Source organism: Rhizobium sp. P2_G2 (assembly GCF_056403555.1).
Window position 1 is genome coordinate 1 of the sequence record NZ_JBFUFF010000030.1, and the last position, 57671, is coordinate 57671.

General features: G+C 60.3%; 46 protein-coding genes and 1 riboswitch. Of the genes, 23 read left to right on the plus strand and 23 right to left on the minus strand.

The features are described 5' to 3' along the window. Positions 1-226: 226 nt before the first annotated feature. On the minus strand, positions 227-1054 hold the full coding sequence (locus AC1D06_RS20790) for an alpha/beta hydrolase (RefSeq protein WP_477987737.1): 828 nt from the start codon (positions 1052-1054) through the stop codon (positions 227-229). 207 nt (positions 1055-1261) lie between these two features. On the opposite strand from AC1D06_RS20790, the gene AC1D06_RS20795 reads away from it, so the two are divergent. Beyond that, positions 1262-2461, plus strand: coding sequence for an MFS transporter (locus tag AC1D06_RS20795; RefSeq protein ID WP_477879615.1), 1200 nt, complete (start codon positions 1262-1264; stop codon positions 2459-2461). Here the strand turns inward: AC1D06_RS20795 and dgcA are convergent. After that, the gene (dgcA, locus tag AC1D06_RS20800) at positions 2431-3411 is read right to left on the minus strand and encodes an N-acetyl-D-Glu racemase DgcA (protein WP_477987738.1); all 981 of its coding nucleotides are present in this window, start codon (positions 3409-3411) and stop codon (positions 2431-2433) included. The genes AC1D06_RS20795 and dgcA overlap by 31 nt on opposite strands. A 155-nt stretch (positions 3412-3566) precedes the next feature. Between dgcA and AC1D06_RS20805 the strand changes: the two genes are divergently transcribed. From AC1D06_RS20805 to AC1D06_RS20820, 4 genes are read left to right on the plus strand one after another with little or no spacing between them, the layout of a single operon-like run. Then, on the plus strand, positions 3567-4709 hold the full coding sequence (locus AC1D06_RS20805) for an ABC transporter permease (protein ID WP_477879611.1): 1143 nt from the start codon (positions 3567-3569) through the stop codon (positions 4707-4709). Positions 4710-4716: 7 nt separating this feature from the next. After that, a complete protein-coding gene (locus AC1D06_RS20810; RefSeq protein ID WP_477987739.1) occupies positions 4717-5571 on the plus strand; it encodes an ABC transporter ATP-binding protein in 855 nt (284 codons plus the stop codon). Beyond that, entirely contained in the window at positions 5571-7349 is a 1779-nt protein-coding gene (locus AC1D06_RS20815; RefSeq protein ID WP_477987740.1) for an MlaD family protein, read from the plus strand. Before AC1D06_RS20810 ends, AC1D06_RS20815 begins: the two co-directional genes overlap by 1 nt. 21 nt (positions 7350-7370) lie before the next feature. Then, the gene (locus AC1D06_RS20820) at positions 7371-7973 is read left to right on the plus strand and encodes an ABC-type transport auxiliary lipoprotein family protein (protein WP_477987741.1); all 603 of its coding nucleotides are present in this window, start codon (positions 7371-7373) and stop codon (positions 7971-7973) included. 94 nt (positions 7974-8067) lie between these two features. On the opposite strand, the gene AC1D06_RS20825 is transcribed toward AC1D06_RS20820, so the two are convergent. After that, a complete protein-coding gene (locus tag AC1D06_RS20825) occupies positions 8068-11427 on the minus strand; it encodes a M10 family metallopeptidase C-terminal domain-containing protein (RefSeq protein WP_477879605.1) in 3360 nt (1119 codons plus the stop codon). A 441-nt stretch (positions 11428-11868) separates the two neighbouring features. Between AC1D06_RS20825 and AC1D06_RS20830 the strand changes: the two genes are divergently transcribed. Continuing rightward, a complete protein-coding gene (locus AC1D06_RS20830; RefSeq protein ID WP_477987742.1) occupies positions 11869-12573 on the plus strand; it encodes a Type 1 glutamine amidotransferase-like domain-containing protein in 705 nt (234 codons plus the stop codon). Between the two features lie 108 nt (positions 12574-12681). Here AC1D06_RS20830 and AC1D06_RS20835 read toward each other — a convergent pair whose 3' ends face one another. Next, a complete protein-coding gene (locus AC1D06_RS20835; protein WP_477987743.1) occupies positions 12682-20661 on the minus strand; it encodes an apolipoprotein A-IV repeat region-like domain-containing protein in 7980 nt (2659 codons plus the stop codon). A gap of 440 nt (positions 20662-21101) precedes the next feature. Here AC1D06_RS20835 and AC1D06_RS20840 point away from each other — a divergent pair, with 440 nt between their 5' ends. Next, positions 21102-21470 carry an Hpt domain-containing protein gene (locus AC1D06_RS20840; protein ID WP_477987744.1) on the plus strand — a complete coding sequence of 123 codons (369 nt, stop codon included), beginning with the start codon at positions 21102-21104 and terminating at the stop codon, positions 21468-21470. 105 nt (positions 21471-21575) lie between these two features. Next, positions 21576-21896: a 2Fe-2S iron-sulfur cluster-binding protein gene (locus AC1D06_RS20845; protein ID WP_477879600.1), complete on the plus strand. Its 321-nt coding sequence runs from the start codon at positions 21576-21578 to the stop codon at positions 21894-21896. Positions 21897-22259: 363 nt separating this feature from the next. Here AC1D06_RS20845 and AC1D06_RS20850 read toward each other — a convergent pair whose 3' ends face one another. After that, positions 22260-22880 (minus strand): DUF922 domain-containing Zn-dependent protease, encoded by a 621-nt coding sequence (locus AC1D06_RS20850; protein WP_477987745.1) that lies wholly within the window; start codon positions 22878-22880, stop codon positions 22260-22262. Positions 22881-22983: 103 nt separating this feature from the next. On the opposite strand from AC1D06_RS20850, the gene folP reads away from it, so the two are divergent. Genes folP through folK form a run of 3 tightly spaced genes read left to right on the plus strand, consistent with a single transcriptional unit; the run spans position 22984 to position 24731 of the window. Continuing rightward, a complete protein-coding gene (folP, locus tag AC1D06_RS20855; protein WP_477987746.1) occupies positions 22984-23859 on the plus strand; it encodes a dihydropteroate synthase in 876 nt (291 codons plus the stop codon). Continuing rightward, the gene (gene folB, locus AC1D06_RS20860; RefSeq protein ID WP_477987747.1) at positions 23852-24226 is read left to right on the plus strand and encodes a dihydroneopterin aldolase; all 375 of its coding nucleotides are present in this window, start codon (positions 23852-23854) and stop codon (positions 24224-24226) included. Before folP ends, folB begins: the two co-directional genes overlap by 8 nt. Continuing rightward, positions 24213-24731 carry a 2-amino-4-hydroxy-6-hydroxymethyldihydropteridine diphosphokinase gene (gene folK, locus AC1D06_RS20865; RefSeq protein WP_477987748.1) on the plus strand — a complete coding sequence of 173 codons (519 nt, stop codon included), beginning with the start codon at positions 24213-24215 and terminating at the stop codon, positions 24729-24731. The genes folB and folK overlap by 14 nt, the downstream gene beginning before the upstream one ends. Positions 24732-24768: 37 nt before the next feature. Here folK and AC1D06_RS20870 read toward each other — a convergent pair whose 3' ends face one another. The 5 genes from AC1D06_RS20870 to AC1D06_RS20890 form a co-directional block, all read right to left on the minus strand. Beyond that, on the minus strand, positions 24769-24969 hold the full coding sequence (locus AC1D06_RS20870; RefSeq protein ID WP_477879590.1) for a hypothetical protein: 201 nt from the start codon (positions 24967-24969) through the stop codon (positions 24769-24771). Positions 24970-25201: 232 nt separating this feature from the next. Further along, entirely contained in the window at positions 25202-25744 is a 543-nt protein-coding gene (locus tag AC1D06_RS20875; RefSeq protein ID WP_477987750.1) for a hypothetical protein, read from the minus strand. A gap of 193 nt (positions 25745-25937) precedes the next feature. After that, entirely contained in the window at positions 25938-26987 is a 1050-nt protein-coding gene (locus AC1D06_RS20880; protein WP_477987752.1) for a YcjF family protein, read from the minus strand. After that, complete coding sequence (locus tag AC1D06_RS20885; RefSeq protein ID WP_477987753.1) at positions 26984-28444, minus strand: YcjX family GTP-binding protein; 1461 nt, start codon at positions 28442-28444, stop codon at positions 26984-26986. Before AC1D06_RS20885 ends, AC1D06_RS20880 begins: the two co-directional genes overlap by 4 nt. A 48-nt stretch (positions 28445-28492) precedes the next feature. Then, on the minus strand, positions 28493-29002 hold the full coding sequence (locus AC1D06_RS20890) for a SixA phosphatase family protein (protein WP_477987754.1): 510 nt from the start codon (positions 29000-29002) through the stop codon (positions 28493-28495). A 339-nt stretch (positions 29003-29341) separates the two neighbouring features. Between AC1D06_RS20890 and dksA the strand changes: the two genes are divergently transcribed. From dksA to AC1D06_RS20905, 3 genes are all read left to right on the plus strand, one after another. Next, positions 29342-29761 (plus strand): RNA polymerase-binding protein DksA, encoded by a 420-nt coding sequence (gene dksA, locus AC1D06_RS20895; protein ID WP_477879580.1) that lies wholly within the window; start codon positions 29342-29344, stop codon positions 29759-29761. A gap of 262 nt (positions 29762-30023) precedes the next feature. Continuing rightward, positions 30024-31307, plus strand: a complete 1284-nt coding sequence (locus tag AC1D06_RS20900) for an O-acetylhomoserine aminocarboxypropyltransferase (protein WP_477987755.1) — start codon at positions 30024-30026, stop codon at positions 31305-31307. Positions 31308-31541: 234 nt separating this feature from the next. After that, complete coding sequence (locus tag AC1D06_RS20905; RefSeq protein WP_477987756.1) at positions 31542-32012, plus strand: nucleoside deaminase; 471 nt, start codon at positions 31542-31544, stop codon at positions 32010-32012. A 41-nt stretch (positions 32013-32053) separates the two neighbouring features. Here AC1D06_RS20905 and AC1D06_RS20910 read toward each other — a convergent pair whose 3' ends face one another. Then, positions 32054-34195 carry a bifunctional diguanylate cyclase/phosphodiesterase gene (locus tag AC1D06_RS20910; RefSeq protein WP_477987757.1) on the minus strand — a complete coding sequence of 714 codons (2142 nt, stop codon included), beginning with the start codon at positions 34193-34195 and terminating at the stop codon, positions 32054-32056. A 513-nt stretch (positions 34196-34708) separates the two neighbouring features. After that, on the minus strand, positions 34709-34855 hold the full coding sequence (locus AC1D06_RS20915; protein WP_477879573.1) for a DUF1127 domain-containing protein: 147 nt from the start codon (positions 34853-34855) through the stop codon (positions 34709-34711). Between the two features lie 279 nt (positions 34856-35134). Here AC1D06_RS20915 and AC1D06_RS20920 point away from each other — a divergent pair, with 279 nt between their 5' ends. Next, on the plus strand, positions 35135-35482 hold the full coding sequence (locus tag AC1D06_RS20920) for a cupin domain-containing protein (RefSeq protein WP_477879572.1): 348 nt from the start codon (positions 35135-35137) through the stop codon (positions 35480-35482). A gap of 107 nt (positions 35483-35589) precedes the next feature. On the opposite strand, the gene AC1D06_RS20925 is transcribed toward AC1D06_RS20920, so the two are convergent. From AC1D06_RS20925 to AC1D06_RS20935, 3 genes are all read right to left on the minus strand, one after another. Beyond that, on the minus strand, positions 35590-36078 hold the full coding sequence (locus AC1D06_RS20925) for a GNAT family N-acetyltransferase (protein WP_477879570.1): 489 nt from the start codon (positions 36076-36078) through the stop codon (positions 35590-35592). After that, positions 36075-36356, minus strand: coding sequence for a type II toxin-antitoxin system TacA family antitoxin (locus AC1D06_RS20930; RefSeq protein ID WP_477879569.1), 282 nt, complete (start codon positions 36354-36356; stop codon positions 36075-36077). The genes AC1D06_RS20925 and AC1D06_RS20930 overlap by 4 nt, the downstream gene beginning before the upstream one ends. A 127-nt stretch (positions 36357-36483) precedes the next feature. Continuing rightward, entirely contained in the window at positions 36484-36942 is a 459-nt protein-coding gene (locus AC1D06_RS20935; protein WP_477879567.1) for a MarR family winged helix-turn-helix transcriptional regulator, read from the minus strand. 140 nt (positions 36943-37082) lie between these two features. Here AC1D06_RS20935 and AC1D06_RS20940 point away from each other — a divergent pair, with 140 nt between their 5' ends. Beyond that, positions 37083-37895 (plus strand): SDR family NAD(P)-dependent oxidoreductase, encoded by an 813-nt coding sequence (locus tag AC1D06_RS20940; RefSeq protein ID WP_477987759.1) that lies wholly within the window; start codon positions 37083-37085, stop codon positions 37893-37895. Positions 37896-37898: 3 nt separating this feature from the next. Here the strand turns inward: AC1D06_RS20940 and AC1D06_RS20945 are convergent, their stop codons facing one another. After that, positions 37899-39143 carry a cytochrome P450 gene (locus AC1D06_RS20945; protein WP_477879565.1) on the minus strand — a complete coding sequence of 415 codons (1245 nt, stop codon included), beginning with the start codon at positions 39141-39143 and terminating at the stop codon, positions 37899-37901. 388 nt (positions 39144-39531) lie between these two features. On the opposite strand from AC1D06_RS20945, the gene AC1D06_RS20950 reads away from it, so the two are divergent. The 4 genes from AC1D06_RS20950 to hupB all read left to right on the plus strand — a co-directional run bounded on the left by AC1D06_RS20950 (position 39532) and on the right by hupB (position 44991). After that, entirely contained in the window at positions 39532-40161 is a 630-nt protein-coding gene (locus AC1D06_RS20950) for an ATP-dependent Clp protease proteolytic subunit (protein WP_477879563.1), read from the plus strand. Positions 40162-40456: 295 nt separating this feature from the next. Continuing rightward, complete coding sequence (clpX, locus tag AC1D06_RS20955) at positions 40457-41734, plus strand: ATP-dependent Clp protease ATP-binding subunit ClpX (protein ID WP_477879562.1); 1278 nt, start codon at positions 40457-40459, stop codon at positions 41732-41734. A 365-nt stretch (positions 41735-42099) separates the two neighbouring features. After that, a complete protein-coding gene (lon, locus tag AC1D06_RS20960; protein WP_477987760.1) occupies positions 42100-44520 on the plus strand; it encodes an endopeptidase La in 2421 nt (806 codons plus the stop codon). A gap of 195 nt (positions 44521-44715) precedes the next feature. Continuing rightward, entirely contained in the window at positions 44716-44991 is a 276-nt protein-coding gene (hupB, locus tag AC1D06_RS20965; RefSeq protein ID WP_477879558.1) for a DNA-binding protein HupB, read from the plus strand. Positions 44992-45265: 274 nt separating this feature from the next. Here hupB and AC1D06_RS20970 read toward each other — a convergent pair whose 3' ends face one another. Both AC1D06_RS20970 and AC1D06_RS20975 read right to left on the minus strand, forming a co-directional pair. Beyond that, complete coding sequence (locus tag AC1D06_RS20970) at positions 45266-45787, minus strand: 6,7-dimethyl-8-ribityllumazine synthase (protein WP_477987761.1); 522 nt, start codon at positions 45785-45787, stop codon at positions 45266-45268. Positions 45788-45871: 84 nt separating this feature from the next. Continuing rightward, positions 45872-46017: riboswitch (FMN riboswitch) on the minus strand. An 84-nt stretch (positions 46018-46101) separates the two neighbouring features. Then, positions 46102-46599, minus strand: a complete 498-nt coding sequence (locus AC1D06_RS20975; RefSeq protein ID WP_477987762.1) for a hypothetical protein — start codon at positions 46597-46599, stop codon at positions 46102-46104. Between the two features lie 192 nt (positions 46600-46791). Between AC1D06_RS20975 and AC1D06_RS20980 the strand changes: the two genes are divergently transcribed. Continuing rightward, positions 46792-48453, plus strand: coding sequence for a nucleotide-binding protein (locus AC1D06_RS20980; RefSeq protein WP_477879553.1), 1662 nt, complete (start codon positions 46792-46794; stop codon positions 48451-48453). A gap of 10 nt (positions 48454-48463) precedes the next feature. Here the strand turns inward: AC1D06_RS20980 and AC1D06_RS20985 are convergent, their stop codons facing one another. The 5 genes from AC1D06_RS20985 to AC1D06_RS21005 all read right to left on the minus strand — a co-directional run bounded on the left by AC1D06_RS20985 (position 48464) and on the right by AC1D06_RS21005 (position 54826). Then, the gene (locus tag AC1D06_RS20985; RefSeq protein WP_477987764.1) at positions 48464-49624 is read right to left on the minus strand and encodes a glycosyltransferase; all 1161 of its coding nucleotides are present in this window, start codon (positions 49622-49624) and stop codon (positions 48464-48466) included. Then, positions 49621-50862, minus strand: a complete 1242-nt coding sequence (locus AC1D06_RS20990) for a polysaccharide pyruvyl transferase family protein (RefSeq protein ID WP_477987765.1) — start codon at positions 50860-50862, stop codon at positions 49621-49623. The genes AC1D06_RS20985 and AC1D06_RS20990 overlap by 4 nt, the downstream gene beginning before the upstream one ends. Before the next feature lie 78 nt (positions 50863-50940). Beyond that, a complete protein-coding gene (locus tag AC1D06_RS20995) occupies positions 50941-52281 on the minus strand; it encodes a hypothetical protein (protein ID WP_477987766.1) in 1341 nt (446 codons plus the stop codon). Beyond that, positions 52268-53551 carry an MATE family efflux transporter gene (locus tag AC1D06_RS21000; RefSeq protein ID WP_477879547.1) on the minus strand — a complete coding sequence of 428 codons (1284 nt, stop codon included), beginning with the start codon at positions 53549-53551 and terminating at the stop codon, positions 52268-52270. The genes AC1D06_RS20995 and AC1D06_RS21000 overlap by 14 nt, the downstream gene beginning before the upstream one ends. A gap of 3 nt (positions 53552-53554) precedes the next feature. Further along, the gene (locus AC1D06_RS21005) at positions 53555-54826 is read right to left on the minus strand and encodes a WcaI family glycosyltransferase (protein WP_477879546.1); all 1272 of its coding nucleotides are present in this window, start codon (positions 54824-54826) and stop codon (positions 53555-53557) included. A gap of 866 nt (positions 54827-55692) precedes the next feature. On the opposite strand from AC1D06_RS21005, the gene AC1D06_RS21010 reads away from it, so the two are divergent. Both AC1D06_RS21010 and AC1D06_RS21015 read left to right on the plus strand, forming a co-directional pair. Beyond that, positions 55693-55878, plus strand: a complete 186-nt coding sequence (locus tag AC1D06_RS21010) for a hypothetical protein (RefSeq protein WP_477879544.1) — start codon at positions 55693-55695, stop codon at positions 55876-55878. Between the two features lie 166 nt (positions 55879-56044). Continuing rightward, on the plus strand, positions 56045-57655 hold the full coding sequence (locus tag AC1D06_RS21015; protein ID WP_477987767.1) for a PQQ-dependent sugar dehydrogenase: 1611 nt from the start codon (positions 56045-56047) through the stop codon (positions 57653-57655). The last annotated feature ends 16 nt before the right edge of the window (positions 57656-57671 follow it).

Genomic DNA, 57671 nt, shown 5'->3' on the forward strand with positions numbered 1-57671 from the left:
GTTGTATTGTGATTGGGGTTGTATTGTGATTGGGTGAGATGGTTTTCGGTGGGATTTTGTTGCGTCGATGATGCGCATAGAAACGGCAGATTTTGGTAATTTTCAATGAGAAAATCGAAAAAATAGGTGATTTCTGTTCAAATTTCTGCGGAAATCGGACCGCTTTCAGCGAAAACGTGATTAAATCGATATAATCCCGATTTCCGGATGTCCTTGTTTTTTGCAATTAATGCGTGTCCATGCCGAAAAAAGCGTCGATCTTGTCGATCATATCGACCTCGAAAAGTCCCTGTGCATGACCGGCGCCGTGGATGACCTCGAATTGCAAGTCATGTTTGGCAAGCGCTGCCAATTCGCGACCGGACGCAATCGGCACGAGTTCATCCCGGTCGCCATGCAGCACCAGTATCGGCGCCGTGACGTCTACGATATCGAGATCGCTTCTGAAAGGCGACCGGAGCAGCAATGGAACGGGAAGGTAAGGGAATTTGCTCCAGGCGAGCGACAGCATCGATTTGAACGGCGACACCAGGACGACACCAGCAACCTGGCGATGTGCAGCAAGGTGGAGGGCCGGAGCCGTGCCGAGCGATTGACCGAAAACATAGATCGGATGGTTGGGGAAGGCCTTTGCCGTCCAGTCGTAGATTTCGAGCGCGTCGGCCAGCATCTTTTCGCCGTTCGTCGTTCCCTCTGATCGCGGATAGCCACGCAATGCCGGGGCCACTATGCCATAGCCTGCGGCAATCCAGCCGGCATAGAGAAAGCGGTAGGACTCGGGATAGCTGGCATTGCCGTGAAAGACGATGATGATCGGCTTGCCATCGGCAGGCCGGCCTTGAAGTGCAAACAGCCTGGTGCCGTCGACCGTCGGAATCATGACGTCCTCCAGCCCGAAGCGTGCGGCAGCGCCCTTCAACTCGACTGGAAGCGGGATGAATGCGCCGGGAAACAGAAAGCGATCCTGGCTGAAATAAAGGATGAGACAGGCGGCAAGATAGAGGCCGATCACGATGGCGGCAGAGAGGCGGAAGACCGGGTAAGGTATCGTCATGACCCGACGTTAACAGGCTTCCAGTGCGCGGCAAACCTCGGCAATTTAGCATTGTTGCCGGATTGTCATCCTGCCGAATTATTTCGGCAGTTGTGCGAAACCACATTGGTGCGCACGAACGCCAATGCTAACGGTTCACCATGCCGAAAAATCGTTGTGCGCCGGATGATTCCGGAAACGTCATGGCGTGCGATTCTGGAATATCTCATGCTCGCTCCTCCATCCTCCATCCATCGTGACGACGCGCCGCGCTTCTTCGCCCTGCGCGCCGTTCTGCTGTTCTGTGCCCCTATGATGGTCAACGGCATTGCGGTGCTCTATTTTCCGGTCCTCCTGCAGGACCTGAGGATGACGCCGGCAGAGATCGGCATCATCACCTCCATTCCCGCGCTGATGCGCATTCTCGGCATGCCGGTCGGCGCGATGGCCGCCGACCGCGCCAAGGACCGCACGACCGTGCTCATGTGGTCCGGCATCGTCTCGTTGGCGACAACGCTGGTGATGTTCCACACCGTCACGTTTTGGCCGATCCTGCTGATCTATGCAGTCCAGAGCCTGTTTTATGCACCCTATGTGCCGATTGCCGACGCGGTGCTGGTGACCGGCGTGCGGCGCTGGGGCTTCGATTATGGGTCACTGAGGCTCTGGGGCTCGGTCGCCTTCGCGCTCACCACCTTCATCGGCTTCGGGCTCGACCGTTTCGGCGGTGCCATGGTGCTGCCCGGCCTCACCCTGTTCTTTTCGCTGACCATCATCATGGCGCTGACTGCGCCGCGGCTTGGTCGTGACCTGCCGTCGGCGCCAAGCGATCCGGCTGTCGCGATCGTCAAGGCGCGGTTCTGGTCGCCCGATTTCCTGCTCGTCATCATTGGCGCATCCGTCGTGATGAGCAGCCAGTCCATGCTTTATGCCTTTGCGACCAATTACTGGAAGGCACAGGGCATTTCCGGTGTCGGAATCAGTTTTCTCTGGCTTGCCGGCGTGCTCGCCGAAATCTGCCTGTTCTTCGTCTCCGGCCGCTGGCTGCGGCGTTCCAGCGTTTGGCACCTCTTCATCCTGGGATCGGTGTTCACCTTCATACGCTGGACATTGTTTCCGCTGGCGAGCGGCTTCTGGCCGTTCTTCCTGCTTCAATGCACCCATGCCTTCACTTATGCGATGATGCATCTCGGCGTACAGCGCTTTATGATCACCCGGGTCGGTGACCGGCAGGGTGCCTATGCCCAAGGCTTCTATCAGGCGGCGACATCGATCTTCGCGGTGATTTCCGGCTGGGCGTCCGGCTATATTTATGAGGCGTTCGGCGTCAACGGCTTCTATTCGATGAGCATTCTGGTCGTCATMGGCCTCGCCATCCTGTTTGCCGCCATGCTGTTTCAGCCCCAGAGCGCGCGCTCGGGCGGATAGACGAGCGACGCCTCGTAACGCAGCGACGGTTTGCAATCTTCGGCGAGCAGCAATGGCCCGTCGAGATCGACGAAGGCCACGCCCTGTGCCAGCAGCACCGCCGGCGCCATGGCAAGCGACGAGCCGACCATGCAGCCGGCCATGATCTGAAACCCCAGCCGCTCGGCCTCCGCCTTCATCTCCAGCCCCTCCGTCAGCCCGCCGGCTTTGTCGAGCTTGATGTTGATGGCGTCGTATTTGCCGACAAGCGAAGCGAGATCAGCCGTTACATGGGCGCTCTCGTCGGCACAGATCACCAGTGGACGGTCGATATCGGCGAGCAGATCGTCATGCCCGGCGGGCAGGGGCTGCTCGATGAGCGCCACGCCACATTCTGCGGACACGGCGAGATGGTGTGCGAGGTTGTCTTTGGTCCAGCCCTCGTTGGCGTCGAGGATCAGCACCGATTGCGGCGCGCCGGCGTGGATAGCGCGGATGCGGCTTTCGTCATCAGTCGTGCCCACCTTGACCTTGAGCAGCGCCCGGTGCGCCCATTTTGCTGCCTGCGCGCCCATCTTTTCCGGTTCGTCGAGTGAGATTGTATAGGCTGTGGTGAGCGGCTCAGGCGAAAGATCGAGGCGCCTGGACACCGGCACGCCGCTCATTTTCGCCTCCAGGTCCCACAGCGCGCAGTCTATGGCATTGCGTGCTGCACCCGCATCGAGCCGGTGCTTGAGCTCGGCGCGGCCCAGGCCGGCCGCGATATCGCCGGCGAGTGAGCGGATCTGCGCCTCGACGCTGTCGAGCGTCTCGCCGTAGCGCTTGTAGGGCACGCATTCACCGCGGCCTGCGAAATCAGCCTCGCGGATCGTACAGACGATCACTTCGGCGGTGGTCTTGGCGCCGCGTGAAATCCGGAATTCGCCCGCGATCGGAAACTTGGCGATTGTGGTTTCAAGGTGACGCGTCACGTGCAATTCCTTTTGTTTTCCAATCGCCTGCCGATATGGCTTGAATGCGCCGTTAATCTATTGTCAAACGGCATTTCGCGCGTCGACTCGTTTTGTTTTACCACAAAAGACCCGATGACCGGGTCTCTGTGCAAGGCGCCAGTGAGGACTGCCAGATGGCGGATACGGCCGAACAAGCCGGTGTGACGATTGACCATCCGGATGGCGGACTTCTCGTCCGCCTGACCGGCGCTTGGCTCAACAGCACGATCGCGCAGGTCGATCGGGCGCTCAGGGAAGCCAGCCGCAACAGCGTTTCCGGCACCGTGCGCCTCGACCTCAGTGGCATTACCAATCTCGATACCGGTGGCGCTTGGGTGATCCGTCGGTTCATGACGGCGCTTGAGAGGAATTCCGGCAAAGTCGATCTCAGCGATGCGCGCGCCGGCTTCAACGAATTGATTACCGCCCTGCCGGAGGAGCTGAAGCAACCCGGCGACGACAGCCGGCAGGATCGCTGGTATGTGCGCTTTCTGGCGCCTATCGGCGAATCGATCGTGAACCTCTATACGGACACGATCGCGTCGATGGGCATCATCGGTTCGGCGGTGCGCGGCGCCCAGCTCAAGCTCGGCCGCAGCAGCGGGCTGTCGCCCGCTTCGGTCTTCACCCAACTCGAGCAGATGGGCGTCAACGCGACGCCGATCATCGCGCTCATGTCCTTCCTGATCGGTGCGATCATCGCCCAGCAGGGCGCCTTCCAACTGCGCTATTTCGGCGCCGAAGTTTTCGTCGTCGACCTGGTCGGCATCCTGCAACTGCGCGAGATCGGAGTGCTGCTCACCGCAATCATGATCGCCGGCCGCTCCGGCTCGGCCATCACTGCCGAGATCGGCTCGATGAAGATGCGCGAGGAGATCGACGCGCTGCAGGTCATGGGCCTCAATCCGGTCGGCGTTCTGATCTTCCCGCGGCTRCTGGCGTTGATGATCGCACTGCCGCTGCTCACCGTGATTGCCAATTTCGCAGCGCTTGCCGGTGCGGCGGTCGTGGCCAACATCTATTCCGGCATCACCTATCAAGTCTTCCTGTCGCGCCTGCAACAGGCCGTCGATATTTCGACGGTGATCTCAGGCATGCTGAAGGCCCCGTTCATGGCCGTCATCATCGGCGTGGTAGCTTCGGTGGAAGGCCTGCAGGTCGAAGGCTCGGCCGAGTCGCTCGGCCGGCATGTGACCGCCGCTGTGGTCAAGGCGATCTTCGTCGTCATCATGGTGGATGGGCTGTTCGCCATGTTCTACGCCGCCATCGATTTCTGAGGCGCGCATGGCGGAAACCAACGAGCAGGGACAGAAAAACGGACGCGAAGTGATCCTTTCGGCTCGCGGCATTACCGTCGCCTTCGGCAGCCATGTCGTGCTCGACAAGCTCGACCTCGACATTTTCAAGGGCGAGATCCTCGGCTTCGTCGGTGCATCCGGTGCTGGCAAATCGGTGCTGATGCGCACCATCCTGCGCCTCGTCCCTAAACAGGCTGGTGAAATCCAGATCCTTGGGCAGGATTATGGCCGGGTGAACGAAGATGAACGCTTCAACCTCGACATGAAGCTCGGCGTGCTCTTCCAGCACGGCGCATTGTTTTCAGCATTGACCGTCAAGGAAAACATCCAGTTTCCGATGCGCGAATATCTCGACCTGCCTAAATCGCTGATGGATGAACTGGCATTGCTGAAGATCGAACTGGTCGGGCTGGCGCCGGAGGCGGCCGACAAATATCCCTCCGAACTTTCGGGCGGCATGATCAAGCGCGCGGCACTGGCACGCGCTCTGGCGCTCGACCCGGCGCTTGTTTTCCTCGACGAGCCGACATCGGGTCTCGACCCGATCGGAGCGGCCGAATTCGATGAGTTGATCACCAAGCTTCGCGATACGCTGGGGCTTACTGTCTACATGGTCACCCACGATCTCGACAGCCTGTTTTCGGTGTGTGACCGAATTGCAGTGCTTGGAAAAAAGCGTGTGCTCGTTCAAGGGACAGTCCAGGATATGCTTGATTGTCCTGATGAATGGGTACAGTCCTACTTTCGGGGCAAGCGCGCGCGTTCCATCCCTGGCGTCGTCGACGGTGCCGGGCGGGCGGTGCATACGGCATCCACGACAGCAACCAATACGGGCCATTGATGGAAACAAGGGCAAACTACGCGATTGTCGGCTTCTTCACCATCGTCGTCGTGCTGATGGCTTTTGGCTTCGTCTACTGGATGTCCGTCTATGGCCGCGAAGGCAAGATGGAGCGACTGATCGTACGCATTCCCGGTTCCGCCAACGGCTTGAGCGTCGGCTCGCCGGTGCGTTTCAACGGCATCCCGATCGGTACGATCCGGGCGCTCGACTTCGATCGCAAGGCCCCCGCCTATTCGCTTGCCGTCACGGAAATCCGCGCCGACGCCCCGGTTTTCCCGGGGACGCGGGCGGTGCTGGAAATCCAGGGTTTTACCGGTGCCGCCTATCTCGAATTCTCCGGCGGTGACCCCAAGCAGGAGCCGATTCTCGTGACCGCTCAGAAGGAAGGCAAGATCGCCACCATCGACGCCATGCAATCCGGCGTCACCAATATCGTCGCCACCGCCAGCAAGATCGCCGACAAAACCGATCAGCTGCTCGTCACGTTGCAGAGCTTCGTCAACGACAATCGCCAGCCATTGACCGATACGGTGGGCAACATCGATACCTTCACCAAGGCGTTGAAGGACAACGCGCCGGGGATCGACAAATTCCTGCAAAGCGTGACCGAGCTTTCCGGCACGATCAAGAACGTGTCCGGTCGGTTGGATACGACGCTTGCCGCTGCCGATAAGCTCATCCAAGCGGTCGATCCGAAGAAGATCGACGACATCCTGGTCAACACTCGCAAGGTCAGCGCCGATCTCGCGGATGCCTCCGGCAAGGTTGGCGGCGTGGTCGATGAAGTCCATGGCGTCGTGGCCGACGCCAAGACGACGATCAACAAGGTCAATAACGCGGTCGACACCTACAAGACCTTCGGCGACCGGGCGACGGCGTCGCTCGACAAGGTCGACAAGCTGGTCGCTGCCATCGATCCGCAGAAGATTCAGGCGACCGTCGATGATGTTCACGCCGCCGTGGCCAGTGCAGGCAAGACGGGCAAGGATCTGGATGAGGCGATCGCCACCTATAAGACCTTCGGCGAAAAGGCCAATGTGTCGCTGGACAAGGTCGACAAGCTGATTGCTGCGATCGATCCCGACAAGGTCAAGGGCTCAGTGAGCGACATCCACGCCGCAATCGCCGATGCGCGCACGACCATCGCCAATATCAAGGGGCTCTCGGACGACATCGGCAAGCGGCGCGTCGATATCGACAAAACGATCAACGATGTCACCCAGTTGATGGCCAATCTCAACAAATCCTCCGGCAAGGTGGATGGCGTCATCGACAAGGCCAGCAGCGTGATCGCCGCGATCAATCCGAACGAGATCAGTGCCGCCGTTTCCGACGCACGCGCAGCGATCGGCAATTTCAAGGGCATTTCGCAGGACGTCGACAAGCACCGCGCCGATATCGACAAGACGATCACCAATATTTCCGAGATGTCGGCCAATCTCAACAAGGCTTCGACCCGCGTCGACGGCGTGCTGGCCAAGGTCGACAGCTTCCTCGGATCAGGTGATTCCAAGTCGCTGTTCGCCGACGCACGGGCGACGCTGAAATCTTACAAGGATCTGGCCGACAATATTAATGGCCGCATCGCACCGATCGCCGAAAATATCGCCCGTTTCTCGGGCTCCGGCCTGCAGAATGTCAATGCTCTGGTCGAGGATGCACGCCGGGCTGTGCAAACGCTCAATCAGGCGATCAGCCGGCTTGACAACAACCCCCAACGGCTGTTGTTCGGTGGTCAGGAAGTCAAGGAATATAACGGCCGCACGAGGCATTGAACTGTTGTGTGTGGGGAAGGAATGACAGCAGGACGTCTACTGAGCATTGCCCGTGCATGTTTGCCGGTCCTGCTCCTTATTGGATTGTCGGGTTGCGGCGCGAGCCAGGCGAAGAATGACACTTTCGCGCTCTCCGCCATGCCCGAAATTTCCGGCCCGAAGGCTAGCAAGAAGCAGATCTTGATCCCGGAGCCGAGTGCCCTCAAGGCGCTCGATTCCGAGCAGGTGGTGATCTATGTGACGCCATCGGAGATCCAGTATCTCGCCGGCGCCCGCTGGGGCGATACGCTGCCGAAAATGGTGCAGGCCAAGCTGGTCGAGGCTTACGAGAATTCCGGCAAGCTCGGCGGCGTCGGCGTGCCGGGGCAAGGGCTGGCGATCGACTTCCAGGTCGTCACCGACATCCGCGCCTTCCAGATCGAGACGGCCGGCGGCAACCGCGCCCATATCGAGATTTCGGCAAAGATCCTCAACGATCGCAACGGCGCGGTCAAGGCACAGCAGGTCTTCTCCGCCACGGCTCCTTTGACTGGCTCCGGCAACCCGGCCTACGTCAAGGCGCTGGACATCGCCTTCAGTAAGGTGATCTCGGATATGGTCGCCTGGACGCTGAAGTCGATTTGATACGAGGTCTCGATCCCGATTGATCGGCGACAGGCGCAAGCCCGGTTCAGCAGGAGAGACTTCTCGTCTTGTTGCACCATGGGTTTGACCAGCGCTACACGATCTCAAAATCCAATTGATCGAGAGACGTCCCGTTTGTGATCGAGGCAAACAGCACGCGGTCATATGTGTCGCCCGATCCGTCGCGATCGAAATAAATGTCGCCGTCGGCCTTGTCGTAGAGAATGCGATCGGAATTGTCGACGCCAGTCGTCGAGGAGCCGCTGGCGATCAGTTTGAATGCGGCGCTGGCGAGCGCGCCCACGCTCAATCCGGCAAATACGCTGCTGTCGAGGTCGAGCCTGTCGCCTGCCTCGAAATCCTTGATTGTGTCGGCATTGCCCGGCGTCAGCGTCGCGTCGAAGACGAAATGGTCGGCGCCCGTTCCTCCATAGAGCAGGTCGTTGCCGACCCCGCCGATCAGGGTGTCGGCATTGTCATGGCCCTTCAACGTGTCATCGCCGCCCCGACCCCATATCCGGTCGCTGCCGCTTTCCCCAAAATGGTAGACATTGCCCTCGATGATATTGTCGTTGTTGTCACCGTAGAGCAGGTCGTTGAACGTGCTTCCGTCGAGGTTTTCGATCGATATATAGATGTCGCCGGCGCCGGTGCCGGTATTTTTAGATGAATCCATCAGGTCGGCCGTCACCCCGGTGTAATCCGCATCGTAGCCGACCGTGTCGGAACCGTTGCCCCCATCCAGGATATCGCCGCTGCCCTTGCCGATCATCAGGTCCTTGCCGTCGCCGCCGCTGAACTTGTTGACGCCATCCGTGCCGTAGAGGATGTCGTCGTAGTTCGAGCCGATCAGGTTCTGAATATTGATGTAACTGTCGCCCAGGGCTTCGCCTGAATTGGCGTTCGCATCCTCCAGCCCGGCGAACAGACCTGCCGTAGCGAATGCATAGCTTGCGGTGTTTTCGCCTGTCCCGCCGTCCAGCACATCAGCCCCGCCGCCGCCGATCAGGGTATCATTGCCCTCATAGCCGTAGAGCGTGTTCTCCGCGTCGTTGCCCCTCAAGACATTGTCGAAGTCGTTGCCCTGCAGATAGAAGGACAGTGATCCTCCGATCGTGCCGTTCTCGACATACTCGGTGAGCGCGTAGCCATCGGCAAACGACTGGGGGTCGTCGATGGCGATGACGACGACCGTGTCGATGCCGCCGTCCGCCTCTTCCACGACAGCGTCGTAATGATTGAGCTCCTCTGGAGTGCTGCCGCCGATCAGGTCGTAGAGGAAATATTTGTCATTGCCGCTGCCGCCGATCAGTTGATCGTCACCCAGCCCGCCGGTGAGCGTGTCATTGCCGTCGAGGCCGCTGAGCATATTGGCGGCGTCGTTGCCGAAAAGCCGATTGTCCAGCTCGTTGCCGTAGAGACCAAAGTCGATCGCGCCTCTGATCTCGCCGTTCTCGACATTGTCGGTCAGCGTATAGGTGTCTGTATAGTGCTCGTCCTCCTCGTGGAAGGCTGTGACCAGGACCGTGTCCCGCCCCTCGTTGGCGGCCTCGTCGACATAGTCGTAATTGCCGCGTCGATAATCGAGTTCGTAGACATCATTGCCCACGCCACCCATCAGCACGTCGCCGCCATAGAACCCGCCGCCGTTGAGGGTGTCATCGCCTCCGCCGCCGATCAGGATATTGTCGCCGACGTCGTCGAAAAGGTGATTGTCCGATTTATTGCCGATGAGCGTGAACTGGTCGGCTTCCGCGCCGACGATCGCGCCGATTTCCACATTGTCGGCAAGGGTGTAGGAGCGAACCGAGCCGTCTACGTCCCTGACCTGGATCTGGTCCACCCCGCCGCCGGCCGCCTCGACGACCCTGTCGTAATGACCGTTTTTGACATCGAACAGGAAGTAGACATCGTTTCCGGATCCGCCGTTCAGCGTGTCGGTGCCGCTTCCGCCGTCAAACTGGTCCTTGCCGCCGGCGCCGTTGAGAACATCGTCTCCTTCGAGGCCTGAAATCTTGTCGTTTCCGTCGCCGCCGCTGATCGTATTGGCAAGCGCGTTTCCGGTTGCGGTGAAATTGCCGGTCCCGGTAAAGGCCAGGTTTTCCACCTCGCCCTGCAGATAGTTCGACTGCTGCAGCGAATAGGTCCTGAGCGAGGTAAACACCTTGTCGCCCAGGTCCACGCCGCCGACATTTTCGAGCACCATGTCGGTCGTATCCGTCACCAGGTATTTGTCGTTGCCGGCACCTCCCTGCATGACGTCCCGGACACCGTCGGACTTGCCGTTGAAACCGCCATCCAGCGTGTCGCGACCGTCACCGCCATAGAGATCGTCTATTCCCGCGCCGCCGATGAGATAGTCATCGCCGCGCTCGCCGCGCAGCGCGTCGCTGTCGGCGCCGCCATTCAGCTCATCCTTGTCATCGCCACCGTACAAACTGTCCTTGCCGGCAAAGCCATTGAGGAAATCGTCGCCATTTCTGCCTTCGAGCCGGTTGGCGATGAGATTGCCGTTGATCGTATCCGTGCCACTTCCGCCAATGGCGTTTTCGACATAATTGGCGATCGAATTGGGGTCGAAATTCGCTTCCCAGGAATTGAGGCCGGCGGTGTCGACGGCTGCGGCGATGGCGATGTTCTTCTTCAGCCCGCCGACATCGGAAAAGCTTTCCAGATCCAGATTGATCAGCTGTTTGTTCGCGTAGCCCGAGAAATCGAGCGTGTCGTTTCCCTTCGCATCCCAAACGGTGAAAACGGCCTTCTCGTTGGCACTGCTGATGAGAAAGGCGGCGCCGGCATTCGAGTTAAATCCATAGGTGGTATCGTCGGTGCGCGTCGCCATGTTGGCACCATAGAGCCGCTGTGCGGCGGCAATGTCGTCGAGAGACGGCGTACGGCTGAAGCTGCCCTTGAAATTGGCCCCTGTCGATGTCTCCGACAGGTAGCTCATCTGCGTGTACTGCAGTGAATCTTCAGGATAGGCCGCAACGATGGGAACATTGCTTCCGGCATTGTATTTGCCGGGATGCGACAGCCCGATCGCATGTCCCACTTCGTGAATCAGGGTCTGCCGGTCAGCTCCGCCCTGGCTGAGCGCTGTCCCGGGCGTGTTGACCAGGTTGAGCCCCACTCGCACCGTCGTGTCGGGATTGAGGGCCAGAAAATGTTCACCATTTCTGCTCTCGTACGGACCGGTCGTGCCGCCGGTGCTGTTGTCGTTTTTTCTATAATTCTTGAAGCCGATTTCCGGGTCGTCGTTGTCGACGAAGAAGCTGATATGGGCGACGTCGCTCCACATCCGCATGGCATCCTTGACCGCGGCCTGTTCAGCCGGCGTGAACGCGCCGGTCCCGCCGAAAAAGCTGTAGCTTGCGACCGCCGGAATGCCAAATCCCTCACCCTGGGGATCATTGCCCCGGGAGATGATCGCCGCTGCTTGCGTTGTGGTCACCATGGTGTCTGCTCCGGTTCATCTCGTCGGAGGTCATTCGTTCAGCATTCACGCGTCATGTGCAGGCAAAGCCCGATTAATCGCCCTTGCTCATTTGGATGAGCCCGAGCGTTGTGGTAACACTAGCCGTTTGTTTCGGATGGAAGGACAGGCGAGGTCAGACCGCGCTGTGTCTCTTCAGCTCAAATGGCGAACGATCTACACCGTCCTCACGGCAGTGTTCGATCAAGAAGCCACCAGGCTTCGCATAGATGGAAATGCCATCTGGTCCTTTGCCCTCCCAAGCAAATTTTAGCAGTTCTTAATAAGATATTTTGTAAACCAAGTCCATCAAAGAAGTTTTGTAAAAATACAGGAAGTTTGCTCGGTTTTCGCTGGCGATATTGGACGGGTTGCGGCTCCAGTGCATCGTTAGGGGTACGGTAGCCAAATGGGAGCGAAGCTTTGATCAATCTGGTGCTCTACAGCGACCAAATCATTCCTGAGAATGCCGCGATTGATACGCAGCTTTTGATGATGATGGAGGCGAGGGGTTCCGGAAGGCGCATCGGATATATTGCTTCCGGGCCGGAGCCGGATCGCCGGTTTTTCAACGGGCGGAAAATCTATTACGCGCAATCCGGCCTTCACCTCGCACAGTTCCATGATCTTGATGCGAGCCATAGCGATCAAGAAATCGAGAAGCTTTTGGCATGCGACGCCATTCATCTTGCCGGTGGCCAGACCGGCCCCTTTCTGAATCGGCTGAGGCGCAGCAGGATGTTGGGCCTCTTGCGTGACTGGGCGCTGTCAGGAGGAATCCTCGTCGGAGCAAGCGCCGGCGCTATCCTCACGACGCCGACGATCGCAACGGACGCATTGTTCTCGGATCGACAGTCGGAGGAAACAGAGGATGGCGCTGCACTCAATCTTGTCCCCTTTGAATTTTTCCCTCATTTGGGTGGCAAGCCCAGCTATCTCCTCGATCTCCTGCGCTACAGCAGAAACACGCCAAGACCGATCGTTGCTTGCCGGGACGGGGACGGCATCGTCGTCACGCGAGGGATGATTGAATGTGTGGGTCAACCTGTTTGGATAGCTGCTGGGGCGGTCAGGAAAGCAAGTGAGATAACGCCTGCTGGCTTCTCAATCCGACCGGCTGCTGAATAAGAAAGCTGGAGGTGACCAGTCCAGTGGGATTCAGCGAAGGTGTTTGCTTCGAGCCTCCCGCGAGATAAGGCGCGAGAGGCCTGAAACTTTGAAAACCTACTCGTTCCGTTACGAGAACCGCCCCGCCGCATGCGCCAGCATCGTGTAGACCTTGCCGGTGTCCGATGTCAGATAGCTCTGGGTCAGCGCCTTGTCGCGGTCGTTGCGGGCAACGTCGGCCAGAAGCTTTTCGAAGTCTGTGATGTAGCGGTCGACAGCGGAGCGAAATTCCGGCTCGCGCTCGTATTTTCGCTTGATGTCGTCGAAGGTCTGCTGGCCCTTGAGCGTGTAGAGGCGGCGGGTGAAGACGTCGCGCTCGCCGCGCTGGTAGCGGCGCCAAAGCTCGACCGAGGCGTCATGGTCGATCGCCCGGGCGATATCGACCGACAGCGAGTTGAGCGACTCGACCACATGCCGCGGATTGCGGTTGTCTGGGCGGGTTGCCTGCTGCTGGGTCGGCGCTACCGGACGTGCAGGGACCTCCTCATCGCGCGAGGCACTGCGCAGCAGATCGCTGATCCAGCCCTGTCCCTGCGGTGCCGGAATATCATCCTCGCGGGCAGGTTCCTGGCGGCGTGCGGCCGGCTCGGTGGCCGCGGGGCGAGCGATTTCGCGCGCCGGCGCTTGGCCGCGCTCGATGCCGAGCGAGCCACGCAGACCAAGCGGTTCCTGCCGCGGCTTTTCTTCCGTCTTGCGAGCCTCTTCCACTCGGCGGGTCTCATCCGTCCGGCGCGTTTCGTCGGCCCGCGGCTGAGGCAGGATTTGCCCGGTCACGCGGGGACGATCGGCCGTCACGGCCGAAGCGGTGGGCAGGTTTTCCTCCCGGACGGCCGGCCGCTGTTCCGGCTGGCGGACCGCAACTTCCGGCTCGCGGCGCGGCTGCACTGGCTCCTGGCGGGTGGGCTGCTGCTGGACCGGCTCCTGGCGGACTGGTTCGGAGCGCACAGGTTCGGACCGGACCGGCTCAGAGCGCATAATTTCGGTGCGCACTGCCTCCGGCCGAACGGCATTTTCCTGCCGCACCCGCGGCGCTTCGAGATGCGAGGCGGAGACGCCGATAATGCCGGTCAGTTCCTGCAGCGCGCGGACCTGTTCCGCCACGGCGCGGCGCATCTGGGCGGCATTTTCCTTGGCTTCTTCCGGCAGGTCGAAGGCGCCACGCTTGAGTTCGGCACGGGTGTCGGTGAGTTCCTTGCGGATCTCGCCGGCAGTGCGGCGGATTTCGTCTGTGGCGCCGGAGAAGCGGCCAACCGCTTCGTCGATCGCTTCCTTGAGCGTGTCGCGCAGTTGCACGGCCGTGGCCGACGAGCGCTTGCCAGTCTCGCCGAGCAGCCGGTCGACATCGCCGAGCGAGGTCGTCACGCTGGTGCGCAGCCGCGCCGCAACATCCTCGGCATTCTCATTGGCCTTGGAGAGCGTGATTTCGACGGCGGCGGAAGCGTCGCTGGCCGCTGCCGAGATTGATTGGCGCATTGCATCCGCCATGTCATTGGCGCGTTTTTCGGTATCTCCGAGGATACGGCCGATCTCAGCAAACGAGCTCTGCACGCCGTTGCGCAGGTTGTTGGACATCTGGCCCGAGCGGTTTTCGGCGCGGTCGAAGGCGGCTTCGACCAGTCCGGCGAGCGAGCGCATGGTATTCTCGATCTCCTCGGACTTGCGCAGCAGGTTGACGGCGAGCGTCTGTAATGCCTCCTCGCGTTCTTCGAGCGTCGAAACGAGATTGGACTGCGCCGCCGAGAGCAGGTTGGAGGCCTGGCCGAGCACCTTGGAGTGGTCATCGAACCGTCCGACGATATTGCCGATCTGCGACAGCGTCTCGCTCGACACGCTGCTCAGCCGGTCAGCCGTGCCGTCCAGCAGGCGCGTGGAAGCGCCGAACGAGTCGGAAGCGCGGGTCGCCGTCTCGGCGAAGCGGTCGGCGCTGGCAGTGAGTGCGTCGTCGATGGCGCCGAGATTGGTGCCTGTATCGGACACCAGCTGGCGGATGCTGGAACTGCTCTGGTCGAGTGCCTGGACGAGATCCAGCACCGTCGTCTTGAGCGTCTGCTCGGCGCTTGCGACAGCGCGGGCGCTTTCCTCGGTGCGCGAGGCGATCGCATTGAGCAATGTCGAATTCTCGCTGCGCAGCGTGTTGACGCCGTCCTGCACAGCCTGGCCGAAGTGGTCGACGGCCTCCCGGCCAAGGCCGGAAAGATTGTCGACGGCCGGCCGCGCCTTCTCGTCAATGATGCGGGCGAGTTCGGCGGAGCGTGATGCCAGCATCGAGTTGAGCTCGCGGGTGCGGTCGTCGAGCGTTGTGCGGATCGCGTCGCCGCGGGCGAGCAATGCCTTCTCGGCGGCGTCGAGGCTCGCCTGGATGTTCGCACCGTCTTCGGCCGCCTTGGCGCTCGCCGTGCCGACACGGGTGGCAAAATCGCCGGCATTGCGGGCCAGCGCCTGCGTCAGCCGTTCGGTCTGCTCGGCAAGGCTGCCGGAATAGGCCTGGGCTTCCGAGGACAGCCGGCCGGAATAGTCGCCGGCGCGGCTCTCAAGCCGCGTCGCGAAACCATCCGCCTCGCTGGCCATGCGCATGGTGAACGCATCCGCATCGCCGGTGAGCTTGCCGCTGAGCGCCTCGGTCTCGCGCGCCATGCGGGCGGCATAGGCGTCGGCATCGGCGGTGACGCGGCTATGGAAGGTCTCCGCATCGCCACCGACCCGGCTGCTGAAGGTATCGGCAGTGGACGACATCTGATTGTTGAACGCATCGGCAGTCGAGGACATCTGACCGCTGAAGGTGTCCGCGGTCGACGACATCTGACTATTGAGGGTGCTGGCGCTGGACGACAGCCGGTCAGCGAAGGCATCGGCGTCGCCGGAGAGCCGATTGCTGAACGCATCCGCCTCGCCGGCAAGACGGCTCGAGAAGCCGGCGCTGCGGGCGGCCATCTCATCGGCATATTCGAGGCCCTTGGAGGCGATCGATTCGAGTGCACGCTGTGCATCGGCGTCCATGGACTGCGATGCTTCCATAACAGCGCCACGAAGCGTGTTGGCAAGACCGGCGGCCTTTCCGTCGATCATCTTGGAAACATTGTCGAGGCCGATGCCAAGTGCACGGTCCATGGTCGAGAGGCGCTCGTCGACCTTGGCGGTGCGCGTGTCGAAGGTCTCGGCGATCTGCGCCGCATGCGTGTCGAGCGCTTCGGTCATCCTGCCGGTATTCGAACCGAGCGCGGCCTCCAGACGGCTCGCATTCGAGCCAAGCGCTGTTTCCAGACGGTTGGCGTTCGAGCCGAGCGTTTCGGTCAACCGGTTGACATTGGTCTCGAACGTCCCGGTGAGCTGGTCGGCGCCGGTGCCGAGCATGTCGGCTACCTGGTTGGCGCCGGCATCCAGTGCGCCTTCGACCCGCGTGGTGCCCGCGCCGAGAGCTGCAGTCAGCCGTTCGGAGCCGGAGCCCAGGGTTTCCTCGAGCCGTGTCGTGTTGGAGCCGATGGTCGAAGCGACCCGGTTCACGCTGGCATCGAGCGTCTCGGAGAGACGCGCCGCATTGCTGTCGAAGGTTTCGGCGATGCGGCCGGTATTGGCGTCAAAGGTCTGCGCGATCCGTGTCGAGCCGCTTTCGGTGACATTGCCAAAATTCTGGATCTGGGTTTCGACCAGGTCCCTCAGCCTGCTGCCGGCCTGCTCGATGGTTTMGGCGAAGCGGCCGGCATCGGTGTGGATGCCGGTTTCCAGCTTGTCGAAGCCGGAAATGATCCTGCCGCCGGTTTCATCGAAGCGCTGGGTGACGTCGGTGAGCGTCGCCTCGATGCGTCCGGAGAACGTGTCGGCGGCGCGAACGATCTCGCCGGCCTTGTCGCCGAAACGCTCAGCCAACACGCTCGCGCTCGTCGCGATGACCTTGTCGAGTTCCGAGGCACTGGCGCCCACCGCAGCCTTGAGTGCCGCCTCGCGCTCTTCGAGCTTCATGTCCAGCATCATGATGTTGGACAGCATGTTGGCGGCGCCGCTTTCGATCCGCTCGTCGAGCGAGGCGCTGCTTGCCTCGATCGTCTCGCGCAAAGCGTCGCGATGCGCGCCGATCTGGGCAATCAGCTTTTCGGCCATCTCGTTGAGAGACTGGGTATTGTCGGTAAGCGACCGATGCAGGCCTTCGTAATTGCCCTCCATGCCGGCGCCGATGGCGGCGGCGGTGCCGATCAGCCGCTCGTCCAACGCTTCTGCCGCGGCGGTTATGGCGTTGACAAGGCTTGCCTCGCGTTCGGCAAGCGTCTCTTCGATCTTCTTGGAGCCGTTGGAGAAAGCAAGCGCGCTCGCCTGCATGCGGCCGTCGAGCGAATCCGCGGTGGCATCAAGCACCTGACGCAGGTTCTTTTCGCGGCTTTCGATCCGCTCGGCAAAGCGGCTGGCGCTGGCGTCGAGCTCGGTGGCGCTGCGCGCCATGGCATCGCTGAGCGTCGAGGTCTGGCCGGAGATCGAGTTGGTCAGGCCGGCCGAGGCGGTGTCGACGGTGTCGGTGATCGCCTTGGTGCTCTTCTCGATCGTATCGCGAAGCCGGCCCTCGCCGTCTTCGAAGGACATTTCGAGCATGCTGGCGCCCATGGCGATGCTGGTGCCGATGGCCGTCGCCTGATCCTGCAAGGTCTCATCGATCTGTTTGCGGCCTTGATCGAGCGCGACAGTGATGGCGTTGGTGCGGTCCTCGAGCGTGGCGCGAATGAGCTCATGCGTCGAGGCGAGCTGGATGGAGAGATCGGCGCTACCATTGTCGAGCGCGTCGGAAATGTCCTTGACCGATGTGGTGAGCGTCGTCTGGATCTCGCGGCTCGCCGTGCTGGCCGACTGTTCGATGCGGCTCGCGCCGCGCTCGACGATATCGGACATCTCGGTGCTGCGCTGTTCGAGAATGCTGGCGAGCCCTGTCGTGCCGCGCTCCAGGTTTCCGGCCAGGCTGGCGCTGCGCTCGGYCAGGATGCCCGAAATGCCCTTGGTGCCGTCACCAACGATCGTCGACAGGTTCGAGGCACTCTCCTGCAATGTGCCGGCAAGCGTGGCGCTACGCTGTTGCAGAATGTCGGTGATGCCTGCCGAACCGTCGGAGAGAATCCCGGACAGGTTTGTGACGTTCTGCTGCAGGGTCTGGTCGAGGTGGCTGCTATGCTGCTCGATCGTCTGCGACAGCTCCGCGTGGCGCTCCTGCATCGTATGCGACAGTCCGATGGTGCTATCGCGCACCATGTCGGAGAAGCCGGCGGTGCCATCCGTCAGAATGCCGGAAAGCGTCGTCGTGTTCTGCTGCAGCGTGTGCGAGAGTTCCGAGTGGCGCTGTTGCATGACCTGCGAAAGTCCGGCCGTGCTGTCGCGGACGATGTCGGAGAAACCGGCGGTGCCATCCGTCAGAATGCCGGAAAGCGTCGTCGTGTTCTGCTGCAGCGTGTGCGAAAGTTCCGAGTGGCGCTGTTGCATGGTCTGCGAAAGCGCGGCGGTATTGTCGCGGACGGTGTCTGAAAAGCCCCTCGTGCCGTGCGCAAGAATACCGGACAGGTTGGCCGTGTTCTCAGAGAGCGTCGTGGAAAGTGCGGCGCTATGCTGCTCGATCGCCAGCGTCAGACCCGTGCTGCCGTTGAAGACGATGTCGGAGAACTCCGTCGTGCCGTCGGTAAGGATCGTCGAGACACGCGAAGCGCCGTCGTTGAGAGTCGATGCAAGTGCTGCGCTACGCTCGTCGAGTGCGCCTGCGATCGCTGCGGTGCGGCTCGCCATGGCCTGGTCGACCCGCATATGGTTCTCGCCAAAGGTCGTGGCGATGGCGATGGCGCCGTCGCCGAGCGTTTTCGCCAGCCGCGAGCGTGCATCCTCGACATTGCCGGTGATCAGTTCCGTGCCGGCAGCAATGGCGCTCTGCAGCCGATCGTGATTGCCGGCAAACGACGCCTCAATGGCTGCGGAGCGCTCATCGAGAAGGGCCGACATCCGCTCATGGCCGCCGGAAACGGCAGTTTCGAGCCGCTGATGGTTGTTGGCGAACATGGTCTCGATGGCTTCGGAGTGCGCCCCGAGCAGTGTTGCCATTTTCTCATGCCCGTCGCCGACGCTTCTTTCGAGGCGCGTGCGGTTTTCAGTGAACGAGCTGTCGAAGGCATTGGCGCGGTCGCTGAGCAGCGATGCAATATGCTCGTGGCCGGCCGTAATTGTATCGTCGAGTTTGCGATGCGTCTCCTCGAAGGCGGCGGCGATGCCGGCGGAGTTATTGTCCATGAGCGCCGCCATCCGGTCGATGCCGGTATTGATGGCTTCGGTGCGGTTGGAAATCGTCGCGGTCAGTGCGTCGGCCTTGGCGGCGAAGCCGGAATTCAGCTCCTCGTTGGCGCGGCCGATCACCTGGGTGATTTCGCCGACCTTATTGTCGAGCGCCATCTCGATGACTTCCTGGCCCGTGCCGAGCGCCGTTTCGATCGCCAGCGCCTGGCCGGTGAACGACGAATCCATCCGCTCGAGCGAGCGGTCGAGTAGGCCGGATATGGTTTCGTGTCCGCCATTGAGCGAGGCATTGATGCGCGCCAGGCTGTCGGACAGCTTTGCGTCGAGCGAGCCGGAGCGTTTGTCGAAGGCATCGGCGAATTCGGTGATCCGGCCATCGAAAGCCGAGGAAACCACATCGACCGTCGAGCGCAGCTTCTCGTCGAAGAAGCCGGACCTCAGGTCGAGATCCATGATTGCCTCATCGGCGGTGGTCTTCAGCGACTGGCGGAAGGTGGTGCTCTTTTCGTCGAGGCTGGAATTGAGCGACGTCAGCACATTGTCGAGACTCGACGTGATGGTGTCGCCGCCGGTGGTCAGCGCTTCGTTGATCTGGCGCGTACGGGCGATCAGCGTCTCGTTGAGCTGCCGTGTGCGCTCCTGTAGCGCGGCATTGAGCTTCTCTGTATTGGCGTCCAGCACCGAGGCGCGGGTTTCGAACTCGGCGAGCAGTGATTTGCCGCGTTCGCTCAGCGCCACGCCGAGCGTATCGATGCGCGTGTCGAACTCGTTGACCAGCGATAGGCCGGAACTTTGCAGTGCGGTGACGAAGTCTTCCGTCTTGGTCGACAGCACGTTGCCGATCGAATTGGCGGCATTGCCGGTCCGCTGCATGATGATCGCCGCCTGGGTGTCGATCATCTGTGCCACGGCTTCGCCTGACGTGGCGATGTTCTTGGCGATGCTGGAGCTTGCCGCGGTCAGTTCCTCGCGCAACTGCTCATGGGCGCTCGAAATCGACGAGCGCACGCGTTCGGCATGGCTGACGATCGCTTCGCGCTCTGAGCCGAGTTCCTGCACCAGGCTTCGGACGCGCATCTCGTTGTCGGTATAGCTGCGCTCCAGCGCGTTGACTTCCGAATGAACGAGCGTTTCGAGCTCTGAGGCGCGCGCAATCGTCCGCTCGATGCCTTCGTTCATCGCGGTGACTTCGCGCCGCACGGCCTGGCCGACCGACATGATGCGTTCGGCGGCGGCATTTTCCGGTTCCGCCAGGCGCAGGGCGACCTCTGCCATCGACCGGGCGGCGTGGCGCAATTCCTGCGCACGGGCGATCATGGTGGCGAAGGCGAAGAATACGAAGATCGGGAAGATGGCGGCGACGAGAATGGCGAGCGCGCCCGGGACGGTTTCAAGGTCGTGTAGCGACCGGATTTCCCAGATCTGCGGTGCGAACATCAGATGCGCAAGCCCGGCGCAGGCTGCAACCCATACAACTGAAACGACCGCAGCAATACGCAGYGCCGATGAGGAACGATGCGACTCGAGGCTGCGTCCGACATTGGCGTTGGCTGCCGGTCTCTGATCGTTGGCAGGCTTGTGCGACGGCGATTTCGGGCCGGGTTCCGGGGCAAGGGCGCGGGCGATCTCTTCAGATTTGCCGGCATTCTTGGCGGACTGGTTGGCTACATCAGACACATTGCCCTCCCGAGGATCAAGATTGCCCTGGGGGCGCTTCTCATGGAAATTGAATTCGAGGGCGTCTTCAAGCGCTTTGTATGCGCTTTCCTCGACCTCGTCTTTTTCCTTCTTGATCGTCATTCCGTTTCGCCTCGTATTTCACACACCCTGGGGCGGAAGTCGACCATTATCGAGTCCAGCCATCATGGCTCTGCATTTGCCGGCTCATAGTCGCATATCACGATGTCGCGATCGACCGTGAGGCGTCCAGTCGCCCGGATTTCGTGGCCTTTTGGTAAAAGGAGCCGCAATTTTCCACGTAACGTAGTGGCACAGAAGCCGTTTTGACACAATGAGTTGGGCCGGCAAAGCGAAAATCGTTAACTGTTTATTAACGGGATTCTCAGAGCACCTGTGCAGAAAAGCGAATGAATCGCGGTGTTTATCCGTTGTTAACCATAGTTGCAGTTTCCCAAACGCGAAATTGCCGTAATTAAGCTTTCATGCGTGCCTCGATGTGAAGATAGGGCCTAGAGCCAAAAAGGCCTGTCTCACTATCAGACAATAACAGGGAAATACCAATGGCAGCCGTGAGTATCCCTTTCGAAGCCCCCGACAATTATCGAGGCTTCGTTCCGTCGAAAAACCGTCCGATCGATCTCGTTCATCTCGCCCGGCAGACATCCGGCAGCAAGGATCTCGAACTCGAAGTCTTGCACATGTTCGCCAAGCAGGCGCGCGCCTGCATGACCGAAATGGCTGCTGGCGAACGGGATTTGATCCGTCAGACCGCCCACAAGCTCAAGGGTGCGGCACTCGCCGTCGGCGCCTTCACGGTGTCGGAAGCGGCCGAGCGTGTTGAAAACCAGACCGATGAAGCAAGCAGCATCGCCAAGCTTGGCCAAGCTGTCCTCGAAGCCGAGAATTTCATTCTCAAGCTGTCGCGCTGAGGCGCAAAGGCGTCGGCAGTTGCTGTTGACGCAATCTGGATTTTGTTGGAAAAGGCGCCATATGAGGGGCGTCCGCCGGCCCTTTCCAACATCATCAGGAATTCCATGCCCAAACTCACCATCATTGCTCATGACGGCGCGCGCCACGATCTTGATGTCGCCAGCGGCTCCACCGTCATGGAAAACGCCATCCGTAACTCCGTCCCCGGCATCGTTGCCGAATGCGGCGGCGCCTGTGCCTGCGCGACCTGTCATGTCTATGTCGACGAAGCCTATGCCGAGAAGGTCGGCAAACCCGACCCGATGGAGGAGGATATGCTGGATTTCGCTTACGATCTCCGTCCGACCTCGCGGCTTTCCTGTCAGATCCGCATCACCGACGCGCTGGATGGCTTGGTGGTTCACGTGCCGGAGCGTCAGGGCTGACCTGGCGTCAGTTCCGTAAGGCGGGAGTGACGTAACGGAAGGCGCGCCCCAAAAAAGTGCCTCGCTCTCTGGTTAGGATAGCGAGGCGAGAGAGACGCACCGTCAACAGGCGAGGGAGGAGACACCTGCAGCCACTCGAATGCGCCTAGGGAAACCACACGACTACGCTTGGGGATAAACCGTAAGGCCGTCAGAAGATTCATCCACAAGTGATAATCAGAACCTAGTTTAGAAAAGCTGCAAGTGCAATTCGTAGATATAGCGGGTTAATTAACAGGATTCGCGTAAGCTTCGCGCAAGCAGCGATGCTATCGTCCAACCCCCCGCCGAAAATGCTGCCGGAAACGTTTTGGGGCGGCCAGATTACGGCTTCTTCGCTGCCATCCGGTACTTGAGCAGCCGAATCATCCGGCTTTCGAAATTGGCCGCCTCGATCCGGTCGAAGCGCCTCTGGTCCTTGTCATGCTCTTCCAGGGCCTGCGCGGAGACCTTCGCGACCTTGGCTTTCAGACTGGCGCAGTCGGATGTGGAGGGCAGTGCCAGGATCTGCTTTTCAAGGTCATGGGCATGATAGCGGGCGATTTCAGCATGTCGCTCCTCATGCCGTCTTATGTCAGCCGAAAGCGTATCCCAGATCAGCGCCATTGCCGGGCCTGCCTTGCGGCGGTTCGACCAGCGCGGCAGGAGGATCTTGGTGGTCAGCGTCACCTTGGCGCCGCCGATATTGCAACGCCCGCCCTTGGCGACAAAGGTCGCGGTTCCCGAAAACTTGATTCGCGTGATGCCGGGATGACGATGGCCAGTGACGTTTGAAACGGGACCGTGCTGCCGCATTTCGCGATCGAGATCGGCTGCAGTGGTGCCGCCGATGCTGAAATAGCTGATTTCCTTGTGGATGATCGTGTCTGCTTTTGCCGCCGACAACGGCGCCAAGCAAGCCAAAGCCGTCCACAGCAATCCGATTTGGGTGCCGAACCGGCTCATGACATCCTCCGCGAAACGCGACACGACCCATCCATGGGACATTGTCTGCCGCTTCGCAATATGCAATCAGCACAAACGCAAAGCCGCTTTCCGGAGTTCCGCCATGCCGTCACCCTTCGAACCGAGAGATTGGACGCTGGCACATGGGCGCTCTCTTGGCCTCGGTCCGGAAGGCGTGATCATGGCGATCATCAACGTCACCCCGGATTCGTTCTCCGACGGCGGCTTGAACCTGAGGCCGGATATTGCGATCAGCAATGCGATCCGCGCCGCCAAGGCCGGTGCTGTCATCGTCGATATCGGCGGCGAGTCGACACGCCCGAACGCAGCCGAAGTCAGCGCCGCGGAGGAACAGGCTCGCGTCCTGCCTGTCATCGAAGTGCTTGCCGCCAATTGTGTCGAGGGCGTGATTTCGATCGATACCTATCGCGCTGAGACGGCACGCAAGGCCATCGCCGCCGGAGCCCACATCATCAACGATGTGCATGGCCTGCAACGCGAACCGGACATCGCCCGTGTGGCAGCCGAGACCGGTGCCGGCCTCGTCATCATGCATACGGGTCGCGGTCGCGATAAGAAGGCCGATCCGATCGAAGACCAGTTCGCCTTCTTCGAGGACTCGCTGAAGATCGCCGCGGATGCCGGCGTTTCAAGGCAGCAGATCGTGCTCGATCCCGGCTTCGGTTTCAACAAAGAGACGGCGAAAGACAATCTTGACATCATGGCGCGGTTTTCCGAACTGCATGCGCTCGGCTACCCGATCGTCGCTGGTACTTCGCGAAAACGCTTCCTCGGCAATGTCACGGGGCGCGATCCCGCTGACCGTGGCGTGGCGACGGCAGCGACGACCGCGCTGCTGCGCGTCGCAGGAGCGGCGATTTTTCGGGTCCACGATGTCGCTTTCAATGTCGATGCGCTAAAGGTAGCCGATGCTATGCTGAATGCAGCAAGCACCGGCAAGGAGGGCAGAAATGCGTGAGACCTATACGATAACTCTTGCCAATTGCGCGTTTTTCGCCCGACACGGGGTGATGGACGAGGAGGAAGTGCTGGGACAGCGCTTCTTCGTCGACGCCGAGCTCGAAGTGAGGCCGCATGGCCCGCTGGAGGAGGACGCGCTCGACTCGACCGTCGACTATGGCRTCGCCTTCAAGGTGATCGAAAAGATCGTCACCGGCCGCCGCTATTTCCTCATCGAGGCGCTGGCGATGGATATTGCCCGCTCGCTGGAAAGCCAGTTCCCGCAGATCCGCCGCGCCAAGATCACGCTCAGGAAGCCGAATGCGCCGGTCGCCGGCGTGCTCGACTACGTCCAGGTCAGTGTCGAACACTATGCCGCCGACTGACACGCATGTGGAGGCCTATCTCGGGTTGGGCGGCAATGTCGGCGATCCCGTCGCGTCCATGGCGGAGGCCTTGCGCCGGATCGATGCGGATCCGCATTGCATGGTGGCGGCCGTTTCGCGCCTCTACCGCACGCCGCCCTGGGGTAAGACCGACCAGGACTGGTTCGTCAACGCCGCCGCCGCAATCCGCACCGCTTTGTCGCCGGAGGCGCTGCTCGATCTCTGCCTGGATATCGAGCGCGCCATGAAGCGCGTTCGCAGCGAGCGTTGGGGGCCGAGAACGCTCGACATCGATATCCTCGCCTATGACGCCGTGGAAATGTCAGGGCCGCGGCTGGAACTGCCGCATCCAAGGATGATCGAACGTGCCTTCGTGCTGATGCCGCTCGTCGATGTGGCGCCCGAATTGGCGGTTGGCGGAGCGCACGTGGCGGCGTGGCTTGCCGGCGTCGATCAGACGGGCATCGAAATCGTCGGCGAGGGTCGCGACTGGTGGCGTGGGTAGCGTCGCAACACCTGCAGGGTGGTTGGCAGGGGCGAAATTACTTGGATTTCATCAATTCCGCCAAAAGGGTCATGATGATACCGACGGCGGAAAGGAGCAGGATCAGCGGCCAGGTAATGGCAAGGATAGCCAGCCAGAAGACGTCGACATTGTCCATGTTGTCCGGCGGTGTGGCCGTCACCGCCAGTGCGAACAGGATCATCGCCACGATGATCCAGATGAACAAGACATCTTGCAATATCCGTCCGTTGCCTCCTGCGATACTGCTTGTCGGTCGCTGATCTGAACGCGCGCAGTCATCCGTTGTTCCAGGGCCGGGCTGAAGCCCATCCCTCAATCCCTTTGTACTGGCGTTGAAGTAAAAAACGCAACAAACATTCCGTCAGCGAGCTCTCGCCGTGTCTGCGGTTATTCCTCGGTGAAAATAGGTATCGCCCGACGAACTGATGCCAATGCGGCGGCGCCGTCGATTACTTTATCGAACCGACGGCAAGTTCTTCCGAGTCACGGTTGAGCGACATGCCGATCACCGGAATCATCTGGTCTTCGACCTTGACGGAAATCGTCACCGTCATCGTGTTCTTGCCCTGCAGGCGGGCGATCATGGCGCCGTTCAGCTTGGCGCGCGTGAGCGCCACAACCATTTTCTGGCCGGTGACATTGCCGGAGATGATGTCGAGGCCGGTGCCGGCGGCACCATCCAGGAACTGGCCGCGGTAAGTGCGGCCGGCGGCGTGGATGACTGCCTTCATCGGCTGCTTGAACACGCCGACGCGGCAATAGCCATCGAGCGTGATGCCCGTGGCCTTTTCCTCGGTCGTGCCTGACAGAGAGCAGTTGAACTTCGTGCCCTTGTACTTGCCGGCGACGATCTCGCCCGGGCCGCTCCATTGGCCGGAGACATTTTCGAAGAAAGCCTTGTCGCGGCTGGCTGCGTGGGCTGGAAGGGCGCCAAATGTCACCATGGCGACGGTCGCCAAGCCAACGGCAAACGATGTCACACGGGCAAACATGGAGCTTCCTTTCAACTCAGCTGCGAACTCAGCACAGGGGGCAGTCTTGGCCGATAATGGTTAATGGAGTGTTTCCTGTAAAACATAAATGGCTGCGCCGGGCAATGCCCTGCCGTAAAGGAATGTTAGCAGTTGCTGTCACGGATTATGAAAACTTTAATCGATGCGCAAGTTCTTGTGCAGATTGTGCCGTTCAGGCTGGCGGCTTTGTACTTTGGCCCGCCGTCAGGTCCGCAAGAAAATCACCCACGCCTGGTCGTCTGACGGCCTTGAAGGGCAGGGGACGCAGAAGATCCATCGCCGCGATGCCGATTCGCGCCGTCATCAGGCCGTTGATGACACCTTCACCGAAGCGGGCAGAGATTTTCGATGCGATGCCGTGGCCGAGCAGCTGCTGCACAATTCCATCACCTACGGCAATGGAACCGGTCACCGCCAGATGCGCAATGACATCGCCGAACAGACGGATCATGCCGATCCGGCCAGGCCGTGTTCCATAAGTCTCGGCAATGGCGCGGATCAGCCGCGCCGCTTCGTAGATCACATAGCCGAGATCCACCAGCGCCCGCGGGCTCACGGCGGTGACGATCGACACCCGCTTGGCTGCCGCCAGGATCTGCGCGCGCGCCTGCCGGTCGGCGGGCTGCAGTAATTCGAGCTCGGCAAGGCGCAGCAGGCCATCGGAATCGATGACATCGCCGGCAGTGGCGTCGAGCGCGGCGCGTCCTTTGGCCGTCTCCGGCATCGACGAGGCGAGCTTTACGAGCTTGGCGACGACGGCCCGCGCATGCGCCGGCTTCCGGTCGTGCCCGGCAAGCTCTGCTTCCTGTTTCAGCGCTTGCACCGAGGCAAGGCGCCTCAGCCCGATCAATTCCCGCCCGACCATGCCGAGCAGCGCCAGCACCGCCAGCGCCGTCACGCCGACTGCCGTATAGCCCAGCCAGTCGGCACGGCCGAAGAGATCGCGGATCAGCGCATCGATCCAGATCGCCAGCGCCGCCGAGATAAGCACGCCGATCGCCGAGACGAAGATCGACATCAGCGGCAGCCGCCGCCGGCGGGGCAGGGCGACAGCGTCTTCCGGCTCCGGCTCGCCGAAGAATGGGTCATGCTTGTCCGGCGTCAGTACGATATCGGTGTCGAAGGCGCCCGGCACCCGGATCGTTTTCGGCGCGGATGGATTGGGTTCGTCGAAACTGAACGCCTGCGGCCGCCGCGGCGTCTTGCCGTTGTCCTCGCTCATGCCAGCCGGTCTCCGATCAGGAATTGCAGCGCCCGGTCGAGGCGAATCTGCGGCAGCGACAGTTTGATGCCGCCGCCGGTATCTTCCAGTTCCGGCGGCCGGAAGCGCACGACATTGATATGCGGCCGGTCACCTGGCGCATCCGAGAAATAGATGTCGGGGTTTTCCGGAAGGTCGCCGGGGAAGATCGCGGTCTTGCGTCCGCCGTCAAACGTTTCAGCGCCGATCCGTTCCCCCTCGATTGGCGTGCCGACGATCACGGGCAGCATTTCGCCGTCGCGGGTGACGCTCGCCTCGCGCGTGGCGCGGACGGAGGCAAGGGCGATGACCTCGATGCCGGCGCCGGAACGGCCGATCCGGGTGATGGCGCGATCGACGATCCGCCGGGTGATCGCTTCCAGCCGATCATGGCTTTCATGATGCAGATGATCGGCCTTGGTGGCGGCCACCAGCACGCGGTCGATGCGGCGGGTGAAGAAAGAAGACAGGAAGGAATTGGTGCCGGGCCGAAACGAGGTCAGCACGTCGCCCAGCGCGCCTTCGAGGTCGGCGATCGCCTCAGGACCGCGATTGATCGCCTGCAGCGTGTCGACCAGCACGATCTGCCTGTCGAGCCGGGCAAAATGCTCACGGAAGAAGGGTTTCACCACATGTTTCTTATAAGCTTCGAAGCGGCGCTCCATCATAGCGACGAACGTGCCCTTGGCGGGCCGGTCGTCGCCGAAATTGACAAGCGGTGCGAAGGTCAGCGCCGGCGACCCATCGAGATCGCCGGGCATCAGGAAGCGGCCTGGGGCCAGCGCCGAGAAGGAATGCTCGTCGGCCTTGCAAGCCCGGAGATAGGTGGTGAAATCGGCGGCGAGATCGCGCGCCAGCTCTTCATCGGCCGGCAGGTCCGGTGTGATGGCCTTGGCGCGCGCCAGCCAGGCTTTCGCCAGCGGCTTGCGGGCGCCCGTGCCTGCCTTTGCCGCCGCCTGTTCGGAAAATGTGCGAAAATCCTGTTCGAGCAGCGGCAGGTCCATCAGCCATTCGCCGGGATAGTCGACAATATCGATCGACAGCCGGCCGGCCGAAAACATCCGCGACCAGGCGCTGGCGCTTTCGAACTCGATCGTCAGTCTGAGTTCCGAGATCGCTCGCGTCGAATCCGGCCAGAGGCGCTTCTGCACCAGCGCCTTGATATGATCCTCATATTGAAAGCGCGGCACGGCATCGTCCGGCTGCTCTTCGAGCTGCGCCGCCTTGATGCGGCCGGCACGCTGGGCTTCCAACAGCGGCAGTCGCCCGCCATTCAACAGATTATGGATCAATGCCGAGATGAACACGGTCTTGCCGGCGCGCGACAGGCCGGTCACGCCAAGTCGGATCGACGGGTTGAGAAAACCCCTTGTCCGATCGGCCAGGTTTTCGAAGGCGATGATCGCATCGTCGGTAAGCGTGGTCGGCGAAGGAGGCAAGATGTTTCCCGGCTCTGGTGATATCCGGCAATATAGGAAGGAATGGTGTCAGGTCAAAGCCGGCATCAGCAGGGCTGCGGGCACGCCGCTATGCATCGCCAGATCGGCGGTCACCGGGCGGTGAAAATCAAGGGCGAAAAAGCCGGCGGTCGGAAAGCCGTAGGCCAATCCCACGCCGATCTCGCTCTCCACGGCCAGCGACCGGGACAGCGTTTCGATCGTCGGATTGTGACCGACGATCATCAGGCTCTCGCCATCCATGAAGGTGCGGATCTTTTCCAGATAGGCTTCCATGCCTTCGGAATAGAGGCTCCGATCGTAGCCTGCCCATAGGCTGCCGAACACGTCGAGGAAAGCCGCCGTCGTCTCGGCACAGCGCCGGGCGGGCGAGGAGATGATGCGTTCAGGCACGAAGCCCGCGGTGAAAGCCTGTAGCGCCACGCTACGCGCTTCGGCGAGCCCGGCCGCGTCGAGCGGGCGATCGAAGTCACTGCCGCCCGGCATGGCCCAGGCCGCCTGCGCGTGCCGCACGAGATAGAGGCGGAACACGTCCCCCATTTCCGAAAACTCCCCCGCATCTTTCAGAACCGGATTCTCGCCAATGAACGCCACTTATCCACACCCTTGCGTGCTGGTCAATGATGCGACAGGGTGTTTCATTCGCGACCAATTGTGTCGTCATGGTACTGCCGGCCACGTATCTCGAGATCTTCTCGCCAGCAGCTGGCACGCCTGGGAAAGCGGCGAGACAAGATGCTAAATTTAACAAAAAAATAGCCACTTAGCACGGATTCATGTCAGATTTAAAAATCGCAAAACATGTTCTTTAAGCTTGAATCACCTAACCTCTGGAGCTATAGAGCCGCGTTATGCGGGTTGTTCTTCAGGAGAATCGCGTTGAGTGAGAATATTGATCTTACGAACTATGTTCCCTCGGAAACCGAAGAGTTCATGAACTCCCGACAGCGTGCATACTTCCGATCCAAACTGACTGCCTGGAAAAGCGATATCCTTCGAGAAGCGCGCGAAACCCTCGACCACCTTGCTGAAGAAAGCGCCAACCACCCGGATCTCGCCGACCGCGCCTCCTCCGAAACAGACCGTGCGATCGAACTCAGAGCCCGTGACCGCCAGCGCAAGCTGATCTCCAAGATCGACGCCGCCCTGCAGCGCATCGAAGACGGCACTTACGGCTACTGCGAGGAAACCGGCGAACCGATCAGCCTGAAGCGTCTTGACGCCCGCCCGATCGCTACCCTGTCGATCGAGGCCCAGGAACGCCACGAGCGGCGCGAGAAGGTCTATCGCGACGAGTGAGCGCCGGCCGTTCGTCGGACTGCTTGGCAACGCCTTTCATCGTCAATTTTCTCGTTTGCGGATCGCTTGTTGCCCGCCCGCTGAAATTTGATTCCAGGGTATTTTCGCTGTCTCCAGTTACGAGCCTCATTATTTCCGACTATTTCGCTAAACACGATATTTTGAGAAGATTTTTTCCTGCGTGAAAAAGTTTGATCGTGGCGCAGACTTAACAGGCGAGATGGAATGGCTATGATCGCCCCCGCACAAACGGGAGGTTTTCATGAGCAAGGACAATCCGGGTTTCTCGACGCTTGCAGTGCATGCCGGCGCCCAACCCGATCCGACCACCAAGGCGCGGATCACGCCGATCTACCAGACCACCAGTTTCGTCTTCGACAATGCCGATCATGCTGCGGCGCTGTTCGGACTTCAGGCCTTCGGTAATATCTACACCCGCATCATGAACCCGACCAATGCGGTGCTTGAGGAGCGGGTCGCTGCGCTCGAAGGCGGCACGGCGGCGCTGGCCGTCGCCTCCGGTCACGGTGCCCAGCTCTTGATTTTCCATACGATCATGCGGCCGGGCGACAATTTCATCGCCGCGCGGCGCCTCTATGGCGGCTCGATCAACCAGTTCGGCAATGCCTTCAAGAGCTTCGACTGGCATGTGCGCTGGATGGACACTGACGATCCTGCCTCGCTCGAAGCCCTGGTCGATGACAAGACCAAGGCGGTGTTCATCGAAAGCCTTGCCAATCCCGGCGGCACGTTCGTTGATATCGCGGCGATCGCCGAACTGGCCCACAAGCATGGCCTGCCGCTGATCGTCGACAACACCATGGCGACGCCCTATCTCATCCGGCCGCTGGAGCACGGCGCCGACATCATCGTGCATTCGCTCACCAAATTCATGGGCGGCCATGGCAATTCCATGGGCGGCGTGCTGGTTGACGGCGGCACCTTCGATTGGTCCAAGAGCGGCAAATATCCGATGCTGTCGGAGCCGAGGCCCGAATATGCCGGCGTCATGCTGCACCAGACGTTTGGTAATATTGCCTTTGCCATCGCCGCCCGCGTGCTAGGCCTGCGCGATTTCGGTCCGTCGCTGGCGCCGCTCAACGCTTTCCTGCTGTTGACCGGCATCGAGACCCTGCCGCTCCGGATGCAGCGGCACTGCGAGAACACGCTTGAAGTGGCCAAATGGCTGAAGACCCACCCAAAGGTCTCCTGGGTCAACTATTCCGGCCTGCCGGATGATCCGAACCATGCGCTGCAGAAGCAATATTCGCCCAAGGGCGCTGGCGCGGTGTTCACCTTCGGCCTCAAGGGCGGCTATGAAGCCGGAAAGACCTTTGTCGAGAGCCTGAAACTCTTCTCGCATCTCGCCAATATCGGCGACACCCGTTCCCTGGTCATCCATCCAGCCTCGACCACGCATCGGCAATTGACGCCCGAACAGCAGGCGGCGGCCGGCGCAGGCCCGGACGTCGTGCGCCTCTCCGTCGGCATCGAGGACGTGTCAGACATCATCGCAGATCTGGAACAGGCGCTGGAACAGGCGTGATGCGGTTCGCCATGAATGTCTGAACCATCGCCAACTACCCTCGAACTGGCAGGTCGATTCTGCGGCCTGAAATAGACGAATGCGGGCGGTCATCGCGGGTTTTGCCTGAGATACCGTCCGCGACGCTTTCTTTGACGTCCATTCAGATCGCCGACTTGAATCTGACTGCAGCCCCTTGGAAATCTATCCGATTCAAGACAAAATGATCCCGCTCCAGCTTTTGGGAAGGTTCTGATGGAAAACCACGAGCCATTTTTACGCGAGGCGATTGCACTCTCGAAATCCGCGATGCAACGCGGTGACGAACCGTTTGGTTCGGTGCTGGTGAAGGACGGCGAAGCAATCCTGCGCGCCGAAAACAGCGTCTTCACCGGCCACGATATGACGAACCATGCAGAGATGAACCTTGTTAAACTGGCGGCGCACCATTACGATACTGCTTTTCTCGCTGACTGCACGCTTTACACCAGCACGGAGCCGTGCGCGATGTGCTCTGGGGCGATTTACTGGTCGGGCATCGGGCGTATGGTATTTGCATGCTCCGAAGCGCGGCTTGGCGAGATCGCTGGGATCGGGTTGAACGTGCCGAGCCGGGCGGTGTTGCAAACCGGCGCGCGCATCGTCACTGTGGTTGGCCCAAACCTAGAAGACGAAGCCGCCGAAGTACATCAGGAATTCTGGCCGAAGCATCTGGGCAAGGCTTAGAGCCTCGGCGCTCGTCACGGGCGGCAGCGGCGGCAGGAATGTCACCCTGTGCGCAAGGCGCGGGGCGTGTCGAAATATCTCGACGTGATTTCCTCCGCACTCGCAGGCCGGCCAAAGAGATATCCTTGCAATTCGTCGCACCCCGACAGCCTCACAACCGCCGCCTGTTCTTCGGTTTCGATACCTTCCGCCGTCACCGGAAGGCGCAACGCGGTCGCGAGCGCGATTGTCGCATGCAGCACCGCGCCGTTGCGGTCGTCGTGGTCGAGCGCCACAATCAAGGATCGATCGATCTTCATGCGGTCGAAGCCGAATTCACGCAGCGCGCCGATGCTGGCAAAACCGGATCCGAAGTCATCTAGCGCGATTTTGATGCCGAGTTGGCGGAGTGCGCCGAAGGCGCGTTTGGCCTGATCCGGATTGGAGATGAGGACACCTTCGGTCACCTCGATCGTCAGCCTTGCCGGATCGAACGCCGCCTCGGCCAGGATATCCCCGACCTGCGATGCGAAGTAGGGATTGCGCAGTTGCAAGGGCGAGACGTTCACGGCCACTCCGATACCCGGCCACCGCGAGGCTTCACGGACCGTGGTGCGAAGGACTTCGAATCCGAGCTGGTCGATCAAGCCGGCCTTTTCAGCAACGCGGATGAACACTTCGGGCGAGACGTCGCCGCGTGTGGGGCTTTTCCAGCGTGCAAGCGCTTCAAGGCCGCGCACCTGCCGCGTGGAGGCGTCGATGAGGGGTTGGAAGACGGCGCGCACCTGGCCTCGCGACAATCCCTGCCGGAGTTCCTGCTCCAGCTCGGCATTCTTTCCGGCATCCTCATCCAGGGAAGGGTCGTAGCTCACGGCAGTCCCGCGGCCCATGTCCTTCGCCCGATAGAGGGCAAGGTCCGCCCGTCGCAAGAGCTCAGGCGCATCCAGGGCTGCGTTCGAGGTTTCGGCGGTTCCAACGCTGCCGCTGATCTCGATGGTGCGCCCGTCAATGACGAACGGTGTCGACAGGCAGCGCAGAATGTCGATCGCGATGGAGCCTGTCTTCTGCTCTTCGGTTCTGGCGATCACCGCGAACTCGTCTCCGCCAAGCCGGGCAATCGCTGAGCCCGCGGGCAATTGGTCCACCAGACGATTGGCGACTGCTTTGATCAGTTCGTCGCCGACAGCGTGTCCCCAGGCATCGTTGACGGGCTTGAAACCATCGAGATCAAGCATATGCAGGCCGATGGCGCGTGGCTCTGAATCGAGAGCGGTTTCGATCTGCTCGAGACATCCCGCCCGGTTCCACAATCCGGTCAGGGCGTCATGTTTTGCCTTGTAGTTCGATGCCCGTTCTCCACTCTTCACCGCGCGGAACGCCGTGAAGCCGACAACCGCCACCGCCGCCAAAAGCAGGATCAGAACCACGCTGGCGCCGATGACGATCGGCCTGACACGGAGGTAGCTTGCCGTACCTGGATCGACATGGGGCCAGGTGAAATATGCAATCTCGCGCCCCTTGATGTCGTCGACGCCGGCATAGAGATCACGCTCCTTGTCGACAGCGCTTTGAAGGGTCAGCCCGTCAATGGTGAAGGTCCGGCTGACGTCGGTCACGACCTTCGCGGTGAACTGTTTGGAGAAGACCAGCACCTTCAAACTGGCTGGATCGACCTTCACATCGTAGGCGGACGGTTGAATGGCGGCTGCGCCGATAATCGCCACGCCATCCGCTGTTCTAATGAAAGCCACGGGAAGGCCGTCGCGGTTCGGGTCCGGTCGCCGGGCGGCTGCGAGAAGCTCATCAAGCTTTCCGAGATAATAAGCATCGGGATCTGTGAGCACCGCTCCCTTGTGATAGGCGATCAGGGGCTTGCCGACAGGCTCGATGACCATCGCAGTGTCGTAAAGCGGATAGTCCGCGGTGGTCGAGCCCCAATTCTCGGTCGCCCAGTCCGCGGCACCCGAAGTCTTCATCTGCCGATAGGCGTCGTCCCAATAGGCATTGTCGCGTACCGTTGCCCCGAGCTGTTTTTGCAATGCGCGCAACGCGCCTTTTGCCGCGGTCACTGCGCGAGCGTCGTCGATGGCGTCGGCTGTCGACGCCATGGAACCGAAGGCTCCGGAGACAATGTAGCCGAGAACGGTCAGCGTCGCGAGAAACACGGCCGAGGTCGCCAGGACCGCCGCGAGACGAAAATTCAACTTAGTCTTGGAAACCGACGCCATAGGTACACCAGTATTGTAGTCGCCCTATACCACATGGGCACCAGTCGGCATCATGCCCGTCAAGCGCTGGTGGGGTAAGTTATCGTTGACTACGTGAATCTGGAGTTAAGAACTGACGGTACGCAAGGGTACAAAGCATCTGCCATCGACCAAGCTTGGCAAAGCCTTAACAATTTGGAAACGCAAGAGGCGCCCGATCCCCGCGAGGAGAGCCTTGATCATCCGACAGTCGGCGATCCCAGCCACTCGGCGGCATCAGCGATGGCCGGTTCCGGCATAAAGCGGGACGCGGTGAAGCCGTTCAAGAGACTACGACACGATCTCTTGCGCCCCCTGAGCAGGATTCCTGGACGCTCGCCTCTGACAAGGCTCCACCGCAATGCTCGAAGGCCTGCGCGGCATTGGATACAAAAAACCCCCGAAGTTGACATCCAACGTTCGGGGGCAATTCATGAGAGCGGGGTTCCGCAATCGATGCGCCCTGACCTGTTAGCGGGCGGCTTTCGCCCGCACCAGGGCCGGGATTTCGTCCCGGCTGATGCCCAGATCCTGCAGGGCGTGGCTATTCAGGCGGCCGAGTTCGGCAACGGTGCGGCGATAGGAAAGCCAGTTGTTGAAGCTGCGTGCGACGTTCATGATGATCCCCTTTCGTGGGCTCTGGTGACGTCGGCAACCTCATTTCCGGTCCGGCGTCTTGATGACACTGATATGGGGAGTGCCCGCTGCCGGAGTAGAAGCGCAAGTTTCAATGCACCTATGCAAATGACGCATGTCGGCGCGCCAAGCTATGAGTGTCCCAGCATCTCGCTCCGGTATGAAATGGCGGCTCACTCCAGCCGCACTCTTGCGCAGACCATATCTGGGGCGATAGCTTGCGCATCATCGGTAACAGGCAGGTAATGCAACGGACGATCAATGAAGAAAAAAGCGCTCTCCTTTGATATTTCCGCCATCAGCCCGGAAACCGGCGCCCCCGCCGTAGACCGGTTGATCGCCGGCAATCCGGTATTCACGACCTGGAACATCGAAGAGGCCGAGGGCGGCCTCTATGCCGGCATCTGGCAGGCCACGCCGGGCAAATGGCGGATCGTCTACGACGAGTGGGAATATTTCCATGTCCTGCAAGGCCATTCCGTCGTCACGGAGGATGGCGGTGAGGCGATTCACCTTAAGGCGGGTGACAGCCACATCCTGCGCCCTGGCTTCAAGGGAACATGGGAGGTGCTTGAAACGACGCGGAAGGAATATGTGATCAGGCTTTGATCGCGGGCTTATCTTTTTTGTTTTTTGCGCAGGTCGTTATCTGAAACCGGAGCCACTTTCGGGTCGCATGTTGCAGTGCGTGCCGGGCGCCGGACATCGAGAGGCAATTACGTCGGGGTGCTGGACCTTTGGAGCAGCAGAAAATAGGTGAGCGAACGGATTGGCGACGAAATGAAGCCAGCCCGCTCGTAAAGCCGACCTGCCTTCTCATCGATCGCGTGAACGAGCAGCGCCCGGATGCCGGCGATCTCGGCTGCTTGCAGCGTGCGAAGCACGGCGTCGCGGAGAAGATCGGAGCCAAGGCCTTGCCCCTGCAATGCCTCGTCGATTGCCAGGCGTCCCAGGATCATGACCGGCACTGGATCGGGCATGTTGCGCCGAATCTTGCCAGGTGCCTCTGAAGCCGCGACATTGCCTGTTGCGAGCGCATAGTAGCCGACGACGCGTTTACCCTCGGCGATGACATATGTGCGGCTGGCCCCCGTATCCTGATTGGCCAATGCCCGGCGCAAGAGCCAGTCATCAAGCGCAAGGTGGCCGCTTGAGAAGAGCGCAACGTCGACGTCGGCTGTCAAAAGGACTGGCGCGGATATCATTTTTCCCAGGCGGGCTTGCGCGCCAGAAGCGCCTCGAGCGCGGGATTGGGACGCGGCGGCGCATCGAGCGCGGTGGTGAACGCCTCCCATTGTGCGGCATCCAGCATGAATAGCCGCTGATCATAGACAGTGTCTTCGGCTGCCTTCCGCACGGTGTCGAGGATGAAATCGGTGCGGGTCTTGCCCGCGACCGAGGCCGCGCGATCGATCAGTCCGAGCGTGTCGGGCGAAACGCGAATATTGATGTTGTCACTGCGGGAAGTACCGGTGCGGGCCATGGTCAAACTCCTGCCCACAATGTAGAAGCAGGCCACAATGGTGTCAATACAATGTGCGCACGAATATTAAAGATGTAGCATTATCAAATGTTTGTAACGACCGCTGTCAAATCTGTTACAGCGGACATCAAGTCCCCTGATCCTTCTCGAAAGCCTCGGCAAATTCCGGCGAGGAGATGAAAGCCAGAACGTTCCGGATTTCGGTTGATTTCTCGGCGCCGAAAACCCTGTCGAAACGGTTCTGGGCAACCCGCCATTTTGCCACCAGCTCTTCCTGCTTGGCTTCACCGAACGCCGTCAGTCGCACGCGCTTGACACGCCGGTCATCGGCATCGGCGATCATTTCGACAAACCCGTCGCGGATCAGCGGCTTGACCGTATGGCCGAGCGCCGAAAGGTCCATCCGCATCGTCTCCGCCAAGGCCTTCATCGACGGCTGGCCATCGTAGCGGATCTGGCTCAACAGGCTGAACTGCGTGCCTTTCAGGCCCGTATCGCCCATGGCGCCCTCGTAGAGCTGGCCGAGTTGGCGCGCGGCGCGGCGGATCGCGCTGTTCGTGCAATGCATCCAGATGGCGTCGGGCATGGTGGGCACTCCTTTACGCTTTACCTATCCGGTTGGGCGGCGCATCGGAAACAACAAAAATTCCGTTGGCGCCCTTGCCATTCAAAATTTCCCTTCCGATATAGTGGCATATGCCAGTAAATTCCAGAAGGAGAGAAATCATGGCACGGACAGCGAATTTGGGTGTGGCGCTCGTGACCGGCGCCTCGGCCGGCATCGGCGCGACGTATGCAAGGCAATTGGCGGAGCGCGGCTACGACCTTCTGCTCGTCGCCCGCGACGTCAAGCGCCTGGAAGCGCTTGGCGCGGACCTGGCAGAGGCGTTCGGCATCAAGACCGAGGCCTTGCCCGCCGATCTCTCCGATCGCGACGAGGTCAGGAAAGTCGAAGCCAGGCTTCGCGCCGATCGATCGATCACGCTGCTGGTCAACAATGCCGGCATCGGCCCCAACGGGCCGGCCCTTTCCAACGATATCGACTATCTGGACCGGATGATCGCCATCAATGTCTCTGCCGTCAACCGGCTGGCGGTGGCAGCGGCGCAAACATTTGCCGAACGCGGCAAGGGCGCCATCATCAACATTGCATCGGCCGTGGCCATCGTGCCTGAACGTTTCAACGGCACTTATAGCGGCTCGAAATCCTTTGTGTTGGCGCAGACGCTGTCGCTTGCCGCGGAATTGCAGGGCAAGGGTGTTCGCATTCAGGCGGTACTTCCCGGCTATACGCGCACCGAGATTTTTGATCGCGTCGGCGGCTCGATCGACAATCTGCCACCCGAAATGGTGATGGATGTCGAGGACCTCGTCGCTGCAGCACTCGCGGGCTTCGACCAGGGCGAACTTGTCACGATCCCGTCCGTTGAAGATGCCGGCCTCTACCAGGCTTTCGAGACTGCCCGCGGCGCGCTGGGCCTGCAGGGCTCGCGCAACAAACCCGCCAGCCGCTATGGCGTCAGCAAACAGGCGGCCTGAGTCTTACCAGGCGAGTTCCAGCCGTTCGAGCCCGTGGAAATGATAGACATCTTTGACCGCGGGCTCGGCGGCAAGCCGCATCTGTGGCAGCCGTTCGAACAGGATCGGCAGAGCGATCTGCATTTCGAGTCGCGCCAATGGTGCGCCGATACAGAAATGGATGCCGGCGCCGAAGGACAGGCTCGTGCCCTCGTCGCGGTCCGGCCGAAAGGCGAGGGGGGTGCTGAATTTCCTCGGGTCGAGATTGGCTGCGGCGAGGATCAGCCCGACCTCGTCGCCCTTTTTCAGCTCGATACTCTCGAATTCCACATCTTCAAGCGCCCAGCGCTTGAAGATGTGGACCGGCGCGGAAATGCGAAAACTCTCCTCGACCGTCAGTTCCGTCGCGCGGGCATCGGCAAACAGCGTTCGTGGATCGCATCCCGATTTCAAGATAACGTTCACCGCATTGCCGATCTGATGGACCGTGGCCTCATGGCCGGCATTCAGCAGGACGATGGCCGTGGACACCAGTTCGTCCTCGGTCAGATATTGTCCGTCACGGGCCGGTGACAACATCAAAGTCAGCAGGTCGTCTTTGGGGTCGGCGCGTCGCTCCGCGGCCAGCCCGACGATATAGCCGGCGAATTCCTTTGCCGCCTTGTTGGCACGATATTCGTCTTCCTCGGTCTTGCCGAACATATACATGCGCACATAGTCGTGGCTCCAATCGAGCAGTTGCCGGCACATGTCTTGCGGCACGCCGATCATGCTGGCGATGACGGTGACGGGGATGATCTCGGCAAACGAGGCGAGCAGTTCCGTGCCGCCATTCTTCTCGAACCCGTCGATCAGCTGGTGGGAAAGGGCCGCGATCTCAGGCCGCAAGCGCTCGATATTGCGCGAGACGAAAGCGCGGTTGACCAGCGTCCTCAGCCGCGTGTGTTCCGGCGGCTCGATGGAGAGCAGCGACTTCGATTCCGACCGGTCGAAATCGGCAAGATGCGGCGAGGGCTCCGGCCAGCCCAGATCTTCTCGGCTCATGACATGGGTGATCTGCCGGCCGAAGCGACGGTCGCGCAGCATGGCATTCACGGCATCATAGCCGGTGAAATACCAATGCCCTTGCTCCTCCCACCAGAAGGTCGGGGAGAGGGCATGCATGGCCGCATAGCCCTTGTTGGGTTCGCGGTAGAAGGCGGGATCGCGAGCATCAAGCGAAAGGCGGCGAGTTGCGGGATCGAAGGTGAGGTAGGAAGGCTGGGTCATGGGGCCAATCTGTTATCAACGATTGGCGGGCAACGGAAGACGGGCCTGCACCCTACATACGGGAGACCGTTGTGCCACCTGATGGTCACCAATGACGAAGATGTGGCTAAACTCCTATCCGAGCCAGGAGGTCATCCCAACGACAATTCCAAGATCTGACACATGTCAACTCTTTGAAGACATTTATCCTTTCTTCACCGTCCGACACAATTCCGGTGCAAGCTTGCGTCATTGTAATCCTCATTTAAAGCCGAATCGGACAGGGATACCCGGCAAATTCCCGGTATGGCTTGAAGTCCATGGATCGGACACTCTATGTATGGGAAGAATAAAGAGGATGATTCCCGGAAATCCTGAGCGTTCGGGACAGTTTGTATGAAGGATGGATATGAGAGATCCGATTGAAACGACCATGGCGATTATCCCGCAGGTCATCGAGCAGACCAATCGCGGCGAGCGGGGCTGGGATATTTTCTCGCGCCTCCTCAAGGAGCGCATCATCTTCCTGATCGGCCCGGTCGACGACACCATGGCGGCGCTCGCCTGCGCCCAGCTGCTGTTCCTCGAATCGGAAAACCCGAAGAAGGAAATCGCGCTCTACATCAATTCGCCCGGCGGCTATGTCACGGCCGGCATGGCGATCTACGATACGATGCAGTTCATCCGTCCGCCGGTCTCGACGCTCTGCGTTGGCCAGGCTGCGTCGATGGGCTCGCTGTTGCTGACGGCCGGCGCCACAGGTTCGCGTTTCGCCACGCCCAATGCCCGTATCATGGTGCACCAGCCTTCGGGCGGCTTCCAGGGCCAGGCGTCGGATATCGAGCGGCATGCCCGCGATATCCTGAAGATGAAGCGCAGGCTCAACGAAATCTACGAAAAGCACACCGGCCGGCCCTATGAGGAAGTCGAGCGCGCGCTCGATCGCGACAACTTCATGACGGCGGAAGAGGCGAAGGACTGGGGTCTCATCGACCGCGTCATCACCTCGCGTGTCGAGAACGAAGGCGGCGAGGAGTAGGAAACGTTCAAAACCCCGTCATTTTCCCTGTTCTTGACAAGATTGTCGTGGAAAGGGACTTTGCGGAAGAGGGTATGGGCGTTAAAGATACGTATTAAGCCTATGTTGAAGATTTGTGACATAGGCTTCCCCTGAAGCAGGGGGAGTTGTTGCTGCGTCCGGGCATCCATGTATGATGTCCATAGCAAGCTCCCCGAAGCCTCGTGTAACAGCGGATCTGCCGCTTCATGCCGGGGTGTCAAATTTGACCCCGCGTTGCCAACGCCCGGTCGCGGCGTGCTGGAAGGAAAATGAAATGAGTAAAGTCAGCGGTAACAGCGGCGGCGATTCGAAGAACACGCTTTATTGTTCATTCTGCGGCAAAAGCCAGCATGAAGTGCGCAAGCTGATCGCCGGCCCGACAGTTTTCATCTGCGACGAATGCGTCGAACTCTGCATGGATATCATCCGCGAGGAAAACAAATCCTCGATGGTGAAGTCCCGCGAGGGCGTGCCGACGCCGCAGGACATCATGAAGGTGCTCGACGAATATGTGATCGGCCAGAAGCAGGCCAAGCGCATTCTCTCGGTCGCCGTCCACAATCACTACAAGCGCCTGGCGCATGCGACGAAGAACCAGGATATTGAGCTTTCAAAGTCCAACATCCTGCTCGTCGGCCCGACCGGCTGCGGCAAGACCTATCTCGCCCAGACGCTCGCCCGCATCATCGACGTGCCCTTCACCATGGCCGATGCCACGACGCTCACCGAAGCCGGTTATGTCGGCGAAGACGTCGAGAACATCATCCTGAAGCTCCTGCAGGCGGCGGACTACAATGTCGAACGCGCCCAACGCGGTATTGTCTATATCGACGAAGTCGACAAGATCAGCCGCAAGTCCGACAACCCGTCGATCACCCGCGACGTGTCGGGCGAGGGCGTGCAGCAGGCGCTCTTGAAGATCATGGAAGGCACGGTTGCCTCTGTCCCGCCGCAGGGCGGCCGCAAGCATCCGCAGCAGGAATTCCTACAGGTCGACACGACCAACATCCTGTTCATCTGTGGCGGCGCTTTCGCCGGCCTCGAAAAGGTGATCTCGGCCCGTTCGGAAAAGACCTCGATCGGCTTCGGCGCCAAGGTCGCCGCTCCGGATGAACGCCGCGTCGGCCATGTGCTGCGCGACCTCGAGCCGGAAGACCTGGTGAAGTTCGGCCTGATCCCGGAATTCATCGGCCGTCTGCCTGTTATCGCGACGCTCGAAGACCTTGATGAGGACGCGCTGATCTCGATCCTGTCGGAGCCGAAGAACGCGCTCGTCAAGCAGTATCAGCGCCTGTTCGAGATGGAAGACGTGGAACTCACCTTCCACGAGGACGCTCTGCGCGAAATCGCCAAGAAGGCGATCGTGCGCAAGACCGGCGCCCGCGGCCTGCGCTCGATCATGGAAAAGATCCTGCTCGACACGATGTTCGAACTGCCGGCACTCGACGGCGTTCAAGAGGTCGTGATATCAGAGGAAGTCGCCAAGGGCAGCGCCCGCCCGCTCTACATCTATGCGGACCGGCGCGACGAGAAGGCTCCGGCCTCCGCCTGATTGCCTGCGAAACATTGGATTTGCGGAAAGGCCCGGTCAATCCGGGCCTTTTGCATTGCATACGATGTAAATAACTCGATTTATTCAGAAAAATTCGTTTGCTCCGGCTGGCCGGAAGCGTCAAAGTTTCGATTGATTCCAGGCGTCGAATGCGAGGCTCACCACGTTTGCGCAAGCCTCGCAACATTTGGATCGCCTAATGTGAACTGTGAATTGTGACAGCTGTTTGACAGAGGTCATTGCTCCGGGAGTTGAAAGGCTTGAATTGCATAGCTCAGATATCCACCTGTACCCCAACACAGGCTGGATCGCTGAGACGCTACAGAAGCCGGCGGCCGTAAGGGCCTGGAATGAAAGGGAAAGAAATGACCAAAAAAACATTCCCGACGGAAGGAAATGTGCAGAACTACCCGGTCCTGCCGCTTCGTGACATCGTTGTGTTTCCGCATATGATCGTGCCCCTGTTCGTCGGCCGCGAGAAGTCCATCCGCGCTCTCGAAGAGGTTATCGGCACTGATCGGCAGATTCTGCTCGTCACGCAGAAGAACGCCACGGACGATGATCCGCAGCCATCGGCTATTTTCGACGTCGGCACGGCTGCCAACGTCCTGCAACTGCTCAAGCTCCCCGACGGCACCGTCAAGGTTCTGGTCGAAGGCCGCAGCCGTGCGCGCATCGAAGAGTACACTGATCGTGAGGAATTCTACGAAGCCGCCGCCGTCGTGCTGGCCGAGCCGGAAGAGGATGCCGTCGAGATCGAGGCCATGTCCCGTTCCGTCGTCTCCGAATTCGAGAACTATGTGAAGCTCAACAAGAAGATTTCTCCGGAAGTCGTCTCCGCCGCCGGCCAGATCGATGACTATTCGAAGCTCGCCGACACGGTCGCTTCGCACCTATCGATCAAGCTGACCGACAAGCAGGAAATGCTCGAAACCGTCTCCGTCAAGGGCCGCCTGGAAAAGGCGCTCGGCTATATGGAAGGCGAGATCTCGGTCCTGCAGGTCGAGAAGCGCATCCGCTCGCGCGTCAAGCGCCAGATGGAGAAGACCCAGCGCGAATACTATCTCAATGAGCAGATGAAGGCCATCCAGAAGGAACTGGGTGACGAGGAAGGCCGTGACGAAATGGCCGAAATGGAAGCGCGGATCGCCAAGACCAAGCTTTCCAAGGAAGCCCGCGAAAAGGCCGATGCCGAATTCCGCAAGCTCAAGCAGATGAGCCCGATGTCGGCGGAAGCCACCGTCGTGCGCAACTATCTCGACTGGCTGCTGGGCCTGCCCTGGGGCAAGTTCAGCCGCATCAAGACCGACCTGGCCAATGCCGAAAAGATCCTCGACCAGGATCATTTCGGTCTCGACAAGGTCAAGGAGCGCATTGTCGAATATCTCGCCGTCCAGGCCCGCTCGACCAAGATCAAGGGCCCGATCCTTTGCCTGGTTGGTCCTCCCGGCGTTGGTAAGACCTCGCTTGCCAAGTCGATCGCTAAGGCGACCGGCCGCGAATATGTCCGCATGGCGCTCGGCGGCGTGCGCGACGAGGCTGAAATCCGCGGTCATCGCCGCACCTATATCGGCTCCGTGCCCGGCAAGGTCGTGCAGTCGATGAAGAAGGCGAAGAAGACCAATCCGCTCTTCCTGCTCGACGAAATCGACAAGATGGGCATGGACTTCCGCGGCGATCCGTCCTCGGCCCTGCTCGAAGTGCTCGATCCGGAACAGAACTCCACCTTCATGGATCACTACCTGGAAGTGGAATACGACCTGTCGAACGTGATGTTCATCACCACCGCCAACACGCTGAATATCCCGGCGCCGTTGATGGACCGCATGGAGATCATCCGTATCGCGGGCTATACCGAAGACGAAAAGCTGGAGATCGCCAAGCGGCATCTGCTCTCCAAGGCCATGCGCGACCACGCGCTACAGCCGAAGGAGTTCACGATCACCGATGAAGCGCTGATGGAAGTCATCCGTGCCTATACGCGGGAAGCCGGCGTCCGCAACTACGAGCGCGAACTGCAAAAGCTCGCCCGCAAGGCGGTCACCGAGATCCTGCGCAACAAGGTGCTGTCGGTCGAGGTCACCAAGGACAACCTGGCGGGCTATCTCGGCGTGCCGAAGTTCCGTCATGATGAAGCCGACAAGGAAGACCAGGTCGGCGTCGTCAATGGTCTGGCTTGGACCGAAGTTGGCGGTGAGCTGCTCACCATCGAAGGCCTGATGATGCCCGGCAAGGGTCGCATGACCGTTACCGGTAATCTGAAGGACGTGATGAAGGAATCGATCTCTGCGGCCGCATCCTATGTCCGCTCGCGGGCGCTCGATTTCGGCGTCGAGCCGCCGCTGTTCGAGAAGCGGGACATCCATGTCCACGTTCCCGACGGCGCGACCCCGAAGGACGGTCCGTCTGCCGGTATCGCAATGGCAACGGCCATTGTCTCTGTCATGACCGGCATTCCGGTGCATCACGACGTGGCAATGACGGGTGAGATCACCTTGCGCGGCCGTGTGTCGCCGATCGGCGGCCTGAAGGAAAAGCTGCTGGCGGCTCTGCGTGGCGGCATCAAGAAGGTGCTGATCCCGATAGACAACGCCAAGGACTTGGCCGATATCCCGGCCAATGTGAAGAACAATATGGAGATTGTTCCGGTCTCGCGGATGGGCGAAGTGCTCGAACATGCGCTGCTGCGCCAGCCGACGCCGATCGAATGGGACGAATCTTTCGACACAGCGACTGCCAAGGCAGCCGCTGCCACGGACGATGCGGGCGTCGCGATAGCCCACTAAACTGTTCTTCGTGCCAGAATGGCGCAAAAAAACCGATGGCCGGTCTCCTGACCGGCCATTTCTTTATGGAAAACAGCGTAAAAAGGCTGGATTTGCCGGGTTTTTGCTGTATCAGAGTTGCGGCCGGGCCACCGATAATTAATGTGCCCAGAATTATACGATTCGTTTCAAACCAACTACGAAAGGGGTGGAAACATGAACAAAAGTGAACTCGTTGCTGCAGTCGCCGAAAAGTCTGGTCTCTCCAAGACCGATGCGGCCTCTGCCGTCGATGCGGTGTTCGATACCGTTCAGGACGAGCTCAAGAAGGGCGGCGACATTCGCCTCGTCGGTTTCGGTAATTTCTCCGTGACCCGTCGCGAAGCGTCCGTCGGCCGCAATGTTTCGACCGGTGAAAAGGTTGATATCCCGGCACGCAACGTGCCGAAGTTCACGGCCGGCAAGGGCCTCAAGGATGCCGTGAACGGCTGACCCTATCAGAGCCAGTAGGCCCGAACAAAGCCCGGCGCACTCGCGCCGGGCTTTGTTTTTGGTCAAAGAACTTTGGTGTTCGGGGGCACCCCCCTCCGCCCTGCCGGGCATCTCCTCCTCAAAGGGGGAGATTGGCTGGGGGGCACGCTCTTCGCACCAATTCAGGTGTTGAGATCAGGGCGAGTGGTCGCCGCGGGTCGATCTCCCCCCTTGAGGGGGAGATGCCCGGCAGGGCAGAGGGGGGTAACACCACCCACCACCCGCTAAAGCAGCCTCAAGCCGCTTGCGCCACCGTCGGAACGACCGCAACGTCATAGGTCGGATCGGTCACCGCGATCGCCGCTGCCGCGACCTCGCGGCCCTTCTGGCGGAAATGCGACAGGAAGAATTCGCGGTGGTCCGGATGCTCATGAAAATGGTGCGGTGTCAGCACCGCCGACAGCACCGGCACATTCGTGTCCAACTGCGCCTGCATCAACCCGTTGATCACCGCGGCGGCGACAAATTCATGCCGATAGATGCCGCCATCGACGACAAGTCCGGCAGCGACGACGGCGCCGAATCGGCCCGAAGCGGCGAGGCGCTTGGCCTTGAGCGGGATTTCGAAGGCGCCCGGCACTTCGAAGAATTTCAGCTCATAGCGGTTTTCGCCGACGGCGAGCATGGCGGCCTCGAAGGCCTCGCGCGCCTGGTCGACAATGTCCTTGTGCCAGCAGGATTGCACGAAAGCCACGCGGATGGGCGGCGTGCTGCGCTCGGCGGGGCGGAGGATGGTCTGGGTATTTTCTTGATCCACGTTCGGGTCCTTTCTTTGCCACAACATGAATCAGGGCAAGCGGACGCCAAACATACGCCCACGCAAATGCGCCGACGTTCAGGCTCCCGATCTCTTTCATCCGGACTATACCGTCGGCTTCGGAATCGCACCGAATCTGCTGACCTTGCCGTTTCCGGAAAGCGCTCGCGGGCTTGCGGACCGTTCCGCTTACCGCCGGTGGGGAATTGCACCCCGCCCTGAGATCACACCTTACGTTTTCGCAAGGTAGTCTACAGATATTGTGTATTTTCACGCTTGGCAAGGGGTGGATGCGAACGGCGCGTCAACTGCCTTCACGATTTCTTTCTGCTATCTTGCCATTCTCGAAAGCCCATGACCGCTGCCATCGTCAGAAATGCAAGTGTCAATGCGGCAAAGCCGACTGTGAGTACCGGTTCGCCTATCGAGGGGCGCTGCTTGCGGATCGACAATGTCTCGAATGACCTGTCGATGAGAGCGCTGTCGCTGCCACGAGCGCGCTCGGGAAACCGTCGCTTATATGTTGCCAGTGTGTACCAGCAGGCCTTGATCACCCGGTCGCCGCGTCCGGATGCTCGATTGTAACCCTGGACGTAGTCTGTTCCGAGCGCACCCCGCTTCTCATCACATGCCACAGGAAGGAGATAGGATCGAGGATCGAAGTTCCTGAGAAATTCTGCGAGCAACATTTCCTGCCGTATGTCGGAAATTCCGATCGACAGGAATGGCAGCATAACGATCGGGTAGATCAGGAGAACGGGGCGGACATATTTCCGGTAGGTCTCCTCGGGGAATATGCGGGAAGGGGACATGACAGGGATCGGGCTGGAGGCGATACGTCTACGTAGTGTAGACAAGCGACGTTAGAAATCCTTTCCACCAGAAATTATTTCCTTCCGTCCTGTAACCCACCAGATGCCGGCTTGCGCAGCCGATCTTGATTGCGCCGCAACCCCGCTCTATACCACCTGCGCCTACCATCACTGACCTCACAGGGTGCCTGCTTGACCGATTCGGCCGCGACCAATCCCGATATTCATGTCCTCGAACAATTGCTTGCCGTCGGGCGCCGCCGCTGGAAATCGCTGCTGCTGTTCATCCTGGCTGGCATTGTCCTCGCCTTTCTCTATGCCGAGAGCCGGGCGCCGCAATATTCCGCCTCGGCCGCCGTCATGGTGCGTTCCGGTTTCGCCGCCGACCCTGTGCGGCCGGGCATCGAGACGATCACGCCGGAGGAAGAGGGCCAGTTCCTCAGCCAGCTCGAATATATGGAATCAACGACTGTCGCCGCCCGTGTTGCCGACAAGCTGAAACTGACCGACGACCCTGATTTTGCTCGCCCGGCATTGTCTGGTTACAAGCGCCTGATTGCTGTGGCCAGGCGGCTGGCGCATCTCGGTGCAGCCGACAAGGCGCAGCCGGGGCTGAAGCTCGACCGCGACCAGGTGATTGCGCAGTTGCGGGCCAATGCCGGTGCCGCGCGTGTCGGCCGCACCTATGTGGCGACCATTTCCTATATCCATCCCGATCCTGCCGAGGCGCAAAAGATAGCGCAGGCCTTTGCCGAGGCTTTTCGCGAGACGCTGGCTGACGCCAATGAAGCGGCCAATGCCAAGGTCCGCGTCGCGGTTGAAGCCGAGCTTGCCAAGGCGACGCCCGAGACCAAGGCGGCGCTGCAGCAGAAATATGAGGATACGCTGATCGAGCGCGCTGTTCCCGGCGTCGATGCGGTGGTGATCACCGATGCCCGCAAGCCGGCCGCGCCGAGCTCGCCGCGCAAGCCCTTCATCCTGGCCATTGGCGCGGTGTTGGGCGCTGCCCTTGGCTGCTTGGTTGGCGGCTGGAGAGAGATGAAAGACCATGGCGTGCGCGATGGCGACCGGATGGCGCGCAGCCTCAAGACGCGTTTCCTTGGTTATATTCCGGCCATGGCCGTCGACCGCAAGCCCGGCAGCATCAGCGCCAACAATCTGACATTGCCTGCCGGCGCGCGGCTGGCTGCGTCAGAGCCATTTTCACGCTTTAGCGAGGTCGTGCGTGCTGGCGCCGTCGCCGCCCGGGCCGGCCGCTTGAGCTCGGTGATCGGCGTCACATCCGTTCTGGCGGGCGAAGGCAAGACGGGCTTTGCCGCCAACCTTGCGGCCCATCTCGGCAATCAAGGCCTTCGCGTGCTTTTGATCGACGCCGATGTCCGCCGCCCCGAACTGTCGAACTGGCTGGCGCCCGGTGCAGAAATGGGCATTGTCGATACGCTGCTGCAGAACAAGCCGCTGACCGAAACCGGCCTTTACGATTCGCGCAGCAATGTCACCTTTCTGCCGGCCGCGCTCAATGGCCGCGGCGTCGAGCCGGCCGGCCTGTTGTCCGGCTCGCAAATGCGCGATCTGATCGTTTCACTGCGTGGCCAGCATGAGGCCATCATTCTCAATCTGCCGCCGCTGACGACGGCTGCCGATGCCGCTGCGGCCGCTCCGATCGTCGATGCCTTCATTCTGCTTGCCGAATGGGGCACGCCGTCCCCGGAACTGATCGAGACCGTTCTCGCCGGCGAGCCGGAAGTCTCCGGCAAACTGGCCGGCCTGGCGCTCACCCGCACCAATTTCCATAAACTGCCGCTCTACGTGACGTCGGCGTCGCGTGGCGCTTACCAGAAGCGGATCGGCTGAGCCAATCGGCTCAGCGGCTTGTTTTCCACGTGGCTGCGGCCTGATAAAGGTCGAGCAATCCGTTGCGGACGCTTTCCTCGGAGAATTCGTCTGCCACCAGGGCACGGGCACGCACCGACGCCGCCTGCCATTCCTCGGCCGGCAGCGCATCTGCGGCCTTCAGCGCCGGATAGATCGTCTCGGGCGTGAATCCGGTATGGTAGGCGGCACCGCGTTCGAAGCCGATAGCGAGATTGCATTCGGGCGTCAGGATGGCCGGAATGCCGGCCGCCCAGGCCTCCAGCACCGCCATCGGCAAGCCTTCGCTCTTCGATGGCAGCATGAAATAGCGGGTGACGCTCATCGAGCGGTTCTTGTCCGGACCATATTGCGGGCCGGCGAACAGGGCATTGCCGAAGTCACGGCCAAGTGCTGCGGCCTTGGCCTCGAAACCTTCGATGCCATCGTTCCAGCCGCAGAAGACGAGCAGGGAACGGTCGCGGAAGCCAGGGTCTTCGGCGGAAAGCCTTGCCCAGGCATCCATCAGTTCCATGCAGCCCTTCTTCTCGTGGATTCGGCCGAGGAACAGGTAGACATTGCGGCTGTCGAATTCCGGTTTCCACCAGCCGGGCATCTCGCCGTCACTGACGAAGGGCTGGGCGAAATTGCGCACGATCTTCGCTGGCTGGCCTGTGAGGAATTCGGCGACATCGCCCGTCTCCTTGTCGGTCAGCAGGTGGAAGCCGGCGGTCTTGCGCAGGAAGCGGTCCTGGTAGAGCGCCGACACCGCGCCCTTGAGTCTCGGCGAGCGCGAGCGGATCCAGGGTTCCAGCATGCCGTGCGGCGAGACGATATAGGGCTTGCCCGTCAGCATCGACCAGGCCTGCACGGCGGCGCAGTGGAACTGCCAGACTCCATGCACATGCACCAGGTCCGGCTTGGCGCGCATCAGCGACAGCAACATGCCAGGCGCGAGGCTGAAGCTCTGCGGGCCGTAGAAGCGATGCAGGTAAAGCTTTGCCGCTTGCCACTGCTTCGGGTCGACCTTTTCCATGCGCGTGTCGAGCGTGTGGACGGAAATCTCGTCGAAACCCGCTGACGCCAAAGCGGCTACATGCAGCCGCGCCGCTTCGGCAACGCCGCCGCCGAGCGGCGAGATCGTCGGCAGCGCCAGTGCGAGCCGCCGGATCATCGCTGGTTCCCGATCAGGCCAAGGATGTCCTGCAGGCGGGTGAAATTCTTCTGGTAGACTTTTACCGCATTGCGAATCTCGGCCTCGGCGGCGGCGAGATTGTCATAGTCGGCGGAAAGCTGGCGGATCATGTAGTCGTAGTCGATGCTGTCGATCGGCGTATGCCTGTGCGAGAGCTTCAGATCGTTCATGATATATTCGGTCTTCGGCAGATAGGCGATGGCGAAGGTCGGGCGCCCGGCCATCATCGAGAAGATGCAGGAATGGAAGCGGGTGCCGAGAAACACTTTCGAGCGGGTGATCAGCGCCCGCAGAATATCCGGCTCGCGGCTCTTGGCATCGATGACGACGGGGTTTTTCGCCTTCTTCTGGATCTCATAGGCCGTCGGCAGGTCTTCGGAGACCTGGTTGAAGATCACGGGTGTCAGCCCGTAGGTGCTGCTCATATGGTCCGCGGCACGAGCAACGGCCGTGGTATAGCGGTCGTAATCGGCCTTGGGATCTCTGGATTTCGGAAAAGACCAGCCGACCACGGTCATGCCAAAGATGGGCTTGGCAGGATCGACCCCGATCTCGGTGTAGATGCGGTCGACCAGCTGAGGATCGTCTTCGACCCGATCGTTCCAGAAGGCACTGTCGCCGGTGCGATAGACATTCTTCTCCGGTAGCCTGAGCCCCAAAGCCAGGAAATCCCAGCTATAGCTTTCGCGGGCGCAGAGATAGGGCACCTGACCGAGAACATAGCGGGCAACAGCGCGTGAAACCGGCCGCGAGATCGGGCCAACGCTCTGCGGCGCCAGAACCACCGTCTTGCCCAGGATCGTGCCGAGATGAATGTGGAGCAGCGCGATGAAATAGGCGAAGTTGGTATCGTGGATATAGCCACCCGGCGCCGAAATCACCACATCGCTGTCGCGGATCGCCTCGAAGGTTTCGCGCTGCTTGCCCGGCAGCAGGCGTGCCAGGCCGAGCCAGGGAACATAGGCGCTGACCCAGGCGTAAATCAGATAAAGCAGCGACTTCAGCCGGTTCGCCGCACCGCCGCCGCCGGTATTGCCGATGCGCTCCGACCATTGCACGGTCGGATGCACAGCCTCGGCATCGCCGATGCCCTCGAACACCGCGCCGGCAATCTGCGCATCGGGGAATTTCGCCCGGATCTCATGGATGCATTCGTCCAGCAGGACGGAGTCGCCGCGGTTCGAACGGCCGAACGCGTTGACGATCATGAATTTCATAGGGCTCTCCGGTGGGTGTCTCTTATGCAGGCTCTCAAAGCCGGAAATTGTGCGGGAAATAAGATGGTTGCGGCCGGATCATGTCCTGCCAGAGATAGCTGGCTCTGTCAAAGCGGGCAGGGCGACGCGGTTAATCGCTTTCGTCTGCCGTGCTCGCATCCAGCAAAGCACGCCCAGGAAGGCCGGCCAGAGCGGATTGGCGATGAGAAAATTCGAGGCCGGGAAGGCGAAGACGAAATTGTAGAACAGATAGAAATAGAGGAACATCGAGGCGTCGTTGAGCCGCCCCGTGCCGAGATCGACGGCAAACATCCAGATCAGTCCGATGCCCAGTGCGGTCAGCAGCGCGAGGCCGGCAAGACCGAATTTGTGGAACACCGCGTAGTTTATGAAATGGATGTTGTGCACTTCCGTAGCGCCCAGCAGTGCATGCTGGCCGGGTGTCTTGTCGGCGGCGGCGGTCATGTCGACGGTGCGGCCGAGACCCATGCCGAACAGCCACTCCGCGTCGCCGGCCGTGTCATAGTCCTCCATCACCTTGATGCCTTCATAAACACGTTCATAGGACGAGACGTGGTTATAGACAGGATCGCCTTTCATGATCTGGATGGCTTCCCTGACATTGCGCGGCAGGTCCTGCACAACGTCGTCGTCGAGCGAGACCGCAAAGTTCAACACGCCGATGACTGCGAATATGGAGAACAGCAGCAGGATCAGCCAGCGGCGATAGAGCAGGTAGATCACCCAGATTGTGCCAACGGCGAGGATCGAGGCGCGATTGAGTTCAATCGCCACCCCGATATATTCGTCCTGCGAGCCGAGATGGACGAGGCCATAGATGACGAGCCCCAAAAACTTCTCGATCAGGCGCGGCCGCATCAGCATGGCATAGAGCGCCATCACCTCGACGAGCACATACTGGTAGTCGTTGTCCTTCTTGAAGATAGAGGTGAAAGTAAAGACAAGCACGATCAGCAGCATCGGCAGCGAGAAGATCATGCGCAATGCCTGATCGACCGAAATCTCGCCTCGCGGATTGCGGAAGAACTGAAACGCCAGAATGCCGGTCAGCATGTAGAGCGTCCATGCAATGATGTAGGGCGTGGCGTTGTGGTTGGCGATCCCGATGACCACCGAGATGAACAGCACCGCCATCAGAAGCAGCGCGTAAGGGTGCGGCACTGCGAATCTGAAGGTCACCTGGTTCAGGACAATACCGACAGCGATGAAGCCAAGGCTATAGATATAGGTGAGGCCGTTGAGATAGGGTGTCTTGGCAAAGCCGATAACGCCAAGCCCAAATTCGACGACCATCGATGTTGCTGCATAGGCAAGGATGAAGCCGACGAGAAACAGGCCGAACCTGTCCATCCGCTGCAGGCGCGCAAGCAGGCCGTCTCTGACCTCAGGCATAGGCATGACGGACGAAATTCCTCTTCAGCCAGAAATAAGAGAGCGAGATGACGATCGCATGCGACAAGAGATCGCTGGCGACGAACACCGATACGCCCATCAGCCCGACGAACAGATAGCCGAAACCGATCGCCACCACCACCGCGCTGATCCGCGCCATGGCCGCCGAATGGATGAGATTGCGCGCGAACATCGCCTGCACCAGCGACTGCCCGATCGCTTCGGTGACGATCGTCACCGAGAAGAAGCCGAGGAACAGCCAGGCCTGGTGGGTGAAGCCGCCGGCAAACCAGACGATGACGATGCTGGCAAAGACCACCGCGACCATGATCGCAGCCGTGATGGCAAAGCTGATCTTCTGGATCCAGACGAGCGGGAAGGTGGCGATTCGTGGATTGCCGGCCACAGCCTGCACCATGCGCGGGAACTCGATGCGGCGGGCAAAGCCGGAAATCTGGCTGGCGGCGCTGACGATCTGCTTGGCATAGACAAGCATGGCGGTCGCCGTCGTGCCGAGAAACATCGAGGCGATGGCGAGCTGCGCCCGGAAATAGAGCTGGCCGGGCGCAAGGCCGGCAAGCATCGAGCCTTCCTCGATAAAAGCCTTGCGGATGCCGCCTGGCGTTGGCTGCTGCCATCGGACGCGCCAGCCGAGCACGCGGAGCGCGATGAACTGTACGATGACGGTCAGGATATAGCCGAGGCTGAGCGCGCCGCCGGTGGCCAAGCCCGCCTCGGGCGGCGCCTGGCGCACGGCAAGCACTAGAGCCACCGCCGAAGCCACATAAGCGATGGAGCCGGTCAGCCCGCTGATGCCGCTCTTCTGCAATCCATCGAGAAAACCCGCGCCGTTGAAGGCCCAGACCAGCAGTGCCGGCAACACGCCGAGCAGGTAGTTGCGCGAAAAAACGGGCAGGGGCACCAATGCCTGGAAGATCAGCAGGCCGATGATCAGCGCGGCGGCCATCGTCAGCCGATAGACCGTCGTCTCCCAGTAGACGCGCCAGAGATCGTGCTCGTCGCCCTGTGCGACCAGGAGACGGGCGATCTGCGCCGACAAAATGGTCAGTGACCCAGATTCGACGATGATAATGCCGAGCATGGCAAAGGAAAAATGCGTGCCGAACAGCGCCAGAAGCTCGGTGTGGCCGGCAGCGACGAGATAGGTCTGGGCAAGGAAGATGGAACCCTGGCCGATGCCGAACCCACCGATCAGCATCCCCAAATTGACAAGGCGCCTGATGGCGCCTTGATCACGAAACCCCGGAAGTTTCATCTGTCATCCGGCGAAGGCGTGGACGAAGGAGATGCAGCCGTCCACCTTGGAGAGCTTGCGCGACAGATCGGCACGCCGGTCCTTCTGGTCCTCGCGGTCGCCCTTGGAGGCGTTGAGGATAGCCTTGGCAAGCGCATCGACATCGCCCGGCGGCGTCACCAGAGCGCTATCGCCGAGGAAGTCGGCAAGTTCAGTGCCAAGATCGGCGGTCACCACAACCGGAGCGCCCGAGGCCAGCATACCGCCCAGTTTGGAAGGCAGCACGAGATCGGCGGCACCGCGCTCCTGCGGCAACGCGTGCAGGCTGGCGAGATTCATGAACTCGTTGAACTTCTCATAGGGCTGGAAGGGCAGGAAGGAGACGTTCGCCAACTGTCCATATTTGGCGACCAGCGACTTCTTCGCCGGTCCTTCGCCGGCAATCACGAACTTGATCTTCAGGCTGTTTTCCAGCTTGCTGGCTGCCTCAAGAAGCGTGTCGAGACCTTGCTTGGCGCCGATATTGCCGGAATAGAGGACAATGAAGTCGTCATCGGCATAGCCGAGCTCCTTGCGGTAGCCCGACGTGCGGCCAAGCGGATAGATGTGTTCGAGGTCGACCCAGTTGCGGACGATGGCAACCTGTTCCGGATTGCCTGTCTTCTCTGTCAATTTCTGCGCCATGCGCTCCGAAATCGTGATGATGCGGTCAAAACCCTTGAGCGTGACCTTCTCGAACAGCAGAGCCGCCTTTTTGACGAAGCCGATCGACTTCAAATGCCCGACAGCGAAAGCCGCGTCCACTTCGAGGTCCTGCGCATGCAACACTGTGCGCGCTCCGACGGCCTTCGCCGCGAGAATGGCGAGCGGCGAAGCGAACAGCGTCGGCTCGACGCAAATGACAAAATCTGGACGATGCCGCAGGATCTGCCACAGCACGACGGGTGCTGACGTCGCAGCGAAGCTCAACGGCGCGATCAGCCGCCAGATACCGCCCATGTTTTCCTTGAGGAACAGCGGCACGCGCATAATCTTGACGCCATTCTTCCGCTCGGAGGAATAGGTGTTCTTGTAACCGTCCTTGACCGCCCAGCCGGGATAATGGGGGGGCGTGGTCACAACGCTGACCTCGGCTTTCTGCTTGCTGAGATATTCGGCGATCTCACCGGTATATTTTCCGACGCCAGCGATTTCGGGCGAGAAATTCATGCCATAGACGACAACGCGCTTTCCCTCGATGCGCAGATCGTCGGGAAGCATTTTCGCGGTTTCTATCCGGCTCAGTGGGGCATTCATGTTCATTCTCTCTAGAACCCGTTGTTACGGAAATGCACGAAATCTTGTGAGGTTGAAGTCGGAATGACAGACGATGTAGATGCAAAGGTATTCAACTTGCCGCACATAACGCCTTCACGGCCAGAATTGTTCCAATGCTTCCAACTGCCCGGGCCAGCCGAGTTTTTTGGGAGGGTCACCCGGCTAACAAAACACGACTACTCCTACCTCCGTCAAGATTTCATGCGACGTTTCGCAAGATTTTACAAACCCCTGTGGCCATCGGGTATCGCTTGAAAACTGGCCCAAATTTGGGCCGGATATGAGCTTTTTCGGGTCCCGGAACCATGTCTCCCTACCATGATGAGTCTTGCCCGCCACGCGTCGATCGCGCGCCGTCGACAGTCCACATACATTGGTTCGTTTCACTGCAAGCGACCGAATCTGGGAGAAATTAAGGCGAAGAGAACTTGGCGTTCACATCTACGTGAATTGGTGATTTCACGCAATAATCAGACGGAAAAAATTATCGTTTCAAACGCGACTCAGTTATGTTGTGGCGAGATTAAGAAGCATAATGCAATCAGTCGCTTACCCTATTCGACGCCAGCTTTGTGCCGGTCGCCATTGAATTGCCCAGTTTGGCGTACCATATGCCCAGCGTCGGCCGCAAAATGAGCCGGCTTCGAGCAACGTTGAAATGATCAGAGGAGGGAGTGGAATGGTCGAGGCCAGTCGCGTGTATTCCCGACATCTTGATGACAGGCGTTATGCGTCTTGCGGCTGTGTATCCGGCTGCCTTCTTGAGCGAATGTAGTCTCCGCTCGCATTTTAATCACCCGAATTTTGGTACTGAGCCCGTTAGTAGCGGGAGACAGGGGTCTGTCATGACCAAGCAGGTCGTAGAATATGCCGGCCAACCGGTCGGAATTGCCGTTCCCGAAGACGGCAAGGTCAAATTCATAGCCGTCAAATTCCATGTCATGGAACTCGACAACCATGTTTATCCATCGGTTGCCGCCGTGCAGAATGCCATCCGGTCGCTGCAGACGCATCGGCCGCATGCGGCATAGCCGAAATCATCCAATTTGATGCCATGGAACCGCCGGCTCTTCACCGGCGGTTTCTTTTTGGAAACCCTTTCGGGGTGTCCAGTATTTCCCCCTTGTCTTTGCCACAAACACAGCGTTCTCTCGTGCCGCGACTTCTACCGATGGTGAGCACAAGGAGGGATGGCTCATGAAGAGGAAAGGTACGGATGGCAACGACACGCTTTCAGGCGGTGATGGCGACGATGTCCTCTCCGGCGGCGCGGGCAATGATGTCCTTTATGGCCGCGGCGGCACCGATCTCGATCAGGCGCAAAGTTTCATCCGCTCGAAGACTATAGCCAATATCGGCGAGGGCGCCGTCGAGGTCACCACGGCTCCAGGCGATGACAGCCATCTCTATGGACTGAACAAGCAGAGCGGCACGATCTTCCGGATCGATTCCGATACCGGCAAGAAGACGACCTTTCTCAATATTCCCGACGGCGATTTCTCCAGCGGTGGTGAGCGCGGCGTGCTCGACGTGGCTTTCGACCCCGACTACGCCACGACGGGACGGTTCTTTGTCTATTTCACCGACCCGGACGGCAATATCGAAATCCGCGAATATCATCATACCGCAGGCCAGGCAGACGCCGATGCGGACCCGGTCAAGACCATCATCACCATTCCTCATCCCGGCGAGGACAACCACAATGGCAGTTCGATGGCGTTCGGGCCGGATGGCTATCTCTATATCGGCACCGGCGACGGCGGTGGTAGCGGAGACCCCAACGGCAATGCGCAGAACAAGGACGTGCTGCTCGGCAAGATCCTGCGCATCGACATCAATGGCGATAAGTTCAAGCATGACGACACGAGGAACTACGCCATCCCCGACGACAATGCTTTCGTCGGCAAGGCCGGCGCAGACGAGATCTGGGCGATGGGCGTGCGCAATCCCTGGCGCTTCTCCTTCGACACGAATGGCGATCTCTATATCGGCGACGTCGGGCAGAATGCCTGGGAGGAGGTCGACTATGTCAAGGCAGGCACGAATAGCGGCCTGAACTTCGGCTGGAATTTCCGCGAAGGCCGGCATCCCTTTAACGGCACGCCGCCCGACCCGAAGGCCTTCACAAACCCCGTATTCGAATATTCTCACAATGGCGGAAGTGCCGCGATCACCGGCGGCGTGGTCTATCACGGCGAAGGCGGGCTCGATGGCTCTTACTTCTTCGCCGACTTTGTCACGGGTGCACTTTACACCTTGCATATGGTCGACGGCAAAGCCGTGGGCGCAACAGAGCGAACCGAGCAGGTCAAGGGTGATGCTGTAAACGGCATCGTCGATTTCGGCACGGACGCCAACGGCAACCTCTATGCCGTAACCTTCGACGGTCGCATCATCCACCTGACACCCGGCAAGGGTGCTGGTGATGGGGCAGATTCGCTGCACGGCGGTGATGGCGCCGACAAACTCTATGGCGGTGCCGGCAATGACAAGCTTTCAGGCGATGCCGGCCGCGACCGTCTCGATGGCGGGATCGGCAACGACCTGCTGACCGGCGGCAGCGACGCCGACCGTTTCGTGTTCAAGGACGGCAGTGGCAATGACAGGATCACCGACTTCACAGCCAAGGGCCAGAATCACGATGTCATTGATCTCACGCAGTTCCATGGCATCAAGAATTTTGCCGAATTAATGGGCAATCACGTCACCGAACATGGCGGAAATGTGGTCATCGAAAGCGGTGGCGACAGCATTGTTCTCGTTGGATTGGAGAAAACTGACATAAACCGCCAAGACTTTGATTTTTGAGCAGTTTTTCCACTTG

What these genes read in the sequence shown, in the direction of transcription:
- AC1D06_RS20990 (WP_477987765.1), bottom strand. Translation starts at nt 50,862, where the DNA reads ATGAAATTCATGATCGTCAACGCGTTCGGCCGTTCGAACCGCGGCGAC.
- AC1D06_RS20890 (WP_477987754.1), bottom strand. Translation starts at nt 29,002, where the DNA reads ATGGGGGACGTGTTCCGCCTCTATCTCGTGCGGCACGCGCAGGCGGCC.
- AC1D06_RS21010 (WP_477879544.1), top strand. Translation starts at nt 55,693, where the DNA reads ATGACCAAGCAGGTCGTAGAATATGCCGGCCAACCGGTCGGAATTGCC.
- AC1D06_RS21000 (WP_477879547.1), bottom strand. Translation starts at nt 53,551, where the DNA reads ATGAAACTTCCGGGGTTTCGTGATCAAGGCGCCATCAGGCGCCTTGTC.
- AC1D06_RS20930 (WP_477879569.1), bottom strand. Translation starts at nt 36,356, where the DNA reads ATGGCCCGCACCGGTACTTCCCGCAGTGACAACATCAATATTCGCGTT.
- AC1D06_RS20875 (WP_477987750.1), bottom strand. Translation starts at nt 25,744, where the DNA reads ATGTTTGCCCGTGTGACATCGTTTGCCGTTGGCTTGGCGACCGTCGCC.
- AC1D06_RS20880 (WP_477987752.1), bottom strand. Translation starts at nt 26,987, where the DNA reads ATGAGCGAGGACAACGGCAAGACGCCGCGGCGGCCGCAGGCGTTCAGT.
- AC1D06_RS20820 (WP_477987741.1), top strand. Translation starts at nt 7,371, where the DNA reads ATGACAGCAGGACGTCTACTGAGCATTGCCCGTGCATGTTTGCCGGTC.
- AC1D06_RS20950 (WP_477879563.1), top strand. Translation starts at nt 39,532, where the DNA reads ATGAGAGATCCGATTGAAACGACCATGGCGATTATCCCGCAGGTCATC.
- AC1D06_RS21015 (WP_477987767.1), top strand. Translation starts at nt 56,045, where the DNA reads ATGAAGAGGAAAGGTACGGATGGCAACGACACGCTTTCAGGCGGTGAT.
- AC1D06_RS20945 (WP_477879565.1), bottom strand. Translation starts at nt 39,143, where the DNA reads ATGACCCAGCCTTCCTACCTCACCTTCGATCCCGCAACTCGCCGCCTT.
- AC1D06_RS20845 (WP_477879600.1), top strand. Translation starts at nt 21,576, where the DNA reads ATGCCCAAACTCACCATCATTGCTCATGACGGCGCGCGCCACGATCTT.
- AC1D06_RS20940 (WP_477987759.1), top strand. Translation starts at nt 37,083, where the DNA reads ATGGCACGGACAGCGAATTTGGGTGTGGCGCTCGTGACCGGCGCCTCG.
- hupB (WP_477879558.1), top strand. Translation starts at nt 44,716, where the DNA reads ATGAACAAAAGTGAACTCGTTGCTGCAGTCGCCGAAAAGTCTGGTCTC.
- lon (WP_477987760.1), top strand. Translation starts at nt 42,100, where the DNA reads ATGACCAAAAAAACATTCCCGACGGAAGGAAATGTGCAGAACTACCCG.
- clpX (WP_477879562.1), top strand. Translation starts at nt 40,457, where the DNA reads ATGAGTAAAGTCAGCGGTAACAGCGGCGGCGATTCGAAGAACACGCTT.
- AC1D06_RS20825 (WP_477879605.1), bottom strand. Translation starts at nt 11,427, where the DNA reads ATGGTGACCACAACGCAAGCAGCGGCGATCATCTCCCGGGGCAATGAT.
- AC1D06_RS20810 (WP_477987739.1), top strand. Translation starts at nt 4,717, where the DNA reads ATGGCGGAAACCAACGAGCAGGGACAGAAAAACGGACGCGAAGTGATC.
- AC1D06_RS20790 (WP_477987737.1), bottom strand. Translation starts at nt 1,054, where the DNA reads ATGACGATACCTTACCCGGTCTTCCGCCTCTCTGCCGCCATCGTGATC.
- AC1D06_RS20995 (WP_477987766.1), bottom strand. Translation starts at nt 52,281, where the DNA reads ATGCCTATGCCTGAGGTCAGAGACGGCCTGCTTGCGCGCCTGCAGCGG.
- AC1D06_RS20840 (WP_477987744.1), top strand. Translation starts at nt 21,102, where the DNA reads ATGGCAGCCGTGAGTATCCCTTTCGAAGCCCCCGACAATTATCGAGGC.
- AC1D06_RS20900 (WP_477987755.1), top strand. Translation starts at nt 30,024, where the DNA reads ATGAGCAAGGACAATCCGGGTTTCTCGACGCTTGCAGTGCATGCCGGC.
- AC1D06_RS21005 (WP_477879546.1), bottom strand. Translation starts at nt 54,826, where the DNA reads ATGAATGCCCCACTGAGCCGGATAGAAACCGCGAAAATGCTTCCCGAC.
- AC1D06_RS20915 (WP_477879573.1), bottom strand. Translation starts at nt 34,855, where the DNA reads ATGAACGTCGCACGCAGCTTCAACAACTGGCTTTCCTATCGCCGCACC.
- AC1D06_RS20925 (WP_477879570.1), bottom strand. Translation starts at nt 36,078, where the DNA reads ATGATATCCGCGCCAGTCCTTTTGACAGCCGACGTCGACGTTGCGCTC.
- folP (WP_477987746.1), top strand. Translation starts at nt 22,984, where the DNA reads ATGCCGTCACCCTTCGAACCGAGAGATTGGACGCTGGCACATGGGCGC.
- AC1D06_RS20920 (WP_477879572.1), top strand. Translation starts at nt 35,135, where the DNA reads ATGAAGAAAAAAGCGCTCTCCTTTGATATTTCCGCCATCAGCCCGGAA.
- AC1D06_RS20850 (WP_477987745.1), bottom strand. Translation starts at nt 22,880, where the DNA reads ATGAGCCGGTTCGGCACCCAAATCGGATTGCTGTGGACGGCTTTGGCT.
- AC1D06_RS20985 (WP_477987764.1), bottom strand. Translation starts at nt 49,624, where the DNA reads ATGATCCGGCGGCTCGCACTGGCGCTGCCGACGATCTCGCCGCTCGGC.
- AC1D06_RS20905 (WP_477987756.1), top strand. Translation starts at nt 31,542, where the DNA reads ATGGAAAACCACGAGCCATTTTTACGCGAGGCGATTGCACTCTCGAAA.
- AC1D06_RS20975 (WP_477987762.1), bottom strand. Translation starts at nt 46,599, where the DNA reads ATGTCCCCTTCCCGCATATTCCCCGAGGAGACCTACCGGAAATATGTC.
- AC1D06_RS20935 (WP_477879567.1), bottom strand. Translation starts at nt 36,942, where the DNA reads ATGCCCGACGCCATCTGGATGCATTGCACGAACAGCGCGATCCGCCGC.
- folK (WP_477987748.1), top strand. Translation starts at nt 24,213, where the DNA reads ATGCCGCCGACTGACACGCATGTGGAGGCCTATCTCGGGTTGGGCGGC.
- AC1D06_RS20815 (WP_477987740.1), top strand. Translation starts at nt 5,571, where the DNA reads ATGGAAACAAGGGCAAACTACGCGATTGTCGGCTTCTTCACCATCGTC.